Below are 57,671 nucleotides of genomic sequence, written 5' to 3'. Positions count from 1 at the left end.
AGTCCGCTACATAAAACATTCCCATTGCCGGCAATAATACCAACAAGCAGCCTGCAACGATGCCCGGCATGGTCAACGGCAGAATCACGCGGAAGAATCGTTGGAACGCGTTTGCCCCCAAGTCTTTTGCCGCTTCCAATAAGCGTCCGTCTAACTTTTCAATGGCGGAGTAGAGCGGCAGAATCATGAACGGCAGAAGCAAATACACCAAACCGATAATCACCGCCACTTCGGTGTTCAGAATCCGAATCGGTTCACTCAAAATACCCATTTCCAATAACATGGTGTTCAATACGCCTTTCACGCCGAGGAACACTTTCATGCCGTAAATACGAATAAGCGAGTTTGTCCAGAACGGCAACACCACAAGGAACAATAAGAGCGGTCGATATTTCGGGTGAATTTTACTGACCATAAAGGCAAACGGATAACCGATTAGTAAACAAATAATGGTGGCAATGATTGACATATACAATGAGTTCCACACCACCTGCGCATAAAGCGGATTAAACAGGTTGATGTAGTTTTCAAAGTTAAATGGCAAGGTATAAAAGTTGCTACCATCTCGGGTTAAAAAACTTACGACTAATACCAATAAGTTTGGGATCAGCACGAAGAAGATTAGCCAGCTGAAGATAATCGCAACAGTAATTTTCTGGAATTTATTATTGATTATCTTCATCGTTGAGTACAACCTCCCAACCTTCATGCCATGTAATGCCTACACGTTGACCAATACTGTGATCCATGTGAGGATCATCTTCGTTAAAGAATTCGCTGACCAGCACGCGTTTGCCGTTTTGTTCAAATTCCACGGTGGATTCTAAGGTCATGCCTTTATAAGTGCGGTCGATAATATGACCGATAATGGCTTTGGAATGTTCATGCTCGTCAAGTTCTTTAATTACAATATCTTCGGGACGAAGCAACACTTGAAGCTGCTGATCTTTTTTCACCGGAATGTCCGTATAAATATCACAAACGCGACCTTCCACGTTCGCCAACACCACATTTTCCGATTTACGTTCAATCACAGTGGCATCAAACACATTAATTTCGCCGATAAAACGTGCGACGAACAGGTTTGCAGGTTCTTCGTAAATTTCACGCGGCGAACCGTCTTGTGCGATTTTACCTTTACGTAACAACACAATACGGTCGGACATGGTAATCGCTTCTTCCTGATCGTGGGTTACAAAAATAAATGTGATACCTAACTGGCGCTGCAACACTTTCAGTTCGTATTGCATTTGTTTACGCAATTTGTAGTCCAACGCGGAGAGGGATTCGTCGAGTAATAACACTTTAGGTTTATTTACAACCGCCCGGGCAATGGCAATACGTTGTTGCTGGCCACCGGAAAGCTGGGTCGGCTTACGATCCGCCATTTCTTCTAATTGCACCATGCGTAGGGCTTCTAACACGCGCGGTTTAATTTCCGCCTCCGGCACTTTTTGCATACGCAAACCGAAAGCGACGTTTTCAAAGATGGTCATGTGCGGAAAAAGTGCGTAGCTTTGGAATACGGTGTTAACGTGGCGTTTCTCTGCCGGCACGTTGGTGATGTCTTCACCGTCTAAAATGATGTTGCCCGAATCTAATTCTTCCAAGCCTGCAAGCAAACGCAATACCGTTGTTTTGCCGCAGCCGGAGGGGCCGAGAATTGTCAAAAATTCACCGTTATTAATGGTTAAATTGAAGTCTTTAATAATGGTGTTGGAACCGTAGGATTTAGTAATGGAACGAAGCTCGATAATTGGCTTGTTTTGAACTGTATTTTCCACTAGCTTTGGTTTTCTCCCTAATGTACCGAATTTTTCGATATAAATTAGAAACGAATGCCTACAAAATGCAGGCGGCGACTGTAAAAATGAACGCTAATGATATAGCGATCAGGGCATAATGAAAAGCAATTAATAGTGATTTTTCATAAAAAGTCGGATATTTGTTATATATCAAGGAACTGTCATTATTTTACGGCTAGACTAACAGCAATTTTTCAATGAATTTTTTCGGAAAGCAAAATACTTAAAACAGGAGAAGAATAATGCAGGATTTATTATCTCAAGAACCCGTATTGGAGCGTTTTTTCAACTATGTGAGTTACGACACGCAATCCAAGCCCGGCGCCAAAGTTTCGCCCAGTACGGCAGGGCAGCTGGCATTAGCCAAACATTTGCAGCAGGAGCTTATCGCATTGGGTTTGCAAAATATTGAATTAAGCAAGCACGCCGTGCTTACCGCATTTTTGCCCTCCAATGTGGATCCTGATTCGCCGACCATCGGTTTGATTTCTCATTTAGACACCTCGCCCGAATGTAGCGGCAAGAACGTTCAGCCGGAATTGATTGAAAATTATCGCGGCGGTGACATCGCCCTTGGCATCGGCGAAGAGTTTATCAGCCCCGTGTATTATTCCTTTCTGCACCAATTAACGGGTAAAACCCTGATTGTGACCGACGGCAACACCTTATTAGGCGCGGATAACAAAGCAGGAATAGCGGAAATTATGACCGCACTTTATCGCCTAAAAACGGAAAATCTGCCCCATTGTAATATCCGTGTCGCTTTCACGCCCGATGAAGAAATCGGCTTAGGGATGCAGTTTTTCCCTTTTGAAGATTTCCCTTGCGATTGGGCCTACACTATTGATGGCGGCGCGGTGGGCGAGCTGGAATACGAAAACTTTAATGCCGCTTCCGCCAAAATCACATTTCACGGGCGCAATATTCACCCCGGCGCCGCTAAGAAAAAAATGGTGAATGCGCTGACCTTGGCGTGTGAGTTTCAAAATGCGTTTTCATCGGCGGAAACACCGGAAAATACCGAACAGCGCGAAGGTTTTTTCCATTTAAATCATTTTGCCGGCGACATTGAAAAAGTGGAATTGCATTACCTGATTCGTGATTTTGAATGGAATACCTTTGAACAGCGTAAACAATTCATCACGGCATTGGTGGAAAAATTCAATCGCGAAAAACGTTTACCGAAACCCATTGAGTTAATGATTTCCGACAGCTACAAAAATATGAACGAAACGGTGAAGAAAGTCCCTCAATCCATTGAATTGGCGGATTTGGCGATGCAACAATGCGGCGTTACCCCCAACCATAAATTGATTCGTGGCGGCACCGACGGCGCTTGGTTGGCGGAAAAAGGATTGGCTTGCCCGAACATTTTCACCGGCGGCTATAATTTTCACAGCAAACACGAATTGATTACCCTGGAGGGCATGAAAAACGCGGTGAACGTGATTGTCAAACTGGTCGAGCTGGCGGCTAAGGCGTCATGATAAAAACGCTTGTAAAAACGACCGCACTTTATGTAGCCACAAGAGGTTATGTTTAAAGTGCGGTCATTTTTTCCATTAATTTTTGGCTGCCGGTAACGCGCCTTGATTCCATTTCTGTGCATTTTCCGGGCGTTTGGCTTGCAATAAGAAATGCTGATTTGCTTTTACCTGCCCTTGCACCACCGTGCCTGACGGCGTAGAGAAGGAAATGCCGCCTTTTAACAGCTGTTGTACGCTGCCGGTGTTGAATTGGGCGCCGGACCAGCCGAGGTTGAAATCGTAACCGGAGGCGATCCAGAATTCGGAATTTTGGCGCACGAGGTGCTGATATTTCGGGGCGATAAGAATGTTGATAAATACCCGATCGCCCAACGAATTCAGCTCTAAGTTTTTAATGGTTCCCACTTCCACGCCACGATACATAATCGGCGATCCCGCGGTAATATTTAGCGCGTCGTTGGTTTCCAGCACAAGCGGTAACCCATTGGTATATTTAATGTTATTGTTGACGGATTGGCTTAAGGCAAATTGTGTTTTGCTTTTGCCGGAACCCACTTCCACATCAATGTACGGTTGCAATAAGCTGTCGATATTTTCAATACCGCCGGCGGAAATTTGCGGTGAAATCACTTTGAAGCGCGAGCCTTCTTTGGCGATTAGCGCCATGTAATTCGGGTTAATTAATGCTTTAGCGATGATTTTATTGCTCTTTTGATTAAGCTGAATGCTGTCGATTTCACCAATGGTTAAGCCTAAATAACGTAACGCCATGCCTTTGCTGAGGTTAGTGGCGTCCTCGGCAGTCAGGGTGATTTGTTGCTCTGCAGACTTGGCGCGCAGTTCGTTCGGATAAAGGGTATGGTTGCCTTTACCGCCGCTATTATCAAAGCTGATAGCGCCTTTTAACGAACGTGCTGCGGGCGTTGCCTGAATGCTGATGCCTTTCGGGGTAATGTCAATTTGCGCCGCACTTTCCACCCAGAAGACGCTTTTGTCCGTCAATAAATAGCGGTATTTCGGATAAATAAACACATCCACGGCAAAATGTTGGGTTTGCGGACGGATATCCAAAATTTTACCCACTTCATATTGGCGGTAAAGCACCAATGAGCCTTTGTTAATACTTGGTAAATTGGACGTGGTCAGCGTGATGGTAGGTTGCGGTCGGTTGTCGGTAATGCCGGCTTCCGCGTTGGTTAAATCGCTGTAAAGGGTATAGCTTTCTTTTGCTTTGCCCTGATTTTTACCCGCCACCACGCGAATGCCGCCTTGCAGCCATTTTTCCGGTGTGGCGGCTTCAAAACGTAAGCCGTCAACACCCAAACTCACTTCAAAATTGGAGGCGGCGATAAATAGGGTATCGCCGTGAATTAAATGGCGATACTCGCCGGCGATTGCGACTTTGAATTTGACGCCGTCGGTATCAATTTGCTGAGACACAATTTCGCCGATTTGAATGTTGTTATAAATCAACGGTTGTCCTTCGTTGATACCGTAAGTTTCCGGTGCGGTTAAATTCAGCACTAAGGTGTTCGGCTGTTTCAGTAATAACTCGCTTTCTTTAATCACATCGAAATCCGTTCGGTTTTCACCGTCGCCCGGCAACACCTCAAAATATTTGCCGCGTAGCAGTTTTTGTACATCGGTTAAATCTGCCAGACCCGGTTTTTTCACGCGCAATACAATGTTGCTGTTGGCTTTGAACAAATTGGCAAGATTCGGATCAATTAATAACGTACCACTTAACATTTCATCGTTATTTTCTACCGCACTTAATTCGGATAACACGCCGATTTCGGTATTTTGGTAATAAACGTGGGTTTTCCCTGCTACCAAACCGACAGTGTTCGGAAGGTTGACATTAATGTTGATACCGCGTTTTGCCGCTTGCAGGTTGGAATAAAGTGTGTAGCTTTCGTTCATTTCCGCTGCCGGGCTGTTGTTTGGCGAATCAAAAGCAGCAGCACCTTGCACCACAGAATTAAGGCTGTCTACGTTAACGTTTAAACCGGAAACGTCAATGCTGGCGCTGATGCCGCTGATATTCCAGAAATGGCTGTCTTTTTTGACAAATTTGGCGTAAGGCTTATTGATGACCACATCAATTTCCACTTTTTTGCCGTCTTCGGTGAAATGGAAATCATAGATTCGACCCACGGGTATCTTTTTGTAATAGATAGATGCACCGATTGAAATAGAGCCCAAATCATCGGCAATTAAATGAATCAGTAAATCACCCGGAGTAAGCTGTGCTATAGGGCCTTTCGTTTCTGCCATGAATTCATGTTCGGTGTCCCCCCCGCCCGGTTGTAAGGTGATGTAATTACCTGAAACCAATGCATCTAAGCCTGAAATCCCGGCAAGGGATGCACTTGGTTTCACCAGCCAGAATTTGGTGTTTTCCCGTAAGACGGTTTTGGCCTCAGGGTAAATATTGGCTACCACTTCCACTTTTTGCAGATCATCGGTGAAATTCACCTTCTTTACTACCCCGATTTGCAAACCTTGGTAGCGAATTTGTGTTTTGCCGGCAACGATACCGTCACCGTTGGTAAAAGTGATTTTTACGCTGATACCCTGTTCCTGCACAATTTGGAAGAACAAAATGGCACTGATACACAGGGCGATGAAAGGTAACAACCAAAATGGCGAAATACGCCGGTTTTGACGCACCTGCGCGTTGACTTCCGTTTCATTATTTTGATGTTGCGTGTTTTGCTTGTTGTCTGTCATAGATTTCCCAAATTAAGCGGCTGTCAAATTGCTCCGCTGCAATCATTGTCAAAAATACCGCCGCGCCGAAATAGAGCGCCGCTGTACCTACAGAAAAGTCGATAATCTGCCCTCGGGTAACCAAAGACATCATCAGTGCCAATACGAATAAATCAAGCATTGACCAGCGTCCGACGAAATGCACGATATGCAACAAACGCATTTGCCAGCGAATAGAATGTTTCAGTTTAAAGTGTATGCAGGTGAGCAGGTACAACATAATCAACACTTTGCTAATGGGCACGAAAATACTGGCGGTAAATACCACAAAAGCAATGAAGTAACTGCCCATATCAATAAAACTGATCACGCCCGACATTAAGGTGTCCGTACTTGGCGCACCGTTTAAATAAATCACCGACATCGGCAATAAATTTGCCGGAAACAGCATGATAATACCCGCAATTAATAGCGCCCAGGTGCGTTGTAATTTAATGGCGTTTGGCAAATCAATTTGCGAATAGCAACGCGGACAGATTTCGCGCCCTTTGCGATCGGTGAGCGGATTAATAAAGCTATATTGGCAGGAATGACAATAACGTAAATCTTCCGTATGCGTGAGATTATTGACCGCTTTGCTTTGCGGGTAAAAATCGTTCCACACTTCGTCGGGGTTAATTTTAATAAACAAGAGCGTGGTTAAAAGTGCGGTAAAAATAAAAGCGATTAAGTAAATATTCAGTTCTAATGTGGCGTACTCCTGCACTTTGAAAATGCTCACGCCCAATGCCACCAAATACACGTCAAACATCACCCAGGGTTTAATATAACTGAGGGAAATCAACAAATTGCGTGGTTTTATGTGCATGATCCGTGACAGCCGCAGCAGAATAACCAGCAGCGCAAAGGCAATGGGCATAAACACGGCGCAAAGAAACACTAAAAATGCAGTGTAAGAAAAACCTTGTGTCGCCATTTTCCACACGCCCAGCCAGACCGAGGCGTCAATTTTTTCGCCTAATAAATCTATGCTTAAAAGCGGGTAAGTTAAAGCGAAAGGCATCAGGATTAAAATAGAGATGGCGATAATCGAACAGCGTTTTAAACTCCAGCGGCTGGTGGCATATAACACATTCTGGCAGCGCGGACAAAGGGCACGTTGCCCTCGTTGTAATGCAGAAATTTTAACCACGGCATTGCATTCACCGCAACGAACGAGGCGATGAAAAGTAGCGTCGGCCAAATTTAACTTGGAATGTGCTGTCATGAATCAAGTTACCTAAATATTAAAGAAGCGCGTATTTTATACTGTATTTTTCGTTTTTAGTACGAATTTATCTTGCTTAGACAGAAAAAGTGCGGTCATTTTTCGCGGAATTTATTATTTCTTTTCAGTAGATAGATTATTAATTGTCATTTTTTCTGAAAGTAAGCTAAACTATGGTAAGTTTTTCTACTTATTAAAATCTATGCAGGATTTCGCAATGACAGAAATACAAAAGTTAACAAATAATAAAGAGATTATTGCTTATTTAGCGGAAAAATTTCCGCTATGTTTTTCTATTGAGGGGGAAGCCAAACCGTTAAAAATCGGTTTGTTTCAGGATTTAAGCGAAGCGCTGAAAGATGACGAGCGCGTAAGCAAAACCCAACTCCGTCACGCCTTGCGTCAATATACTTCAAACTGGCGTTACCTACACGGCTGCAAAGCCGGTGCAATGCGCGTGGATTTACAGGGTAATCCGGTGGGGGAACTGGAGCAAGAACATGCTGATCATGCCGCGCAACAATTAGCGGAAGCTAAAGCCTTAATTGCCCAAAAACGTGCGGCGGAAAAAGCGGCAAAAGGCGAAAATGAGAAAAAACGCTCTGTCCGTCGCAATCAGAAGCAAGGTGAAAAGCATGCCCGTAAACCTAATTTTAATTTCAATAACGTGGATATGGCGATGTTGCAGGTCGGTCAGCAGGTAAAAGTCAAAGCAGCTGACCATGCGAAAAACGCCACCATTTTGGAAATTTCCGGCGATGCCGCCAGGGTGGAATTGGAAAACGGTTTGGTGATTACTGTCACGGCAGATCGTTTATTTGCCTAAATTCTTTTAATTAACAAAGCTATCTTTCACAGATAGCTTTGTTTATTGCCGTATTTTAATTAGGAAAGTTTGAATGAAATTTATGAAAACAAAAAGCTATCTGACCGCACTTGTATTAACTTCCTTTTTGCTTAATGTCAATATTGCGGACGCGGTACAACCGAAATTAAAACAAAGTGATCTGGTCTCTTTACAGCCGTCGGAATCCAACATGTTTGCCACGAAACGTGCGACAACCCGCCTAACTCAGTCTCATTACCGTAGATTTCAGCTGGATGATGAATTTTCGAAAAAGATTTTTGATCGTTACCTTAAAGCGTTGGATTTTAACCGTACGACGTTTTTGCAATCCGATATTGATGAAATGTTCACTAAATATGGCAATAAAATTGATGACGAGTTGAATGCAGGTAATTTAGATATTGCTTTTAATATGTATGAGTTAATGATGAAACGCCGTTATGAACGTTATCGTTATGCCTTGTCTTTGCTGGATAAAGAACCGCATTTGAACGATGATGATCAAATTGAAATTGATCGTGAAAAAGCAGCCTGGCCGAAAACCGAAAAAGAAGCGAATAAGTTATGGGAAGCGCGCGTTAAAAACGACATCATCAGCTTGAAATTAAAAGATAAAAAATGGTCGGAAATTAAAGATAAATTAGTTAAGCGTTATAATTTGGCGATTCGTCGCTTAACCCAAACTAAAGCGGATGATGTGGTACAAACCTATTTAAACGCTTTTGCCCGTGAAATTGATCCACATACCAGTTATTTAGCCCCACGTACGGCAAAAAGTTTCAATGAAAGCATGAATTTATCTTTAGAAGGGGTCGGTGCCACATTGCAAACCGAGGATGGTGAAACCAGTATTAAATCTTTAGTTCCGGGAGCGCCTGCCGAACGCAGTAAAAAATTAAAAGCAGGTGATAAAATTATCGGTGTTGGTCAGGAGAAAGGCGAAATCGAGGATGTTGTCGGTTGGCGTCTGGAAGACATCGTTGACAAAATCAAAGGGAAAAAAGGCTCTAAAGTCCGTTTGGAAGTGGAACCGGCAAAAGGCGGAAAATCCCGTATTGTGACATTGGTTCGCGATAAAATTCGTATTGAAGATCAAGCGGCGAAATTAACCGTTGAAAAAGTTGACGGCATCAATGTTGCCGTGATTAAAATTCCAAGCTTCTACCTCGGTTTAACGGAAGACGTGAAAAAATTATTGGTAGAAATGAAGAACAAAAAAACCGCTGCGTTAATCGTGGATTTACGGGAAAACGGTGGCGGTGCGTTGACCGAAGCGGTCGGTTTAAGCGGCTTATTCATTAGCGATGGGTCTGTAGTGCAAGTGCGAGACGCCTATCAACGTATTCGTGTACACGAAGATCCGGACAATATGCAACAATATACCGGTCCGTTATTGGTGATGATTAACCGTTTCAGTGCTTCCGCGTCGGAAATTTTTGCCGCCGCGATTCAGGATTACAACCGCGGCATTATTATCGGACAAAATACCTATGGAAAAGGCACGGTCCAACAAAGTCGTTCACTCAATTTTGTGTATGACTTGGATCAAACTCCGCTCGGCTTAATTCAATATACCATTCAAAAATTCTATCGTATTAATGGCGGAAGCACCCAATTAAAAGGCGTTGCACCGGATATTAAATTCCCGGATGTGATCGATGCGCAAGAATATGGTGAAGAAAAAGAGGATAACGCCTTGCCTTGGGATAAAATTCCGTCGGTCAATTATTCCGAAGTGATGACGGCGCGTGATTTTGTTTCCGAGTTGACTAAAAAACACAAAGAAAGAATCGCGAAAAATCCGGAATTTATTGCTTTAAACGAGGATTTAAAGATTCGTGACGAGCGTCGTGATCGTAAGTTCTTATCTTTGAATTATCAAAAACGCAAAGCGGAAAACGATAAGGACGACGAAAAACGTTTGAAAGATATTAATGAGCGCTTTAAACGTGAAGGTAAGAAACCGTTAAAAGACATTAATGACTTACCGAAAGATTACGAAGCCCCGGATTTCTTTCTGAAAGAAGCAGAATTCATTGCTGCAGATGTCGTAAAATTTGATGCGGAAAAAACCGGACTGAAAGACGCGGATACCTCTGCAAAGCCGTAAACGTTTCATTTTCTGACCGCACTTTCTAAAAGTGTGGTCGTTTTTAGCTAAGTTTAGAGATTAAGGCACAGCGATTAATGAATACGAAATCTTTTAAGTTGACCGCATGGACGTTAGCTATGGCGTTCTATGTGGGGAATGCGGTTGCGGAAGAAACGAAGCCTTCGGAGGCTGCCACGGAGCAAACTCAGGCACAAACTGATTTAGGTTTGGTGCAGCAACTGGCTTTAGAAAATAAAGCGGAAGAAGAGCGTCTTGCCGTCGAGAAAAAAAACGAAGAGGTACGTTTGGCAGCAGAGAAACAAGTACTGGCGGAGCAAGGTTTAGCTGAACGCATCGGTGAAACGGAACTGCAATTTAAACCGTTAATCGCAAAAATTTATGCGGAAAATAATTTTATGCCGCTGTGGCAGGATGAAGAAGCCAAACAACAGTTCTTGCGTGATTATGCGTTAATGGTGGCAAGCGGCATTTCCAAGCGTTCTGCCAACGTCTTAAATGCAGTAAGCCAGTCTGCCGATAAAGAAGCATTTGTGCAAGATGTTATCTTGACCGATGCGTTTTTAGATTATCTGTTTTATGCCAATAATGTGAAGAAATTTGCGCAAAAATGGTTATATTCGGAAAATAGCTACAAAGCAGGTAAACCGGACGAAAACCAGGTCGATTCCTGGCTAAGTGCGGTCAAAAATAATGATGTTTTTGCTTTCGTGAATAACTTATCCGGTGAAAATCCATTATTTAAGCAGACGTTAGCCAAGGTAGAAAATTTAATCCTAAACGGCAAATTAGATAAAAACGGTATTAATGAATTGTATCGTTTAGCGATCAACGCACAGCGTTTGCGTATTTTGCCTGAACTCGATAACGGGATTTTCGTGAATATTCCGAGTTATCAATTGAATTACTACCGTGACGGCAAACTGGTTTTGAATTCCCGCGTGATTGTGGGTACCGATAAACGCAAAACGCCGGTTATGTTCAGCCGTCTGAGCAATGTGGTGGTTAATCCGCCTTGGAATGCGCCAACCCGTTTAATTAACGAGGACATCATTCCGAAAGTGCGCCGGGATCCAAGTTACATTTATCGTAATGGTTATACGATCATCGACGGCAAAGGCAATACCATTGACCCTTATACCATTGACTGGGAAAACATGACGGCGAAGAAGTTCCCATATCGTTTGCGTCAGGTACCAAGCGACAATAGCGCATTGGGCAACTATAAATTTAATATGCCGAGTTCCGACGCTATTTATTTGCACGATACACCAAAACGTAGCTTATTCGGTAATAAAAGACGTGATTTAAGCTCCGGTTGTGTGCGTGTTGAAAAATCCGAAGAATTGGCAACAGTTTTGTTAAAAGAAGCGGGTTGGACGGCGGAAAGAAAACAAAGTGTACTGAAAAGCAGAAAAACGACGTCTGTAACTGTTAAATCCAATAACCCGGTTTTCTTATATTACGTCACTGCATGGGTTGATAAAGAGCAAGTACACACCTTGCCGGATGTTTATGGCTATGACAAAGCACCCAATCTGAGCTATATTGACTGGGACATTTTGAAAAAATATATTCAGCCTTAGTCTCGAACTAACATTCACAAGGTAAGTCAAAACAACAGATTTTAAACATATTCAGGAAAATATAATGAGCAATATTAACCATAGTCGTCGCAAATGGTTATCTTTAGGGGGAATTGTATTGGGTGCAACTTTGTTGCCTGATACGGTTTTAGCTGTGGTTTCAACGCCAAGGCCCCGTATGTTGAGCTTTCGCAATATTAATACCCAAGAGAAATTAAGCGCGGAATTCGTGCTTGGTCGCGGGTTTTCCAATACGACATTACGACTGTTAGATCATTTACTGCGTGATAAGCGCAATAATCAAGTACATAAAATGGACCCGCAGCTTTTTACTAAGTTTTATCGGGTTCAGCAAAATCTCGGTTTACGCAACACCGAAATCCAAATTATCTGCGGTTATCGTTCCGCTGCCAGCAATGCGGCAATGCACCGTCGCAGCCGTGGTGTCGCCAGCAATAGTTATCATATCCGTGGTCAAGCCATTGACTTCCGCATTGACGGCGTTCCGTTAGCGAAGTTACGCAACGCGGTGGAAGCGTTAAATGACGGTGGCGTCGGTTTCTATCCGCGCAGTAACTTCATTCACATGGATACCGGCCCTGTCCGTACCTGGAGAGGAAGTTAGTCCGTTGCTTAAAAACGTTGTTATTTTTAACCGCACTTTGGTGCGGTTTTTTTACTGAGTAAATAAGGCTGGTCATTATGAATATTGAAATTATTCCCGTCACCGCATTTCAACAAAATTGTTCGTTAATTTGGGATGATAAGAAAAATGCGGCAATTATTGATCCCGGCGGCGAAGCGGATAAATTAATCAAACGAATTGAAGAATTAGGCTTGAATTTACAGGCGATTTTACTCACTCATGGGCATTTGGATCATGTGGGCGCGGCGGAAAAAGTCAAACAACAGTTTAATGTGCCCATCCTCGGTTAAAATTCCAAAGATGATTATTGGTTTAAGGGCTTGCCGCAACAATCGGAAAAATTCGGGATGTTGTTTGAAGTCGCCGCCTTTGAACCGGATCGTTGGTTGGATAAAGAAGGCGAAATTTTAACTATCGGCGATTTTACCTTTGAAGTTCTGCATTTACCGGGACACACGCCGGGGCATATCGGTTTTATCGAACATCAAAAACGTGTGGCGTTTACCGGTGATGTGTTATTTAAAAGTGGCATCGGGCGCACGGATTTTCCGGGCGGCAGTTATGACGAGATTATTGCTTCTATTCGGGAAAAATTATATCGGTTGGGTGATGATATGATTATTGTTCCGGGACACGGACCTTACACAACCATCGGTATAGAAAAACAAATCAATCCTTATGTGAAGCAGGAATAAAATCACTAGCAAAAATGTTGGGCATTTTATTCAAACCTCATTGCGTGAATTGCCTGCGCCTTGTGGTATCAGTTAGTAAAATTGAAATTGAAAATCGCTGATTTTTTTGACCGCACTTTATGGCGTGAATACGTTAAATTTTTGTAAAAATTCTGACTTGGATCACAATATAAATTGAATTTCTCGGGCATAATATGCCTTTCAAATGTAACGGTATTTTTTATGTCGTTGCCATGACGTTGTTTGTTAGTGTGTTCATTTTTAAGGTGGTATTTATGCAGCATAATTCTTTACAGGAATGGCTTGCCTCCAGTGCGTTGGGTGGCGCGAATCAAGCGTATATCGAAGAGCTTTATGAAAGTTATCTTGAGGATCCGGGCAGTGTGGATAGCAGCTGGCAGGCGATTTTTAAAACGCTGCCAAAATCCACCGCACTTGAGCAACCCCATTCGATCGTGCGTGATTATTTCCGCCGTTTAGCCCGAGAGAATCATTCGCAGAGTACTGCCGTTATCGACCCCGAAGCGAGTGCGAAATTAGTCAAAGTACTCCAGTTTATCAATGCTTATCGCTCCCGTGGTTATATTGAAGCCACCCTTGACCCCCTCAATTACTACCGTTGGAAAACCTCCTCCGTTCCAGAGCTAGATTATCATCAACATGGCTTAACCGATGCCGATTTGGACGAAAGTTTCAATATTGACTATGCCGTTTACGGCAAAGAAACCATTAAACTCAGCGACTTAGCCCGTGATTTGAAAGCCACTTATTGCGGCAATATCGGCTTGGAGTTTATGCATATTCACGATATGGAACAGCGTAACTGGTTACAAAATAAACAGGAAAAATGGATTCAACAGCCGCTTTTTACGAAAGACGAAAAAGTGAATTTGCTTAAAGAATTGACGGCGGCGGACGGCTTAGAACGTTATTTAGGGGCAAAATTCCCGGGAGCAAAACGTTTTTCGTTAGAGGGTAGCGATGCCTTTATTCCGATGATGAAAGAGATCATTCGTCATGCCGGACGTAACGACATCGATGACATTGTTATTGGTATGGCGCACCGTGGGCGTTTAAATATGTTGGTGAACGTGCTGGGTAAAAAACCGGCGGAGTTATTCGATGAATTTGCCGGTAAACACGCGGAAACCAATCGCACCGGTGATGTGAAGTATCACCAAGGGTTTTCTTCCGATTTTGCGGTGGATGACAAACGGGTGCATTTAACCCTAGCGTTTAACCCGTCCCATTTGGAAATCGTCAGCCCGGTGGTTATCGGTTCCGTGCGCGCCAGACAAACTCGCAAACAGGATTTGGAACATAACCAAGTGCTTGCCGTTACCGTGCATGGGGATTCCGCCGTGGCAGGGCAGGGCATCGTGCAGGAAACTTTGAATATGTCCAATGCGCGCGGTTACAAAGTGGGCGGCACAATTCGTATCGTCATTAATAACCAAATCGGTTTCACCACCTCCAACCCAAACGACACCCGTTCCACCGAATTTTGTACCGACATTGCGAAAATGATCCAGGCGCCGATTATTCATGTGAACGGTGACGATCCGGAAGCGGTGGTTTTCGCCGCGCGTATGGCGGTGGAATATCGCAACGCCTTCAAACGGGATATTTTCATTGATTTAATTTCCTATCGTCGTCACGGACACAATGAGGCGGACGAACCTTTGGCCACCCAGCCGATGATGTACGGTATCATCAAAAAACACCCGACACCGCCGAAAGTCTATGCTGCCCGTTTAATTCAGGAAGGCACCATCAGCGAAGAAGATGCCACCGAAATTACCAATTTATATCGCGATGCGCTGGATAACGGCGAATGCGTCGTGCCGGAATGGCGGGCTATGGATATGGCGAAAGTGGATTGGTTGCAATACCTCAATTATGACTGGACGGCGCCATACGAAAGCCATTTCCCGTTGGATCGTTTCCAAACCTTGGCGAAACGGGTTTCCCATTATCCTGATTACGTGCAGCCGCATCCGCGTGTGGAAAAAATCTATGCAGATCGGAAAGAAATGGCACAAGGCGATAAATTATTGGATTGGGGCATGGCGGAAACCATGGCGTACGCCACCTTGTTGGATGAAGGCACTAATGTACGTTTGTCCGGTGAGGATGCGGGACGCAGTACGTTCTTCCATCGTCATGCGGTCGTGCACAACCAAAAAGACGGCACCGGTTATGTGCCGTTGACCCAATTACACGCCAACCAAGGGCGCTTTGAAGTGTGGGATTCCGTGCTGACCGAGGAAGGTGTGCTTGCCTTTGAATACGGCTATGCCACAACGGATCCGAAAACGTTGACCATCTGGGAAGCACAGTTCGGTGATTTCGCCAACGGTGCGCAAATCGTGATTGACCAATTCATTAGCTCCGGTGAACAAAAATGGGGCAGAATGTGCGGCTTGGTGATGTTGCTGCCGCACGGTTATGAAGGGCAAGGCCCGGAACACTCTTCCGCCCGCCTGGAACGCTATTTGCAACTCTGCGCGGAACAAAATATGCAGGTGTGTATCCCGTCAACGCCAGCGCAGGTTTATCACATGTTGCGCCGTCAAGCGATCCGCAAAATGCGTCGTCCGCTCATCGGTATTTCGCCTAAATCCCTATTGCGTCACCCGCTTGCGGTGTCCACGATGTACGAACTGGTGAACGGTACTTTCCAAACCGTCATCGGCGAAATTGATGAACTCGATCCGAAACAGGTCAAGCGCGTGGTGATGTGTTCGGGCAAAGTGTATTACGATTTGTTGGAACAACGCCGTAAAAACGAGCAAACAGACGTCGCGATTATCCGTATCGAACAACTTTATCCGTTCCCGCACGATGATGTGAAAGCGGTGCTTGCGCCTTATGCTCATGTGACGGATTTTGTGTGGTGTCAGGAAGAACCGCTGAACCAAGGCGCGTGGTATTCCAGCAAACACAATTTTGAAGCGGTTATTCCGGAAGGGGCGAAATTAACCTATGCCGGTCGCCCGGCCTCTGCCTCTCCAGCGGTGGGCTATATATCATTGCACACCAAACAACAAAAACAATTGGTGGAAGACGCGTTAACACGTTAATGAGGCGATAAAGTGCGGTGATTTTTCACAGCGTTTTTTGTGCGAAAAAAACGCGGCGAAAACCGACCGCACTTTTCATCAAAATATAAGACTTAGCTAAACGAACATAAAAAGGAATAAACATTATGACGATTGAAATTCTTGTCCCCGATTTACCCGAATCCGTAGCCGATGCCACCGTGGCAACTTGGCACAAAAAAGCGGGCGACGCAGTGAAACGTGATGAAGTGATTGTGGAAATCGAGACCGACAAAGTGGTGCTTGAAGTGCCGGCACAGGCGGACGGCGTGCTTGCCCAGATTTTGCAGGAAGAAGGGGCAACAGTAGTCAGCAAACAGTTGCTTGGCACTCTGGAAGATTCGGTGACGGCGGCAGCCATTGCAACGGAAAAAACGGCGGAGCCGACACCGAAAGATCGTCGCACGGAAGTGCCTGATGAACCGCATGTCACCGATGCGCAAGGACCTGCGGTACGCCGTTTATTAGCCGAGCACGGTTTACAGCCTTCCGATGTTGCCGATGTAAAAGGCACCGGCGTGGGCGGCAGAATTACCCGTGAAGATGTGGAAGCGATCCTTGCCCAACGCACGGCTGCAGCGGCACAACCGCAAGTGGCGGAAGATACCCTCAGCACCGTGGCATATGCCGCACGTAGTGAAAAACGCGTGCCGATGACCCGTTTACGCAAACGTATTGCGGAACGTCTGTTGGAAGCCAAAAACACCACCGCGATGTTGACTACGTTCAATGAAGTGGATATGCAGCCGATCATGAACCTGCGTAAACAATACGGTGAAAAATTTGAAAAACAACACGGCGTGCGTTTAGGCTTCATGTCTTTTTATATCAAAGCCGTGGTGGAAGCCTTAAAACGTTATCCGGAAGTGAATGCCTCCATTGACGGCGACGATGTGATTTATCACAACTATTTTGACGTGAGCATTGCGGTTTCGACTCCACGCGGTTTAGTGACGCCGGTATTGCGCGATTGTGATAATCTTTCCATGGCGGACATTGAAAAATCTATCAAAGCCCTGGCGGAAAAAGGGCGTGACGGCAAATTGACAGTAGAAGATTTAACCGGCGGTAACTTCACCATTACCAACGGCGGCGTGTTCGGTTCGCTAATGTCCACTCCGATTATCAACCCGCCGCAAAGTGCCATTTTAGGTATGCACGCCATTAAAGAACGCCCGGTGGCGCTAAACGGTCAAGTGGTGATTCGCCCGATGATGTATTTGGCATTGAGTTACGACCACCGCTTAATTGACGGGCGGGAATCCGTCGGTTTCTTAGTGACGATAAAAGAGCTGCTGGAAGACCCGACAAGATTATTACTTGAAATTTAATAAGAAAACCGCTTGTTTCTTGCTTGCAAGACAAGCGGTTTCGGTTTATAAAAACGCCTTAAGAAAAAAACGTTGTTTATTCTTCGCAGGTAAGTTTGCTTACTTGCTCACGCCAACAGTCAAAAAATAATATTTTTTACAACCGCACTTTTTATCAGAATATTTATACGCAACAGAGGATTTTGTATGAATCTACACGAATACCAAAGTAAGCAGGTTTTTGCCGAATATGATTTACCGATATGCCGAGGCATCGCTTGTAAAACCGCAGACGAAGCGGCAGAGGCGATCAAACAGCTGAAGGGCGATGTTTGGGTTACCAAGTGCCAAGTGCATGCGGGTGGGCGCGGAAAAGCCGGTGGCGTGAAATTGGTGCGTAATGAAGCGGAAGTGCGTGCCTTTGTGGATAAATGGCTGGGGCAGCGTTTGGTGACCTTTCAAACCGATGCCAATGGGCAACCGATTAACATTATTTATGTGGAAGAAACGGTCAATATCGACCGAGAGTTATATTTGGGCGCGGTGATCGATCGCGCTTCACAAAAAGTGGTCTTTATGGCATCTGCCGCCGGCGGTATGGATATTGAAGAGGTGGCGGCGAAAACCCCGGAATTATTGCATAAAGTAGCGTTGGATCCGCTGGTGGGCGGAATGCCTTATCAAGGGCGCGAATTGGCGTTTAAACTGGGGTTGAAGGGCGATCAAATCAACCAATTTACCCATATTTTCACCCAACTGGCGAAAATGTTTGTAGAGCGGGATTTATCTCTGTTGGAAATTAATCCGCTTGTAGTAACCAAAGAAGGCAAGCTGTCTTGTCTGGATGCCAAGATCGTGGTGGACAGTAATGCACTATATCGCCAGCTGGATTTAGCCACTATGCACGATATTACCCAAAGCGATGCGCGTGAAGCCTTGGCGGAATTGCACCAGCTGAATTACGTAGCACTGGACGGCAACATCGGCTGTATGGTCAATGGCGCCGGGCTTGCCATGGGCACGATGGATATTGTGAAACTGCACGGCGGGCAGCCTGCAAATTTCCTTGATGTGGGCGGTGGCACAACCAAAGAACGGGTGGCGGAAGCCTTCAAAATCATTCTTTCCGATAAAAACGTCAAAGCCGTATTGGTGAATATTTTCGGCGGCATTGTGCGTTGCAATCTGATCGCCGAAGGCATTGTGGCGGCGGTGAACCAAGTGGGCGTACATGTGCCGGTAGTGGTGCGTTTGGAAGGCAACAACGCGCCTTTAGGACGGGAAATTTTAGCCAACAGCGGTTTGAATATTATTGCGGCGAAAACCCTCACGGACGCGGCGGTGGAATCCATTAAAGCGGCAAATGGTAATTTATAAGGAGCGAATGATGTCAATTTTAATCGATAATAACACCAAAGTAATTTGCCAAGGTTTCACCGGAGGACAAGGCACATTCCACTCCCAACAAGCATTGGCTTACGGCACCAAATTAGTCGGTGGCGTGTCCCCCGGCAAGGGCGGCACAACCCATCTGGGGCTGCCGGTGTTCAATACTGTGCGGGATGCCGTGGAAGCGACCGGCGCCACCGCAACAGTGATTTATGTCCCTGCACCGGGCTGCAAAGACGCCATTTTAGAAGCTATCGACGCGGGCATTCAGTTAATCGTGTGTATTACCGAAGGGATCCCAACGCTAGATATGTTAGTGGTCAAACAGCGTTTAAATCAAACCGGCGTAAGTATGATCGGCCCGAACTGCCCGGGCGTGATTACACCGGAAGAATGCAAAATCGGCATTATGCCGGGCGATATTCACAAGAAAGGCAAAATCGGCATCGTTTCCCGCTCCGGCACGCTCACTTATGAAGCGGTCAAACAAACCACCGACGAAGGTTTCGGGCAATCCACTTGTGTCGGCATCGGCGGCGATCCGATTCCCGGCTCCAACTTTGTGGATATTCTTAAATTATTCCAAGAAGATCCGCAAACAGAAGCTATTGTCATGATCGGCGAAATCGGCGGTTCGGCGGAAGAAGAAGCGGCGGCGTTCATTAAACAACACGTCACCAAGCCGGTAGTCAGCTACATCGCCGGCGTTACTGCCCCGAAAGACAAACGCATGGGGCACGCCGGCGCCATCATCAGCGGCGGCAAAGGCACCGCCGATGAAAAGTTTGTCGCCCTCGAAGCGGCCGGCGTGAAAACCGTCAGAAGCCTGGTAGGCATCGGTGCAGTATTGCGGGACGTGCTGAAGAAATAATTGGAGTTAGTGAGGTAAAAAGTGCGGTCGGTTTGAAAAACGTTTTTTAAATCGACCGCACTTTAATCTACTCCCCAAAACTTGGACAGATCAACCTAAGTTTAGGGGAGATAGATCATTTTGATTCCCTTAAAAGTGCGGCTGTAATTTTCGTTAAATCAAAACAAACCTTATGCTACTAACGCAGTTTGTTTTAAGCGGTTTTTCAGTTTGGTATATTCCGCCACTACATAGTGCTCTGCCCAAGCTTGATCCTCAATTTTATCAATACGCACCGCGCTGTATTTGTATTCCGGCGTTCTTGAACCCGGGTTCAAATGTTCGGCGGTGAGTTCGTTACATTTACCGATCCACCATTGGTAGGTCATATAACAAGCGCCTTTGTTGGTACGGGTGCTCACATCGGCGTGGGAAATAACTTTACCCCGTGAAGAAGCAATCCAAACCAAGTCGTTGTTTTTAATACCCAGTGCTTTGGCGTCTTGGTCGTTCATTTGAACGAATCCCGGTTCGTCGGCAAGGGCGGCGAGGGCGCGACAGTTACCTGTCATAGAACGGCAGGAATAGTGTCCCACTTCACGCACGGTGGAAAGTACCAACGGGAATTCTTCGGAAAGATCTTCCATCGGCGGTTCCCAGTCGCAGGCAAAGAATTCGGCTTTGCCGCCTTTGCGGTCGAAGATTTGTCCTTCATACAAATACTGCGTACCTTGGTCTTCCGGTCCTTCGTCGGTACAAGGCCATTGAATGTAGCCCAAACCTTCCATTTTTTCGTAGGTCGCGCCTTTGTAAATCGGGCAAAGTTCACGTAATTCGTCCCAAATTTCTTTGGTGTTGTTGTAATGCATTGGATAGCCTAAGGCTTGCGCTATTAAACTGATGATTTCCCAGTCGTCCTTGACATTGCCTACCGGTTCAACGGCCTTATAGAAGCGTTGGAAACCACGGTCGGCGGCACTGTACACACCTTCATGTTCGGCACAGGAGGTTGCCGGTAAAATCACATCCGCTTCCGCGGCGGTTTGGGTCATGAAAATATCCTGTACGATAATGAATTCCAAATCCTTGAAGGTTTGTTTCATAGCGTTAATATCAGGTTCGGTTTGTAAGGTGTCCTCACCCATGATGTAAAACGCTTTGAGTTTGCCTTCTTTCACTGCGTGCGGTACTTCACTTAACGGCACGCCCGGTTTGGTCGGAATGGACGGTACTCCCCAGGCTTTGGCGAATTTCGCATTGGTTTCCGGATCAGCAAAACTTTGATAGCCCGGCAAGGTGTTGAATAACGCGCCCATATCGCACGCGCCCTGTACGTTATTTTGACCACGTACCGGGTTTACACCCACATTCGGTTTACCAAGATTACCCGTCAACATTGCCAAACTTGCCAACGCACGAACGGTTTCCACCCCTTGGCGGAATTGACATACACCCATACCCCACAAGATCGTCGCGGTTTCCGCTTTCGCATAAGTGCGGGCGATTTCACGCAACATTTCAGGGTCAATGCCGGTGATGTGTTGCGTGGATTCCGGTGTATAGGCTTTTACGGTTTCATAGAACGCATCGAAGTTTTCGGTGTGTTCATCAATAAATTTTTGATCTTGTAACCCCTCTTCCAAAATCACATTCATCATGGCATTTAAGAATGCCACGTTACTACCGTTGGCAAGTGGTGCATAAATATCAGCAATACGCGCAGTCTCGATTTTACGAGGGTCACAAACAATGATTTTCGCACCTTTTTCTTTGGCGTGATTAATTCGACGCGCCACGATTGGGTGTGAAGTGGAGGCATTATAGCCGAAGATAAATACACATTTGGTGTCTTCAATCTCAACGATTGAGTTGGACATTGCGCCGTTACCGACCGATTTGAGCAGACCTGTTACAGAAGGGCCATGTCATACGCGCGCACAACAGTCAACATTGTTATTTCCTAATACCGCACGGGCGAATTTTTGCATAACGAAGTTCACTTCGTTACCCGGACCGCGGGAGGACCCTGTTACCATAATGGATTCGTTACCGTATTTTTCACAGATTTCTTTGAGACGGTTAGCGGAGTAAGAAATCGCTTCTTCCCAGCTTACCGGGGTGAATGGTTCGCCACGTTTGTAGCGGATCATCGGTTGAGTCAGGCGAGGAGTCAGAATTTTAGTGTCATGTACGAAATCCCAGCCATAATATCCTTTTAGACACAACTCCCCTTCGTTGGTCTTGCCGTTTGCGCCCTCAGCTCCCACAATTTTGTTGTTTTCAACCAAAAGATTGATTTTACAACCTGAGGCACAATACGGACATACAGTAATCACTTTTTTAATTGCCATAGTAATGTCCTTATTTGAGCTACAACACGATATGGATAAATTATTGTTATTGTCCAAAGCCATCATACTCCTAAACACTAGGATAGACCTACAAAAAGCATGGATTTATTGATATAGAACAGGTTTTTTGTAAATTTTGGGATTTGATAGTGAAATTATGTCATCGCTAAAGATGGGAACAATAATTTTAACCGATTAGATAAACTGATATTTTCCCTTTCCTTGTCCTTCTACCTTTTTAATAATGCTGATTTTTAGCATTTTTCCAAGCAGATCGGAGGAAGGCGAGGCAGTAAGCGTTAAAATAGCAATAAGGTCAGCGCGGGAAAAAATAGAATAACCGACTGCCAGATATAATTTTTCAATGTGACTGATAGTTTTATATGAAAGCCCTTTTTGATTTGCTAAAACGTCTTTCAGATTTTCAATATCCTGTTTTTTAGGTTGAATATCCTGTTTTTCAGGTTGAATGTCCTGATTTTAAGTTTGAATATTCTATTTTTCGGCAAAAAAGTGCGGTCATATTTTCAAGTGTTTTTCGCGATTATGTAGCTGTTGCCGGATTTACGCCCAAAACCCACCGCACTTTTCTTACAACACCGGAATCTCCGCAAGCGTCCGTCCGTCTTTTAAAAAATCATACATAAACTGCACGGATTCTTTGACGGCATCGGTCATGGGAAAACCGAAGGAAACCAGATCCGGTTGAATGCCCACAAAGATGATTTTTTTAATGTCTTGTTCTAATTGTTCGATTAAAAAATTAAGCGGCATATTATGCGTGCTCATGAAGAACATTTCGGCGATGGCTTCTTTTTCGATAATGCGGATTTTGCCCGGCGCCAGTTCCATATCGGCGGCATCGAAAATCAGCAAAAGTTCGGGTTTGAGTTCCCGCACGATATGCGCCACATTTTCCGGCGCGGATCCGCCATCAAGTGCGGTCCAATTTTCCAACGGATTTTCATTTAACAGCTGATACAGGTACGGACCGGCGCCGTCGTCGCCCATCATGCTGTTGCCGACGGTGAGAATGATATTGTTATTCGTCACGACGTTTCACCATGATATACATCACCGGCTCGCGCTGAATGGAAGCCAAGGTGTCCATTAAAATTTCGGACCATTGCTGATGTTGCGGGGTGAAATGGGCTTTATTTTCGTCCAGCGCTTTCGCCAATAAATTCACATGACTGGAATCAATCACGATTTCGCCGAATTTCATTAACCCTGTAAATTTACGCTTTGCTTCCCCTTCCGGGAAGGCGGCGACAAATTGTTGATAATCCTCGTAGTCGCAAATCAGCAATTTTTTGAAGCAATCAATCACACCCACATGGTGACCGATTGCCAAAGAGTAATACATTACTTGCTGCGCCTGCTCCGGCACTTGTTCTTCGTTTTCGACAAAGCGTTCGTTGAGAAGATAGAAGATTACGGTGGTCATGATACGTCCTTACTGCTTTACATCTAAGCAACAGAGTTGCTTTTGTAGGGGCGGGTCCTGTGCCCGCCCATTATCCAAACGTAAATTCGGGCGGGCACAGGACCCGCCCCTACGGGAGAATGTAAGCCAATAACTTACCCCGAAAACGGCATACTAATGGCATGCAGACGGTTGACGATTTCGCTCAGGCGCGGATCCGCTTCCCGTTCCAGGTATTCCCCTAAACGCACACCGAACGGCACGCTGTCATCTTCCGACATCATCGCCATAAATTGATTGGCGATATTGCCACCCTGGCGATAACCGGCAAGACGACGAGCCTCCCGTTCTAAGCTGATACGCAAATCCAGTGGAATGCCCGGAAAACGCAATTTGGCGTCGGCATTCGGATCGGCTTTTTCCTGTTTGCCTTTCAGTTTTTGATCGAGTAACCCTAACGCCATGGCGAAGCCGTAAATGGTTGCCGCTGGGGTTGGCGGGCAGCCCGGGATATACACGTCAATCGGCACGATTTGATCGCTACCGCCCCAGACGCAATAAAGATCATGGAAAATCCCGCCGCCACAACCGCAAGCGCCGTAAGAAATACAGATTTTCGGATCGGGCGCCGCTTGGTAGGCACGCATTGCAGGGGTGCGCATAGCACGGGTCACCGCGCCGGTGAACAACAAAATATCCGCATGGCGGGGCGATGCCACCACTTTAATCCCGAAACGCTCCGCGTCGAAGGTCGGCGTGATGGTGCTGAAAATTTCGATTTCGCAGCCGTTGCAACCACCGCAGTCCACACGATAGACATACGCCGAACGTTGAATATTCTTCAACAGGGTTTGTTTCATTTTGGCGATATTTTCATCTATGCTGAATGGCGTTGAAATGCCATTGACCGGCATTGGAATTTGTGTGTTCATCGTCTTTCGCCTCCTGCTAAAACTCTTGAATTTTCCACCGCACTTTCTTACCGTTGCTCGATCATTTGTTTGAAATTCAGGCGCACCGGTTCTTTGAAGTCGATGAGTTTCAGCCGCATATTGGATTCCATGTTTGCGGTTTTTTCTAAGCTACCTTGGCGTTTGCATACCGGGCAAGTATGCAACACCGCCAGTTTTTGTTTAACCAAATTCGGGTCATCCAAAGTTTGTTTGAATAAATCAATGGTGTAATTCAGCTCTTTATAGGAAATGAATGGTTGACCGCATTCCTGACAGGCAACGGTCGCAAAGGTGGTTTCCTGATAAAGATCCTGTTTGTTGGTTACCGATAATTCAAAATCCTGCGTTAAGCGAATGGCTTTGGTCGGGCACACTTCTTCACAACGACCGCAGAAAATACAGCGCCCCAGGAATAAAGACCAAGTGCGGTCGCCGGTCACCGGGTCGGTGCGCATGGTTAAAGCGTTCGCCGGGCAAGCCATTGTGCAGGCGGCGCATACGATACATTGATCGGAATTAAGTTCCGGTTTACCTCTGAAATCATCATCCACTTCATAAGGTTGGAACGGGTATTTGGTGGTAACGTCGCCGGCTTTAAATACGGTTTTAAGTAACTTAAACATGCTTCCGCCTCCCTTATTTCAATGGTGAGTTTTTACGTTCGATGCCGTAGCGTTCGATTTCTTTGTAATCCACGGTTTTCGCTTTGCGCTTACGCACATCAACCACGGTGACGCGGTCGGTACAGGAATAGCAAGGGTCGAGGCTACCAATAATCAACGGCGCGTCGGAAACCGTATTACCACGCAACATATAACGCAATGTCGGCCAGTTGGCATAGGTTGCCGCACGACAACGCCAACGGAACAATTTTTGGTTGTCGCCCAGCATTGACCAGTGAATATCTTCACCGCGCGGCGCTTCGGTAATGCCCAAAGCGAAACGGCCCGGCGTGTAATTGAAGCCTTCTTTCAGGATTTCGCCACTCGGCAAGTTATCCACCATGTAATCGATGATATTCATGGATTTAAACACTTCGTTGATCCGCACTTTCACACGGGATAACACGTCGCCGTTCTGTTCGGTGAACAATTCAAAAGGCACATCGCTGTAGCCGGAGAACGGATGCACTTTGCGCACATCGCGGGCAAAACCGGAACCGCGAATCATCGGTCCCACCGGGCTGAAATCACGGGCAATGTCTTTTGCCAAAATGCCCACGCCTACGGTGCGTTGTTCCATGTTCGGCGTGGAAAGCAGAATTTCCGACAAGGTTTTAATTTCCGCACGCATTTCCGCAATCAGCTTGATACATTGCTCACGTTGGTGTTTCAGCATATCGCGACGCACCCCGCCGATGAGGTTGATACCGTAAGTTTTACGAGCGCCGGTCAACACTTCCGCCAAGGTCATGGATTTTTCCCGTACACGGAAGAACTGCATAAAGCCCGTATCAAAACCGGTAAAGTGGCTGGAAAGCCCTAAATTCAACAAATGGCTGTGCAAGCGTTCCACTTCAAGCAAAATCGCGCGGATCCACTGCGCCCGTTTTGGAATTTGAATGCCTAGCGCGCTTTCTACGGAATTGGCGTAGGCGACGCTGTGGGTAAACCCACAAATACCGCACACACGGTCGGCGAGGAAATTCACTTGGTCGTAATCCATGCGGGTTTCCGCCAGTTTTTCCATGCCGCGATGCACATAGAACAAACGGTAATCGGCGTCAATAATGTCTTCGCCGTCCACGAATAAACGGAAATGTCCCGGTTCATCGGACGTAATATGTAACGGACCGATCGGCACGATACGCGCCTCGCCTTTTTCATTGATAAATTCGTAAGTTTCCGTCGCTGTTGTCGGATCGGGGCGCAAGCGATAGTCCATAGAGTCTTTACGTAATGGGTAAAGATCGTCCGGCCAGTCGTCCGGCAACACCAAACGGCGTTGATCGGGCAACCCGACAGCTTTCAAACCGTACATATCGAACAATTCACGTTCGCCCCACACCGCCGCTTTCACTTTCGGCGTGACGGAAGGAAATTCTAAGGTAACGGGATCCACCAAGGCTTTAATGGTGATGAAGGTTTTCACTTCCCCTTCCATGGAAAGCACATAGTACACCGCATAATTGCCGTGAATCGTCCGTTCGTCATTACCAAACACCAACGGCAACCAACCTTCATGTTGATAGTAAAGGTACTCCACCACATCAGGCAGCATATTGGTTTTGATGGTGAGCGTCACCTGATTCGGCGTTGACCACTCCTCGTCCAAAATCGTATTCGGAAATTTAGCATTGACTGCTTCAATATAATTTTTGCCAAGCATTTTGCCCGGATCGACGGATGTATTTTTCGTTAATTCCATTTTTCCCCCTCTTGTCGATCATTTCGCTAAACTTTGCCAAGGTAAAACTAACATATCGCCAAAGGATACTTGTTCGGATCCGAGTACGATTCCGACCGCACTTTTTAATAACTGCAAGATGGGTTCGGCAATATGAATGCCCATTACAAACATTAATAACAAGAGAACCGCCATTGCTACTAATGAGATTTTATTAACGTCTCCCGTTTCAATATTATCCGGTTGTTTTCCTAAAACGGTTTTCAGAATCATTAACGCTAATCCTGCCAACACAATGGTGAGCAAGATTAAGCAGAAAATAACCAACCAGGTTTTTCCCGCATAAATACCTGCAACCGCAATACTAAATTCACTGACGAATACGTTAAACGGCGGTAATCCGCCCAATGCCAATGCACCGCCGGCAAAAAGCACCGCACTTACCGGTGCGACCCGCCATAAGCCGCGGACTTGGTTCATATCACGGGTTTTGTATTTCAATAAAATGTTACCGGAAGCACAGAATAACAAGGTTTTTGCCAAGCTGTGGTTAATGGTGTGCAGCAGTCCCGCAAACACGCCGATAGGTCCACCCAAACCGAAAGCAAAGCTGATTAGCCCCATGTTTTCGATACTGGAGTACGCCAGTAACCGTTTGATGTCGAATTGCACGATGATAAATAACGCGGCAACCAAAACGGAAAGTAATCCGAATACCAACAACAAGGTTTGCGGATAGGAGGAACCGACGGCTTTTGAAACCAAAATGTAGTAACGCAACACCACCAACATGGCACAATTCAATAACACGGCGGATAAAATCGCACTTACCGGGCTTGGGGCTTCACTGTGCGCGTCGGATAACCAAGTATGCATCGGAAACAGACCGCACTTTGTGCCGAAACCGATGAGAATGAACGCAAAAGCGATATACATGAGCATCGGATTTAACCCGGCAGCTTGTTGATTCAACGCAGACCAGAAAATCGCTTGGCTTGGATCCGCCAACAGATTATTTCCGTTCGCAAAGGTTAAGATCGTGCCGTATAAGCCGAACGCCACCCCTACGGAACAAGTGATGATGTATTTCCATGCCGCTTCAAGAGAGGTTTTTTGTTTATAGGTTCCCACCAAAAATGCGGAACTCAAGGTTGTCGCTTCAATGGCGACCCACATAAGAATCACATTATTGGTAATCACGGAAATAATCATAGTGAAAAAGAATAAGTGCAAAAATCCGTGATAATTGCAGAAATCCTTAAGGCTCAGATGTCCCTCTTGTAATTCGGTGCCGATATAACCGATGGAATAAATACCGGCTAAGGTACCGACAACCGCAATTAATCCTAAGAAAATGGCGGAAAGACTGTCGATATAGACCCAATTATTTAATGCACTGATGTCACCTTGAGTAAGTACACCGTTAATAATTTGTAAGGCGAATCCCACCATCAAGATTAAGCCTGTTACATGAAGTGCTGTGCAAATTGTCCGATTTTTTGTCGAGCGACAGGCAAAGCATGCCAAAGCCACGGCTAAAGGTGCGGTCAATAACGCGATTATCCATTGTTCATACATAGCGTTACCCCTTCAAACTCATAAGTTGTTTTGCATCTAATGAATGGAACGTGCGGTAAATTTTATTGACCAGCACCACCATTATGATGACCGCAAATATCGCATCGGTGGCAATTCCGATTTCCACTAATTCTGGTGCTTTATTCGCTAATAAGGCTAAGGTGAGATGAGAACCGTTTTCCATCAAACAATAACCGAACACTTGTTTTACGATATTACGTTGGCTGACGATACAAACCAAACCGAGCAAGAAGTGACTTAAGGACACGGAAAGCGCCGGTTTGAGATGTTCTACCAACGGTAAATCGATCGGGATGACAACAAAGTAGCACAATGAAACAATCACTGCTGTGATCGGGATCAACCAAGCGATATTCATTCCGCCGGGCGTTTGACTTTCGTCAATATTCCGCATGGCGTAAATCAAAATCGCCGGCACCAAAATCACTTTGGTGATAAACGCGCTGATTGACCACATATAAAGTTCGTGCGCCTGCATTTCATAGGCAAGATACACAAACAACAACACTAATACGAAAGATTGCAAGCTATAAAACAATGCCGATTTTTTGGCGGTTCGTACCATAATTACGCAGAGGGAGGTAATAATGAGTAAACTTGCAAGGGCATTTATCATTAACATAGATTCCTCCTTAACCTGCCAAACCCAGCCAATAGGCGGCGATAAAACCAGAACAAACAGACATTACCATCAGCATCACCAACACGACGCTCATAGAAAGCGTAATCGGTTGTGCTTTGGCAACGGCTTCTGACGGTTGTCCGATAACGCATTGTCCGAATTTATACAACAACCAAACGAAGGTTGCGGTGGATTCGATCAAAGCGATAACCATCAATGTCGTGATCCAGCTATATTCATTACCTAACTCAAACCCGGCGGCAAATAACGGGAATTTACTGAAAAATCCGTTAAACGGCGGCACCCCGGCAATTGCTAAGGCGGCAACGCCAAATCCCGCACCGACTACCGGCATGGTACGCATGATCCCTTGTAATAACGGCATTGAACGGGTTCCGGTGGCATAACTTAAGGAACCGGCAACCAAGAAGAACAAGCTTTTTGCAAAGGCATGGTTGAAGATATAGGCAATGGCGGCGACGAAGGCTAATTTAGAACCTAGCGCGGCAAGAGAAATACCGATAAAAATGTAAGACAACTGGGTGATGGTGGAATACGCCAGCAAGCGTTTTAAATCCGTTTGCGGCAAGTACATCAGGAAGCCGTAAATTAAGGTAATCATCGCCATGATGATGCCCACTTCGCCCACAATAGACGGAATTTCACCGGCAGACATGACTGCACGGGCGAAAATATACACACCCACTTTCACCATAGACGCTGCGTGCAAATAGGCACTCACCGGTGTCGGTGCTTCCATGGCGTTCGGCAACCAAATTTGCATCGGCAGTTGCGCAGATTTACCCCAAGCGGCGAACATCACACCGAATAACACGATGGTTTTCGCACTCGGATCCAACTGTTCCAACGCCGTAATGGAGAAGGTACCGGATTTGCTAAATAAATAGGCCGCCGCAATGTATAAGCCGATAGCACCCACATGGGTGATAATCAAGGCTTTCATTGCCGCCGCCATGGCTTTCGGGCTTTGATAATAGCTAATTAACGCCCAAGAACAGCCACCGGTGATTTCAAAGAACAATAATTGTCCCGCCAAGGTGGAGGATAACACCAAGCCCGCCATGGCGCCGATAAAGATGAGCAGGAAGGCGTAAAAACGCGGTAAGCCGTTGTGCGGATGTTCGCGGTTTTTATCGGTTAAATAGCCGCAGGAATATAAGCAAATCAAGAAACCGAGGCTAACTACGGCAAAGCCTATTAAGGTACTGACCGCATCCAGCGTCACACCGAAGATCACGGTTTGATCAAATGCCACCAACTCGTAAGTCACGCTTTGATGACCGCTTAAATACCACTGCCCCGCCAAGGCGCTGATACAGGCAGTGGTTAAGGCGGAGAAAATTGTGGCTAATTTGGCAAAATGCGTTTTATTTAAGCCTACAATAAAGATGCCCACAAACGGCAAAATGATTGTAATCAGAGCTAAACGTTCCATATTTTTTCCTCCTTACAATCCTGTGAAGTAAAACACAAACGCCAACACAGAAATGCCGAAGCCGACAACGGTTAAACGTCCTGTTAACATGAAGCGGGTACGGGAAAGCGTGTTTTCAAACACACAAGCTAACACGAACACCACCAACAATTTCACGAAGAAGAAAACGGCGCCGAAAACGACCGCACTTATACTGAAATCCTGAGCCGCGCCGAATGGCAATAACACGCTCACAAAGATGGCGGCAACCACCATGGATTTTAAGCTCAAGCCGATTTTCAATAAGGCAAGGGATGGACCGGAATATTCGGTCAACGGACCTTCTTGTAATTCTTGTTCCGCTTCCGCCAAGTCGAACGGGATTTTACCCATTTCAATAAACACGGCGAAGAACGCGGCAACCAAGGCAACCACGGTGGCTATCGGGTATTGCCAGCTTTGATCCGCCAGTTGTGTGCCGATCACGGCAAAATTGGTGGAACCGGCGATTAACGCGATGACCAAAAACGCCAACATTAAAATCGGCTCAACCAACACGCCTAAAGTCACTTCACGGCTTGCGCCCAAACTTGAGAAGGTGCTGTTGGAATCCAACCCGGCGATGGAGAAGAAGAAACGGAACAACGCGAATAAATAAATCACGGTGATTAAATCGCTGCCCGCCCCGAAAGGTGAAACGCGGGTAAACAACGGCAAACTCATCGCCACCACCATTACGGTGCTGATCAGCACATAAGGCATGATACGGGACACCGCACCGGCATTATCCGGCCAAATATTTTGCCTTTTCATTAATTTCGCAATGTCGCGATAATCCTGTAACACGCCCGGACCGCGACGGGATTGAATCCGTGCGCGGATCATACGTGAAATACCGGAGAATAACGGGGCAAGGGCAAGCAAAATCAAGGCTTGCACGATGGCTAATACAAACATTCCGGCGGATGTTGCAATTTCTGAAGGTAAAGTAATCATCACCAACCTCCTACATCAACGCAATGGAAAGCAGTAACGCCGCCAAGGCAATGACGAAATACACGCAATACACGCGGAAGTCGCCTTGTTGCAGCCATTGAATTTTGGTCCCCAGCCAAGGGATGAAATGCGCAATCGGCATGGTGACTTTTTCTTCCCAGAACGGTTCGGTTTTGGTTGCGCCTTTGATTAACGCCTGAACGCCTTTGTTGCCTAACGGCGCAGGATCCAACACTTCACGCAAGGTATAAAGCGGTTTGAAGATAGTGCGCAACGGACGGGTAAAGCTGCCGGCAGATGCCGCCATATCCGCTTCATAGGCATAACCGCAAGCCCACGGATTGCCTTTGGCACGATCCGATAATCGTTGATTTTTGGTAAAAGCGTAATAGGTAAACGGCAGGAAGAAGAACGCCAACAGCATGATGGTCACCATCGGGGTAGAAAGCGCCGTATTCGGTTCGGCTTGCGCAACCACAATGCCGTTGTGTGCCAAGGTCATGGTTTCGGTATTGGCAAGTGCGGTGGAAATTTTCGCAATGATTGGAGTAACCACGGAAGCGCCCACGCCCAACAACACGCAACATAACGCCAAAATCGCCATGGCAATCACCATCGGTTTCGGCACTTCCCGTGCATTCGCCGCTTTTTCGCTACGCGGCGCGCCGCCGAAGCTGATACCGTACACTTTCACGAAACAGAGCGCGGCAAGCGCACCGGTTAAGGCAAGCATGATAATGGCAATCGGACCGGCAAGTTTTAACACGAAATCATCGCTTTGGCTTAAGCTGAACAAGGATTGATAAGTAAACCATTCACTGACGAAACCGTTAAACGGTGGCAATGCGGAAATCGCCATGGTACCGATTAAGAAACAAAAGGCGGTATATGGCATTAATTTACCTAAACCGCCCATTAAATCCATGTCTTTGGTATGTAACCGATACATCATGGAGCCGGCACCTAAGAACAATAAGCCTTTAAATACCGCATGGTTCAATAAGTGATACAAACCGCCGAGTAAGCCCACAGTGGCAAGCACCGGATGGTGTGTGGCGATACCGATCATGCCAACACCCACGCCCATCATGATGATGCCGATATTTTCGACGGTGTGGTATGCCAATAATTTTTTAATATCATGTTCGGCAAGGGCGTAAAGTACGCCAAGCACCGAAGACACCGCACCGAAGCCTAACACAATCACGCCGTACCACATATTGGTGGCACCTAACAGATCGATCCCCACTTTCACGATCCCGAAAATACCGATTTTCACCATCACGCCGGACATTAAGGCGGACGCATGAGAAGGTGCCGCCGGGTGGGCTTTCGGTAACCAGCTGTGTAACGGAATCATCCCCGCTTTCGCACCGAAACCGAGGAGCGCCAAAATAAACACGGTAAACGCAAGAGGTTCGGAAAGAGTGGTTTGACGGAAATCACCGAATTCAAAACTGCCTGCATAGCAGTAGAAAATGAAGAAGGCGATCATAATTAATACGGAACCGGCATGAGCAATGAAGAAATACAATAAACCGGCATTCACCGCGTTGTCGTCTTGTTCCGTCAACACAAGGAAATAAGACGCCAACGACATCATTTCAAAAAAGACCAGGAAGTAGAACGCATTATCGCAGGTCACCAAGGCAACCATTGAGGCGATAAACAAATTCATAAAGAAACCCATCGAACCTGCGCCTTTGCCTTTATACTCTTTGACATAAGAGAAAGAGTAGAGTGCGCTCACCACAACCAACAAAGAAATCACACACACCATAAACGCCGCCAATCCGTCAATGCGGATTGAAAAATTGGCAAATTCAAACGGGGTTTGGAAAACATCAACGACAGGGTCGCTGCTGATAAGAACGGGGATGCAGGCAACAATGCCTAAAGCTCCACCAAGTACACCGGTCACGCCGGATATATTGATTGAAAGTTGTTCATTCCGACTCAAAATTAGCGAAATAAACGCACCGACGACATAAATCAACAGGGTCGTGATGAGTAAACTGATTGAATAACTCATAATTTCACTCCATTGATTAACGAGTAAAAAAATTATCTTGGAATAGCAGGTGAAGACATCATTGCCATTTCACGTTTTTTGCGGTTAGCTTCTTGAATACTCTCATCACTGATGATAAACAGGGTTTTGGTCGGACAGGTTTGAACGCACGCCGGTCCTTGTTCACGGAAATAGCACAGGTCGCATTTCACCGCAATGGCTTTCACGCCCGGTTGCCATGCTAGCATATTATGCAATTCCGAATTATCCGGCGCGGTGCGAATGTCACGTTTTACCGCATCAGTGAAAGTGAAACTTTCGTAGTATGCAGGCGCATCGATCGGTACGCTGCCGTGTTGGGTAATCGCGCCGAACGGACAGGCGATACCGCACAGTTTACAACCGATACACAAACTTTCGTTGAGTTGAATGGTGTCGCCTTCATGTGTAATCGCGTGTACCGGGCAAACGGTGGCACACGGCGAGTCATCACAGTGACGACAAAGGATTGGAACGGTTATATCATCATTACGCATGACTTGTAACCGAGGATAAGATTGTAATCCGAAGGCTTTGTGCACTTCGCTACAAGCGGCCATACAGGTGTTGCATCCAATGCAATCTTTCGGATCACCGATAACAAAACGATTCATATTTTCCCCCTATAAAAAAGAGTTAGTCAAATAACCACCCTTTTCATAAGGATACTCTTGCCTAAAAATAAATCACATATAAAAGTTTTTATTCTTTGACAGAGATCATACTTTTTTTCATTTTTATAAAATACAGTAAATACAACAATATAACCGCAGTAAAATAAACTTTATCAAAATGACAACGGTGTTAATGATATTACCGTTTTGTAAAATTTTACTGCGAACATAAATAAGATTTATTATTAAATTCAAACAGATAGTTGAGACGCGGAGTAAAAAAGGAAGGCAACACATGGAAGGCATTGAATTACGCATCAAAGGCAAAGTGCAGGGCGTAGGATTTCGCCCCTTCGTCTGGCTATTGGCGAACCGACATAACCTGCGCGGCGATGTGAACAACGACGGACAAGGCGTATTAATCCGCCTTCTTGCGCCGACGGAACAGCAGCTTAAACACTTCCTGCACGACTTACAAACCCAACTGCCGCTCCTTGCCCTCATCACCGACATTCAACAGCATGAAAAACGCTGGGAAAATCCACCGCACTTTACAGGCTTTGAAATCCGCGAAAGCGAAAACAACGCCATGGACACCCAAATCGTGCCCGATGCTGCCACCTGCCCCGCCTGCTTGAACGACTTATTCGACCGGAACAATCGGCGCTATCACTACCCATTCACTAACTGTACCCACTGCGGTCCGCGCTTTACCATTATTAAAGCCATTCCTTACGATCGCAAAAATACTTCCATGGTGAGTTTCCCGCTGTGCGCCGATTGTGCCGCCGAATATAAAAACCCCGCCGACCGCCGTTTTCACGCCCAACCCAACGCCTGCCCCGTCTGCGGCCCGCACGTTTGGCTGGTGGACAAGCGCGGCAATCTTGCCGATGAAAAAACACCGATAAAAACCACCGCACTTTTATTACAACGAGGCAGGATCGTCGCCGTCAAAGGCATCGGCGGTTTCCACCTGGCTTGCGATGCCACCAACGCCAACGCCGTGCAATTACTGCGCGAACGCAAACGCCGCCCGACCAAACCGCTGGCGGTGATGGTGCCGGATTTGTCTTTTTTAACGGATTTAACGGAAGCGGAAACCACATTGCTGACAAGCACCGCCGCGCCTATTGTCTTGCTGGCAAAACACAAAGTGCCGTTGCTGGCGGAACAGATCGCGCCGAAACTCAACGAAATCGGCGTGATGTTGCCAAGCAACCCGCTGCAACATTTACTGTTACGGGAAGCCAACCGCCCGCTGGTGATGACCTCCGCTAACCCAAGCGCACAACCGCCGATTTTGGGTAACGAAAGTGCGGTCCAAAATTTAAGTGATTTGGCGGATTATTTTCTTTGTCATAACCGCGACATTTTGCAGCGCGCCGACGATTCCTTAGTTCGCGCCGCTTTCGACGGTACGGAAACCCTGCGTCGCGCACGCGGTTATGTACCTGACGAAACCCTGTTGGATCACCACAGTCCGCGCAATGTGCTGGCGCTCGGTTCCGATTTAAAAAACACCTTCTGTCTGTTGCGCCAAAATAAAGCCATCGTCAGCCAACACATTGGCGACACCGCCAACGAAAAAGTGCGGTCACAATTGGAAGCGAATATCGCCCTGTTTTGCCAAATCTACCAATTCAAGCCGGAACTTATCGCCATCGACGCACACCGCGGTTATTTCACCCACGAAGTAGGCAAACAACTGGCGGCGCAATACCAAATTCCTTATGTGGAAGTGTTACACCACCACGCCCACATCGTCAGCGTCATGGCGGAACACCATTGTCATGAACAAGTCATCGGGCTGGCGCTGGACGGCATCGGCATGGGCGAAAACGGGCAACTTTGGGGTGGCGAATGTCTGCTGGCAGATGAAAAAGCCTCGCGCTATTTAGGCGGCTTACCTGCCGTCGCTCTGCCCGGCGGCGATCTTGCCGCCAAACAGCCTTGGCGCAACTGGCTGGCGCATTTACAACAATTTGTGCCAAATTGGCGGGAGCTCGTCGCCGAAACCTGCGCCGATCACGACTGGCAACTTCTCGCCACCGCCATTGAACGCAAAATCAACAGCCCGTTGATTTCTTCCGCCGGACGCTTCTTCGACGCCGTGGCGTTCGGCTTAGGCATCACCCCGCCACAACTCAGCTGGGAAGGCGAAGCCGCCTGCCAATTAGAAGTGCTCGCCGAACAGTCGACACTCGCCCGTTTGCCATTAAACGAAATCGACCTTCCAATCTTAATGCCGTTGAACAATGAAAATAAATTAGATCTCGCCGTCTTCTGGCAAACCTGGCTCGCCCTCAACGCCTCCGCGGCCGACAAAGCCTTTATCTTCCATTACGCGTTGGCTGAAGGCTTCGCCATTCTCGCCTGCCAACAAGCCGAACGCCACGGTTGCAAAACCATCGTGTTATCGGGTGGCGTATGGCATAACCGATTATTACGCCGATTGGTAAGAGAAAATTTAGCAGAATTTAACGTGTTAAGCGCCCACCAATTCCCCATGGGCGATGGCGGCTTGAGTTTGGGGCAGGTAGTGATTGCCGGTCAATTCAGCGAATCAAAAACAGAATAGTTCAAAATATTACAGTTGTATGCAATACGGTGGTTCACACATGAAGCGTTCAAAACATCGTTTATATTTCAATCTTGTAAAATGAGTGTCAAAATCTCTCGGAGAAACAATATGCCATGGAAAGAAATGAATGCTATGGAGCAAAAAATATTATTTATTAACACATGCCTCTCAAAACTTGGGCAGATAAATTTTCCCATCAGCTTATGCGCTGTATGCTATAAAGTGAACCTCATCGCGAATTAACATCTCACGCCAACGGGCAAGCCGATAGACAACCTTGGTTAGTCTGTATAATCGGTAAATCCGTTTCCTTTAATTGCCCTAATTATCTTTCAGCTCCATGGCAGTAAAATTGAGCTTGAGTAAGCTTGTTGCAATATGGCAAGCCATGTTTTGATTAGCGTTTCTTTTCACTTTTCCGGTTTAGTATGTAGATGGTTCGATGTTTGAACCCGTTGAATAATGTTTACCCATGAAAATCTGCACTTTAATTAGTTGGTCGTAGTGTCCAACTTTTGGGGTGCAGATCAAAGTGCGGTTATTTTTCACCGCACTTTAATTGATTAGCTAAATTTCTTGAATATTGCTTTGGTCTGCTCACCTTTCTCTTCCCGCTCAACATCTTTTTCCAGTTCAGGAAGCACTTCTTCACGATACCATTTCGGATGGTGTTTTTTCGCCCAGCGAACAGTTACCCAACCTTCCACGATACCGGTGATGGAACCTTTTACCCAGAACGCCATGTACATGTGTACCAAAATACCGGTAAACAGCATAAAAGCACAGGCAGAATGCAGCAAGATGGCAATGCGTAGCACCGGAATGGAAAAGTGGTGTGAGAAGTATTGACGCCACATGATGATACCGGAACCCATTAAGGTAAACATGGCAAGGATCAGTGTCCAAAACAACATTTTTTGACCCAGGTTATATTTTCCGTTATCGGCAACGGCATGTTCATTACCTTTCAACACTTCAACAATGCCTTTCATCCAGCGAATATCGTTTTTCTCCGGAATATTGTGATGCAAATATAGTGAACATAAGAACACGAATGCAATAAACATCAAAATACCGGTGAACGGGTGAATGGCACGTGCCAGTTGCGGCGTACCGAGAATTTCCGTTAACCAGGCAAAATCGGGGAAGAAGAACGCCACCCCGGTAAATGTGGTTAAAAAGAAACTGATCACCAAGAACCAGTGACTTAGACGCGCAGGGACTCGATGGCGAATGATACGGGTATTATTGGTGATTTCAATTTTACTCTTATTCATCTTGAGTGCCCCCGCGCTCATCTTCACATTCTTCATGATGATCTTCCACATCTTCCTCAATATTCGGACCTACGACGAGGTAGTGACCGATTTCAGCAAGCGCCAAGCCTCCCATGGCAACCGCTGCGATCGGTTTCAGAATGTCTTTCCATAAGGTGACTGTCGGGTCGATGTGTGGATCCTTCGGCAGACCGTTATACAACTCCGGTTTGTCGGCGTGGTGTAATACATACATGACATGCGTCCCACCAACCCCTTCAGGGTCATAAAGTCCGGCGTTTTTGTAGCCACGGGATTTTAAATCGGCAATGCGTTGCTCTGCATACACTTTCATTTCTTCTTTGGAACCGAAACGAATCGCACCGGTCGGGCAGGTTTTCACGCAAGCCGGTTCTTGACCGACGGAAACACGATCTACACAAAGAGTGCATTTATAGACACGGTTATCTTCCGGATTCATGCGTGGAATGTTAAACGGACAGCCGGCAATGCAGTAGCCGCAACCGATACATTTATCGGATTGGAAGTCCACAATTCCGTTAGCGTACTGAATAATCGCCCCCGGCGACGGACAGGCTTTTAAGCAACCCGGCTCGGTGCAGTGCATACAACCGTCTTTACGAATTAACCATTCTAAACGATCATTTTCTTCCACTTCATTAAAGCGCATGACCGTCCATGCTTTTGCGTTAAGATCTACCGGGTTATCATAGATACCGACACATTGTGCATTGACATCGGAACGAATATCGTTCCACTCCGAACAGCCTACCTGGCAGGCTTTACAACCGATACAGGTGGTGACGTCAATCAGTTTGGCCACTTCTACCTTGTGATCACGTGCACGTGGTGCCGGAGTTAACCCTGAAGTTGCGGAGATCTTAATAACATCCTGCGTTTGTACATCCATTGCTCTCATATTATGCGGCCTCCGCTATTTTTTCGACATTCACCAGGAAAGTCTTATATTCAGGGGTTTGTGTCACTGATTCACCCCAAGATGGCGTCAACGTGTTGGTTGAGAAACCTCTGTTACCTTTGCCATTTAATACTTTCATATTCCAGTGAATCGGAATGCCTACATGGTGTACCGTTTTTCCGTTAACTTCCAATGCTCTCAGGCGTTTGGTGACCACAGCAACAGCTTTAATATAGCCCCGTTTGGAGGTGATACGTACCATATCGCCTTTTTGGATACCTTTTTCTTCTGCCAATTTTTCACCGATTTCCACAAATTGTTGCGGTTGTGCGATGATGTTAATGGCAGATTGCGCGGTCCAACTGTGGAAATGTTCGGTTAGACGATAAGTTGTTGCCACAAACGGATATTCTTTATTTGAGCCGATAAACTCGCGATCTTCTTTGTAAATACGCACCGTCGGATCTGATACCACATTCGGATGAAGCGGATTCGTATCAATCGGACTTTCAATCGGTTCATAGTGTTCCGGGAACGGTCCGCTATTAATTTTATCAACGGCAAATAAGCGTCCAACACCTTCGGCTGACATCATAAATGGTCTGGTATCGGAACCTGGTGGTTGAGTGCCGTAGTCGGCAATATCAAACCAGTTCCAGTTTTTACCGTTCCATTTGATCAGTTGACGGTGTTTATCCCAAGGATTACCGTTAATATCCAAAGAGGCGCGGCTATAAAGCACGCGGCGGTTTGCTGGCCATGCAAAGCCCCAACCAAGAGTACAACCTAAACCGGACGGATCGGAATTATCGCGATTTTCCGTTTGGTTACCTTTCTCCGTCCATTGACCGACATATAACCAGTTCCCGGAGGTTGTCGTACCGTCATCTCGCAAGTGGGCAAAAGCGTTCAGCAATTGCCCTTTTTTGTACATCAGATTGCCGTTGGCATCGTATAAATCTTCCAACGCATAACCGTTCAGTTCTTTGGCTAATTCTGTCGGTGACGGAGAATGCGGAATGTCATAGTTCCAAGTCATTGCTTCAAATGACTCAATACCGCGACCACCTTCGCTCTTGTAAAGCTTATGCATTTCTTCACGAATCATGGAGAAAATATCCGCATCCGGTAAGGCTTCACCCGGTTGGTCACAGGATTTTTGGTGCCATTGCGCCCAACGACCGGAGTTCGCGATGGAACCGTCTTCTTCTGCGAAACAGGTGGTCGGCAAACGGAAGACTTCCGTTTGAATTTTGGAAGAATCTACCTCGTTGGATTCGCCGAAGTTTCTCCAGAATTCGGAACTTTCGGTTTGTAGCGGATCCAACACGATCAAGTATTTCAACTTACTCATACCGGCAACGGTTTTGTTTTTGTTCGGCAAGGAGTTCAATACGTTGAAACCTTGTAAAATCCAACCGTGCATTTCGCCATCGTGCATCATTTTCACATGGGTAATCGGATCATATACGCGATCCACTTTTGGAAGATAATCAAAGCCCCAGCTGTTTTCTTTGGTCGCTTTATCGCCATAGAAGGTTTTCATCATACTAATGAAGAATTTCGGCGTATTACGATAGTAGTTAATTTGATTCGGCACGATGTCTTTCGGCGTAATCGCATTAATAAACTGATCGAATGAGCTTTCTTTTTCTGTCGGTAAACGCATATAGCCCGGCAGCATGGTCGGTAATAAGCCCATATCGGTAGTACCCTGTACGTTAGAGTGACCGCGCAAGGCGTTAATTCCGCCCCCCGGCATACCGATATTGCCCAATAACAATTGGATCATCGCCATGGAGCGAATATTTTGCGTACCGATAGTGTGTTCGGTAAAGCCTAACGCGTACAAATGCGTCATGGTTTTATTTGGTGCAGAGGTTTTACCGATTTCTTCACAAATTTGTAAGAACAGTTTTTGTTTTACACCGGTAATATTTTCAACCACTTCGGGCGTATAACGGGCTACGTGTTCTTTCAAGACATTAATCACGCAACGCGGATCCTGCAACGTCATATCACGTTTCGGATGGCCGTTTTCATCAAATTGATAATTCCAAGTCGATTTTTCGTAACTGTGTTTTTCCTCGTTAAAGCCTGAGAATAAACCGTCTTCAAATTTGTAACCTTCGTTTACCAAATAAGAGGCGTTAGTGTAATGTTTTACATATTCATGCTGAATCTGATTGGTTTCCAGCAAGTAACGAATTACACCCATTAAGAATGCAATATCGGAGCCGGAACGAATTGGTGCATGTAAATCGGCAACAGAAGCCGTACGGTTGAAGCGCGGATCCACAACGATGATTTTCGCACCGTTTTTCTTCGCTTCAATTGCCCAACGGAAGCCAACAGGGTGGGCTTCGGCAGGGTTACCGCCCTGAACAAGAATAAGGTTGGCGTTTTTGATATCAACCCAGTTATTTGTCATGGCACCGCGACCAAATGATGGAGCAAGACTTGCTACCGTTGGTCCGTGTCAAGTATTCGCTTGGTTACATACCGGTAGCATCCCCAACATTCGAATCCACTTATGAGTTAGCAGCGCGGCTTCATTACTGATTGCCGATGCAGTCATGATACCCGTAGTGGTCCAACGGTTAACGATATTGCCCGCTTCATTTTTCTCGACAAAGTTGGCATCGCGGTCATCTTTCATCAGGCGGGCGATGCGCTTAACCGCATCATGCCAGGAAAGGCGTTCCCATTTGTCGGAACCTGGTGCGCGATATTGCGGATATAAGGCGCGGCTTTCACTATTGACAAAGTCTAATGCGCCGGCACCTTTAGGGCACAATGCGCCACGACTGATCGGGTGATCCGGGTCACCTTCAATATGGAATAATTTAGAACGGGTATTGGTACTCGTATGACTACTTAATGTATTGGATGGTGTCCCTGTACTGTACATCAACATACCGCAGCTTACGGCACAGTAAGTACAGGTTTGGCGTGATTCTTTGGCACGCAATAATTTATATTCGCGTGGTGCCGCCAAGGCCGTTGATGGCGCAAAGCCTAACATCGCAACGGATGTTCCCGCCATTCCTCCGGCACAGACCTTAAAGAATTTTCTTCTACTGATCTGCATAAATACTCCCCACATCGACAAAGAATGTTTTGTCGACCTCTTTTTTGATAGTTATAAATTCGTATCTGAGTAGATAATTTACGATCGGTTTTGTTAAAATCACATGATATTTAAGCAAAATCGAAGCTAAATAAATGATGTGATATGTTAAATATCTGTTATACATTTGTTAGCGGTGGGTAGAATACCTATTTTTTCTACGGAAATCTATAAGTAATAATAGTTATAATGGGATAAAATTTTGAACTGGATCACAAAAAAAGTAATTTTTTTTATCAAAAAATTAATAAATGAGAAACAAAATCAAAACACAATCATCACCTCCGAGAAACAAGAAACCCTCGCAAAAGAGGTGCCTGTGGCGCTGGTTTATAATGATATTTCCCATACGGTAATGATGTGTTCGCCCCGTGATTTAGAGGATTTCGCTATGGGATTTTCGCTATCGGAAGGCATTATTGAAAAACCGAGTGATATTTATAGTATTGATATTGAAGAAGTTTGTAATGGTATTGAAGCCAGAGTCGAATTAGCCACCCGCTGTTTTGTGGCGCTGAAAGATCATCGCCGCACCTTAACCGGGCGAACCGGTTGCGGCATTTGCGGCGCAGAGCAGTTGCAACAGGTTTATAAAAACGTCGCCAAATTAGACCGCACTTTAACCTTCGATGTGGCGCAGCTGGACGATTGTTTAGAGCAATTGCAGAAATCGCAGGAACTGGGCAAACAAACGGGTTCCACACACGCCGCCGGTTTCTTTTCTTTGGAAGGGAGCTTGCTTGCTATTCGGGAAGATGTGGGGCGTCATGTGGCGTTGGATAAATTATTGGGCTGGCACGCCAAAGCAGGGAAGCCGCAAGGTTTTATCGTCGTCACCAGCCGTGCCAGTTATGAAATGGTGCAAAAAACCGTGTCTGTCGGAGTAGAAATATTGGTGGCGATTTCGGCTTCCACGGATTTGGCGGTGCAAATGGCGGAGCAATATAACTTAACCCTGATCGGTTTTGCCAGAGCAGGGCGCGCCACAGTTTACAGCGGCAGAGAACGGTTACGGATTTGTGATTAATGCTGCCTTGGACTAAAATAACGTCATGTATTTACGGCACTTTTTCCTATGAATAAAAATAAACGTCCTACCTTACAAGACATTGCCGATTATCTTGGCATCACGAAAATGACCATCAGCCGCTATTTGCGCAATCCCGATTCCGTGGCGAACGGCACGCAGGCGCGCATTGCGGAAGCCATTGAACGTTTCGGCTATATTCCTAATCGCGCGCCGGATATTTTGTCGAATGCTAAGAGTCGGGCAATCGGTGTGTTGGTACCGTCGCTGACCAACCAAGTATTCGCCAATGTGATTCGTGGTATTGAACAGGTGACCGATAAAGCGGGCTATCAAACTATGTTAGCGCACTATGGCTACAGCGAAGAAAAAGAAGAGCAGCGCATTGAAAGCCTGCTTTCCTATAACGTAGACGGCATTATTTTGTCGGAAAGTCATCATTCCGAAAGAACCAAAAAAATGCTGAAAATAGCGAATATTCCAGTGATTGAAATTATGGATACGACCGAAGTGGGCATTCAGCAAGTCGTCGGCTTTGATAATATTGCGGCGGCACAGGCCATGGTGGAAACCATGATTAATCGCGGACATCGCAATGTGGCATATTTTGCTGCCCGTCAGGACAAACGCACCCGATTACGTCAACAGGGCTATGAAAATGCCATGACAAAGCATCAATTAACGCCACAGGTGATCGCCACCAAAGCGCATTCTTCTTTTACCTTGGGCGGAGAATTGTTACATCAGGCGCTCGCCAAATTTCCACCGTTGGACGGCATTTTTTGCACCAATGATGACATCGCCATCGGCGCGATTTTCGAATGCCGGCGTTTAGGTATTAAGGTTCCTGCACAAATCGCCGTGGCAGGCTTTCACGGACACGACGTGGGGCAATCCATCACGCCGCAACTTGCCACGGTCATCACGCCGCGTCTGGAAATCGGGCGAATTGCCGCGCAGGAATTACTGGCGCGCATTAACGACATCCCGGCGCAAAGTGCGATTATTAACTTGGGTTATCAGATTCATTTGGGCGAAAGCATTTAAAAGTGCGGTAATTTTTTCAAGCGTTTTTCAATCGCAAAAACACTTAGAAAAACAACCGCACTTTTTGCCTTAGGAAAGATAAGGTTTCAGTGCCTGAACGCAACGCGCTACAACCTCTTCAAAAGAGGCGTCAATATCGATGGCGATCACATCCGGTTCATCCGCCCCCGGCACTTCCAGCGTATCAAACTGACTTTTCAACATGGATTCTTTCATATAATGCCCTTTGCGTTGGCGCATACGTTCCAGAATCACATCATAAGATCCTTGTAAAAAGAGGAACTTCACATTGCGGTTGCCGTGACGGATTTGGTCACGGTATTTCTTCTTGAGGGCGGAACAAACGATAATGCCCATCTCGCTTTTTTGCTCCAGGCTAAATGCTGCATCGCGAATACGCTCCAACCAAGGCGCCCGATCTTCATCATTGAGCGGATGTCCTTCGCCCATTTTTATGATATTGGCGCGCGGGTGCAGATCATCGCCATCAATCAGTTTTATCTCCAAACGACGTGCTACTTCCGTCCCCACTGATGTTTTTCCTGTACTGGAAACTCCCATTAAAATAATGCTTTTGCCTGTTGCCATTGTGATTTCCTTTTTCGTGAAATTCTGAATCAGCTTAGCTTAACGTAAAAATGTTATCGGTAACAATATTTATATGATAAAAAATGCCATTCATTGCTGAATATGTCGCATAAATATAATTTTTTGTGATTGTGATCACATTTTTAAATGCTGTTTATTTACCAAAAGTCGGCAAAAAGGTATGTTACCGATAACATTATCAACATAAGGAATTATTATGTTAATTTTTATTATGATCGCAGCAGTGCTTTTACTTCTGCTATTAATTATCAAATTTAAAATGCATGCCTTTGTGGCGTTAATTTTAGTCAGTTTATTGACCGCACTTGCCGCAGGAATTGCCGTGGATAAAATCCTGCCGACCATGTTAACCGGCTTCGGTAACACCTTGGCGTCCGTGGCGTTATTAGTCGGTTTGGGTACCATGATCGGGCGTTTATTGGAAGTCACCGGCGGGGCAAAAGTGCTTGCGGATACGTTGATTAATAAATTCGGCGAAAAGAAAGCGCCTTTTGCGCTGGGGATTGCCGCGTTGCTGTTCGGCTTCCCGATTTTCTTTGATGCCGGTCTGGTGGTCATGTTGCCTATCGTCTTTAGTGTCGCAAAACGTTTCGGTGGTTCCGTCTTGCGTTATGCCTTCCCAGTTGCCGGTGCTTTTGCGGTCATGCACGCGTTTTTACCGCCGCATCCGGGTCCGGTGGCTTCCGGTGATTTACTCGGCGTGAATATGGGCTTGATGGTGATTGTTGGCTTAATTTGCGCGATCCCGACCTGGTACATCGGTACTTATTTGTTCAGTATGTACATCAGTAAAAAATTTTTTGTGGAACTGCCGAAAACCTTTTTGAACACCGCCGCCATCAGCGAAACCTCCGTGCAAAATCCACCGGCGTTTGGGCGCGTTCTGTTTATTTTGGTTTTACCGATTTTCCTTATTTTGTTTGATACCGGGTTAAATACCCTCAGCGTGGCAAAAGTGATTGACGGTTCTTCCTTGTGGGTCGAAAGCCTGCGCCTCATCGGCAAAACCCCGATCGCGTTATTAATCACATTATTAATTGCCATTGCCTTATTGCGCGGAGAACGCAGTTATGAACAAATCGAAAGCCTTTGTAACAGTGCGCTGGGACCGATTTGCTCCATTATTTTAGTGACCGGTGCGGGCGGTATGTTCGGTGGCGTATTGCGCGCCAGCGGCATCGGCGATGAGTTATCCGCCATGTTGTCAAATACCGGTATGCCGATCATCATCACCGCCTTTATTATTTCTATGGCATTGCGTGTGGCACAAGGTTCGGCAACGGTAGCCCTGACTACTGCAGCCGCATTAATCGCCCCGACCGTTGCCGCCGCAACCGATCTCAGCCAATTGGATTTATGTTTTATCGTGATTGCCATTGCCTCCGGCGCCACCGTATTCTCCCATGTGAACGACAGCGGTTTCTGGTTAATAAGCCGTTTCTTGGAAATGGACACCAAAACCACGTTAAAAACCTGGACCATGTTGGAAACCTCCATCGGTTTTGTCGGTTTTATTATCGCTTTAATCGGTAGCATTATTTTCTAACATCATCCATTATCCATTTATTTAAAGCGCATCATGATGGTGCGCTTTTCCATATAAAAAACCATCGTGAAAAACCACCGCACTTTTCCCCGTCCTTTTCTTTCATTGTATTTTGAATAGAAATTGCTATAATTTAGCCTGTACAAAAAAACAGTATTTATGTGTGATAAGGTATGGATTTTGCAGAATTATTAGACGGGCTGAACGATAAACAACGGGAGGCGGTGAGTGCGCCCTTGGGGAATTATTTGGTGCTGGCGGGGGCGGGGAGCGGTAAGACCCGTGTACTGACACATCGCATTGCGTGGTTGATCGGTGTTGAAGGTATTTCCGAAGGCAGTATTATGGCGGTGACCTTTACCAACAAAGCCGCCGCAGAAATGCGTCATCGTATTGAATCCGTGTTATCTGATGGCAATCAACGCCTGTTTGGTATGTGGGTCGGCACCTTTCATAGCACTGCCCATCGATTGCTACGCGCCCATCACCTTGATGCGGATCTGCCGCAAGATTTCCAGATTTTGGATTCGGAAGATCAGTTGCGTTTAATCAAACGCTTAATGAAACTGCACAATTTCGACGAAAAAAGTTTTCCACCGAAACAAGCCTGTTGGTACATCAATAATAAGAAAGATGAAGGGCTGCGTCCGAATCACATTGACGATCACAACGATCGTCAGGAACGTGAATGGATCAAAATTTATCAAATTTATCAGGATGCCTGCGATCGTGCAGGGTTGGTGGATTTTGCCGAAATTTTATTACGTTCTTACGAACTGTTTTTACACAAACCGCTGATTTTGCAACGTTATCAACAACGTTTTCAGCATATTTTGGTGGATGAGTTCCAAGATACCAACAAAATTCAATATGAATGGATTCGCTTGCTGGCGGGCAAAACCGGCAAAGTGATGATTGTGGGCGATGACGACCAGTCTATTTACGGCTGGCGCGGTGCAAAAATTGAAAATATTCAGTTATTTTTAAAAGATTTTGCCAACGCACAAACTATTCGTCTGGAACAAAATTACCGTTCCACCATGAACATTTTGCAAGCTGCCAATGAATTGATCGCCAACAACAGCAATCGTTTGGGGAAAAATTTGTGGTCGGAAGGCAATCAGGGCGAACCGGTGGGCATTTACGCCGCCTTCAATGAATTGGATGAAGCATTGTTTGTGGCTTCACAAATCAAGACTTGGATTGAAGACGGCGGTAAATTAAACGATTGTGCCATTTTATACCGTAGTAACAGCCAGTCACGAGTGATTGAAGAAGCGCTGATTCGTTCGCAAATTCCGTATCGCATTTATGGTGGGATGCGCTTCTTTGAACGGCAGGAAATTAAAGATGCCTTGGCTTATTTACGGTTAATCGCCAATCGACAGGACGATGCTGCCTTTGAGCGGGTCATTAATACGCCACCGCGCGGCATTGGCGATCGCACGTTGGATACCTTGCGCAATCTTACCCGTGAACATCAAATCACCTTATGGCAAGCCACCAATCTGGCGCTTCAGGAAAACAAACTCGCCGGGCGCGCCGCTACGGCATTGTTACGCTTTATGGAGTTAATTAATTCTTTGCAGCGGGACACGGAAGAAATGCCGTTGTTTGCGCAAACGGATTTTGTGATTAAGCATTCCGGGTTGTATCAAATGTACAAACAGGAAAAGGGCGAAAAAGGGGAGGTACGTATTGAAAACCTGGAAGAATTGGTGTCTGCCGCCCGTGAATTTATCAAACCTGAAGACGTGGAAGATATGACGGATCTGACGGCATTTTTAACTCACGCTTCATTGGAGGCGGGCGAGGAGCAGGCTGCGCCACATCAGGCTTGCGTCGAAATGATGACGCTGCATTCGGTAAAAGGCTTGGAGTTTCCGCGTGTTTTCATGATTGGCGTGGAAGAAGGATTATTCCCGAGTTTCCGTTCTTTTGAAGAAGCGGGGCGTCTGGAAGAAGAGCGCCGTTTGGCATACGTCGGGATTACCCGCGCCAAGCAGAAACTCACCATTTCTTATGCGGAAAGCCGCCGTTTATATGGCAAGGAAGAACGTCATTTGCCTTCCCGTTTTATCACCGAATTACCCCAGCAATGTTTGCAGGAAATCCGTTTACGCGGTACCGTTACCCGTGCGTTAAATCAAGCGAAAATCGGAAGTGTTGCGCCGGTTGTGGGGGGAAGCGAATGGAAAATGGGGCAGAAAGTGAAACACGAAAAATTCGGTTTCGGTACGGTGATCAATGTGGAAGGTGCAGACAACAATTTACGCCTGCAAATTGCTTTCCAGAATCAGGGCATTAAATGGTTGATTGCCCATTTGGCGAAGTTGGAGAAAGTATAATTTTTGCTTTGTTGTCGATGAGAAAAAAGTGCGGTCATAAAAAACAATGTTTTTTAACGTTAGCTTTGACAACGGCCTCAAAGGGGTGAATAAATTATCTCAGTGATTTATGAATAATTTTACGGGCACTTTTTAGGGTATCTGTATTTGCTCGGTTGTCCGCCAAAAGGTTGCAAATCTGGGTTTACCTTTATTGGTTAAACCGCGATATTTATACGTAATGACGGCGCCGATCGGGGGCGGGTTAATGCGATCATCCAACTTGAAACCCGAACCGATTTTGAATTGCCCTCGATGGTTTTCGCAAGTGAGCGATCCCATCACACTTTCAAACTGCCCTTTGCCTTTGTGGTGGGCGACAACGGTGCATTCTTCGTCAAGTGCGGTCTTTAATTTGAGTATTTGCGAACTGCGTTTTCTTTCGTAGGGCGCATTAGGATTGCGAATGACAATGCCTTCTCCTTTGAGCTGTTCCACCTGCTGCAAAAATTGCTGAATATGTTGTGGGCTCTCAATAGGAATCTGTTCAATAATTTCAATATAGTCGCTTGGGTTTTGCGCCAAATAGGTTTTTAATTGTGCCAAGCGGGCAAATAAGTCTCCTTCAGCGTCAGGCACATCAAAGACATACAGCTTTAATTTATTCCAGCCTTTGTCCTGATAAGCGCGAACAATAGAAGAAATGTCGGCAAATTGATCACGTTGACTAAATAATTCGCCATCAATGGCAAAAGGCGGGAATTTTTCCAGAAAGTAAGTAGGCGGACTCAGTTGCACGCCACCGCGGGTAAACATTTGTTTGCCGTCCCAGTAACCGCGTACACCATCTAATTTTTCGCTCATGACCCATCCTGTCACATTTTGATTCTTGTAGCTTTCTAACAGCATTAAATCCGGTTTTTCTGCGTAACAAAAAAGGCTGAAAAAGTAGAGGGTGAGAAGCAGTTTAAAATGACGCATACGAGTTCCTTTAAATAAAAAAGGAGCATAGGTAAAGGCGCGCTATAGATAAACAATGCCTGTGAATTTTTGCGACGGCGATCCCAAATCAAAAATGAAAACACGAAAAAATGCGCTTTGTCTTGGCGCATTCTTCGATTGTTTTCGCGGTAAAGTGCGGTCAAAAATCTTGGCGTTTATTTTTCTTTCAAATACCCCATCCATTCTTTCAGTAATTGCATATTTTTTGCTATGGCGCCGGCTTGTGGGATAAAGTGCATCATATTTAACGAATAAGCCTCAGGGGTAATGCCTTCACCGACACTTGCCGGCAACACTTGAAATCCCTGTCCTTCAAATAACAGTTTGGCGCGTTGCATATGCCATTCATTCGTCACTAAGATGATTTTATTGATGCCTTCTTTTTCCAGCAATTGACGGGTATATAACGCATTTTCTTTGGTGGTTAGGGATTTTTCTTCCAGCCACTTGGTCGGCACATGAAAGAAATCCAGCAGTTCCTGTGCGGATACCTTGGCTTCCGAAGCACCCGTCGGGCTGACACCGCTGATTAATAACGGTAACTGCGTTTCTTTTTGCAAATAAGCAGCGTAACGCAAACGTTCTAATTGCGTGGCGGAAGAGGCGAGAGGCGCATATAATTCTTTGCTGTCACGCACACCGCCGCCCAGTAACACAATAGCTTGCGCCTGCTTGTAATCCTCTAAGGTTAAATGATCTTCCGTCACCAAGCTGTCTTTAAGGATTTGCGCCGTGTAAGGAATGCTGACCACATAAAGAATCAAAATGCCAAGCAAAGCGCATAAACGCCCTACGGCTTTGCATCTGATTAATGAAAAAAATAAGGAAAGCAACCATAAAATCAATACATTAAATGGTGGCAACAGCATAGCGGTGATGAGTTTTTTGAGTTCGAACATATTAAACGTTTTTTAGTAGTGATAGCGGCATTGAATAATCGTTAAATGGCTATCCGATACTTGGTATACAAGACGATGCTCTTTATCTATTCTTCTAGACCAAAACCCGGATAACTGATGTTTTAAAGGTTCAGGATTGCCTAAGCCTTCGAAAGGTGATCTGGTAATATTTTGGATAAGTTTATTAATGCGCAACAACGTCTTTTTATCAACTTGCTGCCAATAAAGATAATCTTCCCAGGCGGTTTCCGTCCAAGCTAAAATCATTCCTGGAGTTCCCGTTCGATGATTTTACCTGAATTGAGCTGGTCAATAGAGGCTAATAAACGCTCTCTATTTTTGGGGCTGCGTAATAAATAAGCCGTTTCTTCGTAAGCTGCGAAATCTTCTAAACTCATTACAACAGCGTGTTTGCCATTTTGTCTGGTAATCATGACTGGGCTATGATCTGCTACCACCTGATCAAGTGTGGTTGCCAATTCTGCACGAAACGCAGAATAACTTATTACATTCATGTTATTCTCCTTAATAAAAACATTGTACAAATTATTGCACAATAAAAAGATGTGCTCAATAAAAAAGCACACATTTTATGATGTATGCTTTCTGAATATGATTTCTACTTATTTATAAAACGTCACAAAATCCAACCCTTTGGTCCATAAATTGGCGTAGCCCGTATTTTTGCCGTAGGTGTTATCGCAGACGACATTAGGGATTTCCAACAGGCTGGAGAATATATGTCCGTGCAGGCGGGTGGTGGTGATGTTGTCGTAGCCGAGAAAATCCTGCGCCACGCGTTTTACAATGCGCAGGGTGTAATTTTTCCAGACGAACTGGACGAGATCTTTTAACCAGCATAGTCGATATTTGTTGGCAAATTTGGCTAAACGCCAGCTTAGCGCGAGAACCAGGCTGTCGCGTTTGGATAAGATGTCATCCCAGTCTTTAATATGGCTACCGGCAGGTAATTGTGCGGTGATGTTTTTTTCAATGTCGCTGGCTTCAATGTCTTTGCGGAGAAAATACAGAGCTTTTCCGGTGTGTGTGTTTTTGGTAGGCAAGGTACCATACAGTTCGTGAGCCATGTCCGGCGATAAATACACATTTGGGGAAAACGCTTCAAAGGCTTTTGCCGTGCGTTCGTCCCGCGCCAACAAATGGCAATCGGGATGCTGGCGGAAAAGTGCGGTGGATTTTTCCAGTGTTTTTGGGTTTTTATAGAACAGGGTTTGTGGCAAAACAATGATGCGGTTGTTCGGGAATGTTTGCACAATGGCTTCGCGCAGATTTTGATGTTGCGGGTAAAGATCGCCGAAATTACCGCCGCCATGCAGTAAAATCGTGGTATTCGGTGTGATTTTTTGTTTGATTTCGTCAATATTCGTATCGTATTCGCTACGTTTTAACCTCACATGAATGTTGTGATCGGTAAAAAATTGTTCCGTTCCGTGATAAATCAATAAATCGCCCACATTTAAATGTAACGGATAATCCAGATAAAACACGTCATTTTTATCTTTGATTAAATCCGCAATGGGCGCCAGCTTATGTTTTAAATCAATAAGTTGTTGATTCATTTTCTCACTCTTTTCAGTAAATAGCTAAATAAGACGTTTTTTTCTGCTTTGTTTAATCCGATGAGCAGGATGAGTGCAAACAGAACGATTTCAATAAGGATGGCTTCGCCGATAAATTCCACGAGGGAATACGTGCGTTGCGTGTTCGATAAATAAATTAAACCCAATAAAAAGGCAAAAATAATGCCGATATTCAGTAAGTATGAGACAAATTCTTTTCGATTAAATTTAATTTTGTTGTTAATAAAATACAGACGGTAAATTTGCATGAGTGAGGCGGTGCAGAATTTGCCGATGAACGCAAACACCGGATTGTAGCCCAGTGTGAATAAATAATAGGCGAGCGGTACGGTGCACAGGTCAATGGTTGCCAAAACGATGTTGTATCGTTTGATGGTGTGCGAACCGATGGCAAGCGCCGTCATCCAGAAGGAACCCGCCATGGCGCTGATTAAGGAACAAACAATGGTGGCTTGCACCAGTTTATCGGAATATTGCGGCACATGATCGCCCAGCCAAAGGGTGAGCAATGTATGGCTGAAATACAACACCGGCGCCGATAAAATGGCGATTAAATAGAAGGAATATTTTGACGTGCCTAAAATTAACTTTTTGTTGCGATCGTAGTCTTTCGCGGCGTAAGACTGTACCAGTTGCGGATTGAACGCCACCTGGAAATTATTGACGAAACTGTACACCGCCGTATCGACTTGTGTGGCAATGCCCACGGCGGCATTGGCGGTGACGCCGAAGAAGAGATTGGTCACCATATTTAAGCCTTGGGTGGAACCCACATAAGCTACCTGCCCCACCAACATCCAGCCGGAAAAACGCATCATTTCTTTGATTTTGCCGAGATCTTTTTGAAACTGAAAGCGGGTTTCTGCGTGAAAGGCGTTGCGGGTGAAACGAAAATACAGGGTGAAAACCAATAAACTTACGCACAGCAGCAGTAAACTGTAAGAAATCAATTTATCGTGGTTTTCTATTTGCGTGAGAATAAAAATTGCGCCCAGTTTTAAGCCGGTTTCCGCCAACCCGAGCCAGGCATAAAAGGACATTCGCTCATGCGCCACGATCATAGCGTTAAAGGGTACTTTAATGATTTCCACCAACGCAATGAGCAATGCTACCTGGTACACAATGTTGGCGGCGTTCATACGCGGGGCGGGAATGTTCAATTTATGATTTAAAAACCATAATCCTGCCGTTTCCGCCAGAATCACCACGACCAGCATAATAAACAGGTGATTCAAGATGCTGATGTTAAAAACCTGATTTACTCTGCTTGAGTCGTTTGAGGCTTTTTCCACGTTAATAAAACGCTGGGTGGTTGCCGTCATAGTGCCGTTGAAAAACGAAAACAAAATCACCACGCCCATCACAATGGTGTAAATCCCGAAATCTTCTACGCCGAGCACCCGTAGCACCACGCGTGAAATATACAGCATGGCGCCCATATTGAAGAGCATTCGGATATAAAGAAACAGGGTGTTTTTTGCGATGGTTTTGTTGGACATGATGAGAATTAATCTTGACCTTTTTCCGTAAAATAGGTGGGGGATTATAGTTTTCTTTAGTATAATCAGCAATCTATTATGTAATTATTTAGACTTCGCATAATCAAATATACAACAGATTTTAATTGAGATGATTATGAATAAATATTTGGTTTCACTAGACAAAGACGTTCAGCGTCGTGAGCTGTTTTTTGCACAGCCCGGTACGGCGGAATTTTCGGTTTTCCCGGCAATAAATACCATGCAAAAGGATTGGGATGTGCTGTCGGCGGTGTTTAATCCGGTCAAATTTGAACAGCACTACGGGCGTAAAGTAACCAAAGGTGAAATCGGTTGTACTCTGAGTCATCTTGAGGTTTACCGCCAAATTGTCGCTGATGAAAAGGTGGCGGAAAAGGATTATGCCTTGGTGTGTGAAGACGATGCCCTGTTCAATAAAAATTTACCTGAAAATCTGACCGCACTTTTGGCGCAACATTGTACGGCGGACATCATCCTTATCGGGCAATCCAAAATTGCCGGATTTGATGACATGGAACTGGAAATCAATTATCCGACCACGTTTGCCTTTTTACGCGCCAATGTGGGTGCCGCCACTTATGCCTATCCGTATAAAAGCTATTTTGCCGGCACCGTGGCGTATTTAATCAAAAAATCCGCTGCACGGACGTTTCTTGCCATTTTGGAACAGGAAAAACCGTTTTGGCTCGCTGACGATTTTCTGTTATTTGAAACCCAATTTAAGCTGAACAATAACGTGGTGCGCCCGTTGATGGTAATTGAAAACCCACAACTGGTGAGTAATTTGGAAGCCGTGCGCGGGTCGAAGTCCAATAATTTAGCGAAAAAACTGCTGAAATACCCGTTGAAAAAACTGTTAGCCGTGAAGAAGAACTTAGGAAAATAACGAAAAAAATGACCGCACTTTTTAATCTGTTTTACCTTTATGATCCTTGGTTCTTCCATTTTTTGCGAATGTCGCTCATTGCCGGGCTGATTGCGCTGGCAGTGTTGGCGTATCGGTTAGTAAAAAAACGGCAAACCAACGGCATTATCGTGCCGTTAGACAGCCTTGCCGTATTATGCGGCTTGATTCTGTTCAGTGTGATCCCCTTGTTGGTTAACGGCACGCGGGATCTTTCCGTCATCATGATGTACGTGAAGGGCTTTGTGTTATTTGTTTTGGGCATCGGCATCTATAACGTTTTTTATGCAGATGCCCACGGTCAGCAAAGAATGGTGCGGGATCTGCAAATCGGCGTGGTGACGCAGTTCGTTCTGGGCTTATTGGCGCTTTTCGGCGTGTCTTTTATAATTGATTTCCTGCTTGCCACGAACGCGCTGCTGCCGGCGCGGTTTTATGGTTCCGAACAGGAATATCGCTTATATAACGTGACATCGGCGGCTTTTTTCCAGCTAAGTTTGTTCTATTTAATGCTGTTTCATTTTCTGCTTGCCTACAACGCGAAACATAACCGCATTCCAAGTTTGATTATCTTCTTTATGTTGTGCATCGGTTTGATTTCCGGCAGAACCTTTTTGCTGCTTTCGGCGGTGAGCATTTTGTTGTACTTCAAAGTGCGGTATATTCCGGTAGTGATTTCGTTTGCCGTTTTGCTGCTATTGTTGGCGTATTTCCTGCCGGGTAATAAATATGTGGCGCACGCCTTGGAGCCGGTGATTAATGTGTTACATGGTGCGGGCTTTGTCAGTTCTTCGACAGATACGTTAGTGGAAAAACATTTATTTATGCCGACATTAAAACAATTTATTTCCGGCGACGGGCTTTATATGACGGGGCAAACGGAAGTGGGACGTTATTACGGTCACACAGATTCCGGGTTCTTGCGTCAGATTTTGTACGGCGGCGTGACTTATGCGCTGGTGTGTTTTTTAGTGACTTTCTATTTTGTGCGTAAAGTGGCGATAAATTGGTTTGACGGCAGTTGGAAATTCATGCTTTCCGCCTTTGTGATTCTCGCCGCCTGCAACGTGAAAGCCGACACTTTCGCTTTCCCGGGCATTATGTTTGTAATGTTGATGTTCTTCTCTTTATTTGGTTCACATGGCAAACAACTTGTGTTATTTAAACAAAAGGAGGCGAAATAATGTTCAGTATCATCGTTCCTTCTTATAATCGCAAAGAGGAAATGCCCGCGCTGTTGGAAAGTTTAAGCCAACAAACTGCGCATGATTTTGAAGTGGTGGTTGTGGACGATTGCTCGAAAGAACCTGTTACAGTGGTGCAAAATTATCCTTTCCCCGTGCGGGTGATTCGCAACGAAATCAATCAGGGCGCGGCGGAAAGTCGCAATATCGGTGCGCGCCATGCACAACATGACTGGTTATTGTTTTTAGACGATGACGATCGTTTCGCTAATGATAAATGTGAAAAATTGGCAGCGATGATTGCCGATCATGCCGACATTAACTTTATCTATCACCCGGCGAAATGCGAAATGGTGAATGAAGGCTTTACTTATGTCACGCATCCCATTGATCCGCAACATATCAGCATTGAAAGCATTTTGTTGGCGAATAAAATCGGCGGTATGCCGATGATCGGCGTGAAGAAAGATTTGTTCTTAAAAATAGGCGGATTATCCACCGCACTTCGTTCTTTGGAAGATTATGATTTTCTGTTGAAATTGTTGCAGGAGCCCGAATTCACGCCTTGCAAGGTAAATGAACCGCTGACCTATTGCACCTTCCACACCAAACGGGCAAGCGTTTCCACAGATACCACCAATACGCAAAAAGCCATTGATTATATTCGTGAGCATTATGTAAAAACGCCGGAACAGGCGCGCAATTTCAAGATTAACGCCAGTTATATTCTGGCTTATCCGCATATCATGAATTTATCCCGCAAAGCGGCGAAATATTATTTTGATATTTTTAAACAGACCAGAAGTCTGAAACAATTAATTATTGCCTTGGTAGTGCTGATTTCGCCTAAATTGGCGATTAATTTGAAGCGGTTTATGTAAATAGCGCATTGATTGTATGCGTCTCCGGATGTGTACCATTGAAATTGAAGAAGAAAAGAGTAGAGTAGTTGGTAGTGAAATTTTCAGTGTTAATGTCCTTATATATTAAGGAAAATCCACAATATTTAAGAGAATGTTTGGAAAGTTTGGTGGCACAAACCTGCCCTGCCGATGAAGTCGTACTGGTGTTTGATGGCGCGGTGACGCCTGAATTGGAAGCGGTGGTTGCCGAGTTTGAATCGAAGCTGCCGTTTAATTTGGTGAAATTACCGAACAATTTAGGTTTAGGCAAAGCTCTCAACGAAGGTTTAAAATATTGCTCGCGCGACTGGGTTCTGCGCATGGATACCGATGATATTTGCGTGCCGGAACGTTTTGCCAAACAGGTGGCGTTTATTGAACAACATCCTGATACTATAGTGTTCGGTGGGCAAATTGCCGAATTCGGTGAAAATATCCATGACATAGTGGCATATCGAAATGTGCCGACTTCTGCGCAAGACATCGTTACATTTACCCAAAAACGCTGCCCGTTTAATCACATGACGGTGGCGTATCAAAAAAGTGCGGTCATAAATTGCGGCGGATATGAGGATTTACAGGAAGATTATTATTTGTGGATCAAACTGGTGGCGCAAGGGCAGCGCGTAGCAAATTTACCCGATATTTTGGTCTATGCGCGCGTCGGCAACGGCATGGTAGGGCGACGCCGTGGTTTAAACCAAGCCAAAGCGGAATGGCGCTTATTTAAGCTAAAACACCATCTTGGCATTCAGGGATTTTTATCCGGGCTATTCACTTTTGTCCTGCGTTCCGGTGCCAGATTATTGCCGACATCATTACTGAAAAACATCTATCAAACCTTTTTAAGAAAATAACATGATGAAATTAAACTGTATTTTAAAAATATCCGGAATTTCCACCGCACTTTTTCTAGCGGGTTGTTCCTCAAATTCAAGTGCGCCGACGCAATCCTCTGAGCAGGCGAATTCTGTTACGGCTGTGAATCCCACTGCG

The 57,671-nt window shown here is 45.6% G+C and carries 45 protein-coding genes and 1 pseudogene (2 of these 46 only partly in view); 20 read left to right on the top strand and 26 right to left on the bottom strand.

The features are described 5' to 3' along the window. Both potB and potA read right to left on the bottom strand, forming a co-directional pair. Window positions 1-682, bottom strand: partial view of a spermidine/putrescine ABC transporter permease PotB gene (potB, locus tag LIN98_RS09380; protein ID WP_005547379.1) — the 5' portion only. It extends 179 nt beyond the left edge of the window; only the first 682 of its 861 coding nucleotides appear in the window; it begins with the start codon at window positions 680-682; its stop codon lies off the left edge, out of view. Further along, window positions 666-1,784, bottom strand: a complete 1,119-nt coding sequence (gene potA, locus LIN98_RS09375; RefSeq protein WP_005567231.1) for a spermidine/putrescine ABC transporter ATP-binding protein PotA — start codon at window positions 1,782-1,784, stop codon at window positions 666-668. The genes potB and potA overlap by 17 nt, the downstream gene beginning before the upstream one ends. A gap of 263 nt (window positions 1,785-2,047) precedes the next feature. On the opposite strand from potA, the gene pepT reads away from it, so the two are divergent. Then, entirely contained in the window at window positions 2,048-3,292 is a 1,245-nt protein-coding gene (gene pepT / locus LIN98_RS09370) for a peptidase T (protein ID WP_005547374.1), read from the top strand. A gap of 75 nt (window positions 3,293-3,367) precedes the next feature. Here pepT and LIN98_RS09365 read toward each other — a convergent pair whose 3' ends face one another. Then, complete coding sequence (locus LIN98_RS09365) at window positions 3,368-6,025, bottom strand: PqiB family protein (RefSeq protein ID WP_014167915.1); 2,658 nt, start codon at window positions 6,023-6,025, stop codon at window positions 3,368-3,370. Continuing rightward, window positions 5,988-7,271, bottom strand: coding sequence for a paraquat-inducible protein A (locus LIN98_RS09360; RefSeq protein WP_014167914.1), 1,284 nt, complete (start codon window positions 7,269-7,271; stop codon window positions 5,988-5,990). Before LIN98_RS09360 ends, LIN98_RS09365 begins: the two co-directional genes overlap by 38 nt. Before the next feature lie 217 nt (window positions 7,272-7,488). On the opposite strand from LIN98_RS09360, the gene proQ reads away from it, so the two are divergent. The 9 genes and pseudogenes from proQ (at window position 7,489) to sucD (ending at window position 19,826) form a co-directional block, all read left to right on the top strand. After that, window positions 7,489-8,097 carry an RNA chaperone ProQ gene (proQ, locus tag LIN98_RS09355; RefSeq protein ID WP_005547369.1) on the top strand — a complete coding sequence of 203 codons (609 nt, stop codon included), beginning with the start codon at window positions 7,489-7,491 and terminating at the stop codon, window positions 8,095-8,097. A gap of 73 nt (window positions 8,098-8,170) precedes the next feature. Next, window positions 8,171-10,228 (top strand): carboxy terminal-processing peptidase, encoded by a 2,058-nt coding sequence (gene prc, locus LIN98_RS09350; RefSeq protein WP_005567236.1) that lies wholly within the window; start codon window positions 8,171-8,173, stop codon window positions 10,226-10,228. A 77-nt stretch (window positions 10,229-10,305) separates the two neighbouring features. Further along, window positions 10,306-11,814, top strand: coding sequence for a L,D-transpeptidase family protein (locus LIN98_RS09345; protein WP_033000485.1), 1,509 nt, complete (start codon window positions 10,306-10,308; stop codon window positions 11,812-11,814). Window positions 11,815-11,878: 64 nt separating this feature from the next. Beyond that, window positions 11,879-12,439, top strand: a complete 561-nt coding sequence (locus LIN98_RS09340) for a peptidoglycan L,D-endopeptidase MepK (RefSeq protein WP_005567240.1) — start codon at window positions 11,879-11,881, stop codon at window positions 12,437-12,439. 77 nt (window positions 12,440-12,516) lie between these two features. After that, window positions 12,517-13,155, top strand: a pseudogene (locus LIN98_RS09335) (MBL fold metallo-hydrolase). Window positions 13,156-13,430: 275 nt separating this feature from the next. After that, window positions 13,431-16,238 (top strand): 2-oxoglutarate dehydrogenase E1 component, encoded by a 2,808-nt coding sequence (gene sucA / locus LIN98_RS09330; protein ID WP_187372716.1) that lies wholly within the window; start codon window positions 13,431-13,433, stop codon window positions 16,236-16,238. Between the two features lie 125 nt (window positions 16,239-16,363). Next, entirely contained in the window at window positions 16,364-17,587 is a 1,224-nt protein-coding gene (odhB, locus tag LIN98_RS09325) for a 2-oxoglutarate dehydrogenase complex dihydrolipoyllysine-residue succinyltransferase (RefSeq protein ID WP_005542495.1), read from the top strand. A 186-nt stretch (window positions 17,588-17,773) separates the two neighbouring features. Further along, on the top strand, window positions 17,774-18,943 hold the full coding sequence (gene sucC / locus LIN98_RS09320) for an ADP-forming succinate--CoA ligase subunit beta (RefSeq protein WP_005570587.1): 1,170 nt from the start codon (window positions 17,774-17,776) through the stop codon (window positions 18,941-18,943). A 10-nt stretch (window positions 18,944-18,953) separates the two neighbouring features. Then, window positions 18,954-19,826 carry a succinate--CoA ligase subunit alpha gene (sucD, locus tag LIN98_RS09315; RefSeq protein ID WP_005567260.1) on the top strand — a complete coding sequence of 291 codons (873 nt, stop codon included), beginning with the start codon at window positions 18,954-18,956 and terminating at the stop codon, window positions 19,824-19,826. Window positions 19,827-19,996: 170 nt separating this feature from the next. Here sucD and fdhF read toward each other — a convergent pair whose 3' ends face one another. The 12 genes from fdhF to LIN98_RS09255 form a co-directional block, all read right to left on the bottom strand. After that, window positions 19,997-22,150, bottom strand: a complete 2,154-nt coding sequence (gene fdhF, locus LIN98_RS09310; protein ID WP_080986629.1) for a formate dehydrogenase subunit alpha — start codon at window positions 22,148-22,150, stop codon at window positions 19,997-19,999. 597 nt (window positions 22,151-22,747) lie between these two features. After that, window positions 22,748-23,209 (bottom strand): hydrogenase maturation peptidase HycI, encoded by a 462-nt coding sequence (hycI, locus tag LIN98_RS09305; protein ID WP_014167912.1) that lies wholly within the window; start codon window positions 23,207-23,209, stop codon window positions 22,748-22,750. Further along, window positions 23,199-23,603, bottom strand: a complete 405-nt coding sequence (locus LIN98_RS09300) for a formate hydrogenlyase maturation HycH family protein (protein ID WP_005569880.1) — start codon at window positions 23,601-23,603, stop codon at window positions 23,199-23,201. The genes hycI and LIN98_RS09300 overlap by 11 nt, the downstream gene beginning before the upstream one ends. Window positions 23,604-23,737: 134 nt before the next feature. After that, window positions 23,738-24,514, bottom strand: coding sequence for an NADH-quinone oxidoreductase subunit B family protein (locus tag LIN98_RS09295; RefSeq protein WP_005547344.1), 777 nt, complete (start codon window positions 24,512-24,514; stop codon window positions 23,738-23,740). Between the two features lie 47 nt (window positions 24,515-24,561). Beyond that, window positions 24,562-25,158, bottom strand: a complete 597-nt coding sequence (locus LIN98_RS09290; RefSeq protein ID WP_005569883.1) for a formate hydrogenlyase complex iron-sulfur subunit — start codon at window positions 25,156-25,158, stop codon at window positions 24,562-24,564. 13 nt (window positions 25,159-25,171) lie between these two features. Beyond that, the gene (locus LIN98_RS09285) at window positions 25,172-26,902 is read right to left on the bottom strand and encodes a hydrogenase large subunit (protein ID WP_005567268.1); all 1,731 of its coding nucleotides are present in this window, start codon (window positions 26,900-26,902) and stop codon (window positions 25,172-25,174) included. An 18-nt stretch (window positions 26,903-26,920) separates the two neighbouring features. Then, on the bottom strand, window positions 26,921-28,459 hold the full coding sequence (locus LIN98_RS09280) for a hydrogenase 4 subunit F (RefSeq protein ID WP_005567269.1): 1,539 nt from the start codon (window positions 28,457-28,459) through the stop codon (window positions 26,921-26,923). A gap of 4 nt (window positions 28,460-28,463) precedes the next feature. Beyond that, window positions 28,464-29,102, bottom strand: a complete 639-nt coding sequence (hyfE, locus tag LIN98_RS09275; protein WP_005547333.1) for a hydrogenase 4 membrane subunit — start codon at window positions 29,100-29,102, stop codon at window positions 28,464-28,466. Between the two features lie 10 nt (window positions 29,103-29,112). Further along, window positions 29,113-30,558 carry a hydrogenase 4 subunit D gene (locus tag LIN98_RS09270; protein ID WP_005569885.1) on the bottom strand — a complete coding sequence of 482 codons (1,446 nt, stop codon included), beginning with the start codon at window positions 30,556-30,558 and terminating at the stop codon, window positions 29,113-29,115. A gap of 12 nt (window positions 30,559-30,570) precedes the next feature. Further along, the gene (locus LIN98_RS09265; protein ID WP_005567275.1) at window positions 30,571-31,533 is read right to left on the bottom strand and encodes a respiratory chain complex I subunit 1 family protein; all 963 of its coding nucleotides are present in this window, start codon (window positions 31,531-31,533) and stop codon (window positions 30,571-30,573) included. Window positions 31,534-31,543: 10 nt separating this feature from the next. Next, entirely contained in the window at window positions 31,544-33,565 is a 2,022-nt protein-coding gene (gene hyfB / locus LIN98_RS09260; protein ID WP_005569887.1) for a hydrogenase 4 subunit B, read from the bottom strand. 32 nt (window positions 33,566-33,597) lie between these two features. After that, entirely contained in the window at window positions 33,598-34,197 is a 600-nt protein-coding gene (locus tag LIN98_RS09255; protein WP_249856114.1) for a 4Fe-4S dicluster domain-containing protein, read from the bottom strand. Between the two features lie 295 nt (window positions 34,198-34,492). Here LIN98_RS09255 and hypF point away from each other — a divergent pair, with 295 nt between their 5' ends. Beyond that, a complete protein-coding gene (gene hypF / locus LIN98_RS09250; protein WP_005567279.1) occupies window positions 34,493-36,778 on the top strand; it encodes a carbamoyltransferase HypF in 2,286 nt (761 codons plus the stop codon). A 566-nt stretch (window positions 36,779-37,344) separates the two neighbouring features. Here the strand turns inward: hypF and LIN98_RS09245 are convergent. Genes LIN98_RS09245 through fdnG form a run of 3 tightly spaced genes read right to left on the bottom strand, consistent with a single transcriptional unit; the run spans window position 37,345 to window position 42,068 of the window. Further along, window positions 37,345-38,058, bottom strand: a complete 714-nt coding sequence (locus tag LIN98_RS09245; protein WP_005569889.1) for a formate dehydrogenase subunit gamma — start codon at window positions 38,056-38,058, stop codon at window positions 37,345-37,347. Next, window positions 38,051-38,977: a formate dehydrogenase subunit beta gene (fdxH, locus tag LIN98_RS09240; protein ID WP_005542207.1), complete on the bottom strand. Its 927-nt coding sequence runs from the start codon at window positions 38,975-38,977 to the stop codon at window positions 38,051-38,053. Before fdxH ends, LIN98_RS09245 begins: the two co-directional genes overlap by 8 nt. A 1-nt stretch (window position 38,978) precedes the next feature. Then, the gene (gene fdnG / locus LIN98_RS09235) at window positions 38,979-42,068 is read right to left on the bottom strand and encodes a formate dehydrogenase-N subunit alpha (protein ID WP_142951951.1); all 3,090 of its coding nucleotides are present in this window, start codon (window positions 42,066-42,068) and stop codon (window positions 38,979-38,981) included. Between the two features lie 241 nt (window positions 42,069-42,309). Between fdnG and fdhD the strand changes: the two genes are divergently transcribed. Together fdhD and gntR are read left to right on the top strand one after the other, a co-directional pair. Continuing rightward, window positions 42,310-43,134, top strand: a complete 825-nt coding sequence (gene fdhD / locus LIN98_RS09230) for a formate dehydrogenase accessory sulfurtransferase FdhD (protein ID WP_249856113.1) — start codon at window positions 42,310-42,312, stop codon at window positions 43,132-43,134. Between the two features lie 48 nt (window positions 43,135-43,182). Continuing rightward, on the top strand, window positions 43,183-44,181 hold the full coding sequence (gene gntR / locus LIN98_RS09225; RefSeq protein WP_005565320.1) for a gluconate operon transcriptional repressor GntR: 999 nt from the start codon (window positions 43,183-43,185) through the stop codon (window positions 44,179-44,181). Between the two features lie 69 nt (window positions 44,182-44,250). On the opposite strand, the gene LIN98_RS09220 is transcribed toward gntR, so the two are convergent. Beyond that, window positions 44,251-44,769 carry a gluconokinase gene (locus LIN98_RS09220; RefSeq protein WP_005556305.1) on the bottom strand — a complete coding sequence of 173 codons (519 nt, stop codon included), beginning with the start codon at window positions 44,767-44,769 and terminating at the stop codon, window positions 44,251-44,253. A 217-nt stretch (window positions 44,770-44,986) separates the two neighbouring features. Between LIN98_RS09220 and LIN98_RS09215 the strand changes: the two genes are divergently transcribed. Together LIN98_RS09215 and uvrD are read left to right on the top strand one after the other, a co-directional pair. Beyond that, on the top strand, window positions 44,987-46,336 hold the full coding sequence (locus LIN98_RS09215; RefSeq protein WP_148326121.1) for a GntP family permease: 1,350 nt from the start codon (window positions 44,987-44,989) through the stop codon (window positions 46,334-46,336). A gap of 173 nt (window positions 46,337-46,509) precedes the next feature. Further along, complete coding sequence (gene uvrD, locus LIN98_RS09210; RefSeq protein ID WP_249856112.1) at window positions 46,510-48,684, top strand: DNA helicase II; 2,175 nt, start codon at window positions 46,510-46,512, stop codon at window positions 48,682-48,684. 132 nt (window positions 48,685-48,816) lie between these two features. Here the strand turns inward: uvrD and LIN98_RS09205 are convergent, their stop codons facing one another. The 6 genes from LIN98_RS09205 to LIN98_RS09180 all read right to left on the bottom strand — a co-directional run bounded on the left by LIN98_RS09205 (window position 48,817) and on the right by LIN98_RS09180 (window position 53,664). Beyond that, window positions 48,817-49,644 carry a DNA ligase gene (locus tag LIN98_RS09205; RefSeq protein WP_005556311.1) on the bottom strand — a complete coding sequence of 276 codons (828 nt, stop codon included), beginning with the start codon at window positions 49,642-49,644 and terminating at the stop codon, window positions 48,817-48,819. 176 nt (window positions 49,645-49,820) lie between these two features. Further along, window positions 49,821-50,564, bottom strand: coding sequence for a YdcF family protein (locus tag LIN98_RS09200; RefSeq protein ID WP_005542222.1), 744 nt, complete (start codon window positions 50,562-50,564; stop codon window positions 49,821-49,823). Between the two features lie 12 nt (window positions 50,565-50,576). Continuing rightward, the gene (locus LIN98_RS09195; RefSeq protein WP_005556313.1) at window positions 50,577-50,831 is read right to left on the bottom strand and encodes a Txe/YoeB family addiction module toxin; all 255 of its coding nucleotides are present in this window, start codon (window positions 50,829-50,831) and stop codon (window positions 50,577-50,579) included. Beyond that, window positions 50,828-51,079 carry a type II toxin-antitoxin system Phd/YefM family antitoxin gene (locus LIN98_RS09190; protein ID WP_005547296.1) on the bottom strand — a complete coding sequence of 84 codons (252 nt, stop codon included), beginning with the start codon at window positions 51,077-51,079 and terminating at the stop codon, window positions 50,828-50,830. Before LIN98_RS09190 ends, LIN98_RS09195 begins: the two co-directional genes overlap by 4 nt. A 108-nt stretch (window positions 51,080-51,187) precedes the next feature. Continuing rightward, a complete protein-coding gene (locus tag LIN98_RS09185) occupies window positions 51,188-52,144 on the bottom strand; it encodes a polysaccharide pyruvyl transferase family protein (protein ID WP_005556319.1) in 957 nt (318 codons plus the stop codon). Next, window positions 52,141-53,664: an MATE family efflux transporter gene (locus LIN98_RS09180; RefSeq protein WP_005556322.1), complete on the bottom strand. Its 1,524-nt coding sequence runs from the start codon at window positions 53,662-53,664 to the stop codon at window positions 52,141-52,143. Before LIN98_RS09180 ends, LIN98_RS09185 begins: the two co-directional genes overlap by 4 nt. Before the next feature lie 130 nt (window positions 53,665-53,794). On the opposite strand from LIN98_RS09180, the gene LIN98_RS09175 reads away from it, so the two are divergent. The 5 genes from LIN98_RS09175 to LIN98_RS09155 form a co-directional block, all read left to right on the top strand. Further along, window positions 53,795-54,571 carry a glycosyltransferase family 25 protein gene (locus LIN98_RS09175; RefSeq protein ID WP_005556324.1) on the top strand — a complete coding sequence of 259 codons (777 nt, stop codon included), beginning with the start codon at window positions 53,795-53,797 and terminating at the stop codon, window positions 54,569-54,571. An 8-nt stretch (window positions 54,572-54,579) separates the two neighbouring features. Next, the gene (locus LIN98_RS09170) at window positions 54,580-55,773 is read left to right on the top strand and encodes a hypothetical protein (protein WP_005556328.1); all 1,194 of its coding nucleotides are present in this window, start codon (window positions 54,580-54,582) and stop codon (window positions 55,771-55,773) included. After that, the gene (locus LIN98_RS09165; RefSeq protein WP_005556330.1) at window positions 55,773-56,654 is read left to right on the top strand and encodes a glycosyltransferase family 2 protein; all 882 of its coding nucleotides are present in this window, start codon (window positions 55,773-55,775) and stop codon (window positions 56,652-56,654) included. Before LIN98_RS09170 ends, LIN98_RS09165 begins: the two co-directional genes overlap by 1 nt. A gap of 74 nt (window positions 56,655-56,728) precedes the next feature. Next, window positions 56,729-57,532 carry a glycosyltransferase family 2 protein gene (locus LIN98_RS09160; protein ID WP_005589401.1) on the top strand — a complete coding sequence of 268 codons (804 nt, stop codon included), beginning with the start codon at window positions 56,729-56,731 and terminating at the stop codon, window positions 57,530-57,532. A 1-nt stretch (window position 57,533) separates the two neighbouring features. Beyond that, window positions 57,534-57,671, top strand: partial view of a lytic murein transglycosylase gene (locus LIN98_RS09155; RefSeq protein WP_005567291.1) — the start only. It continues 993 nt past the right edge of the window; only the first 138 of its 1,131 coding nucleotides appear in the window; its start codon is at window positions 57,534-57,536; its stop codon lies beyond the right edge, outside the window.

This window comes from Aggregatibacter actinomycetemcomitans, assembly GCF_023518055.1.
GTDB classification, from domain to species: domain Bacteria; phylum Pseudomonadota; class Gammaproteobacteria; order Enterobacterales; family Pasteurellaceae; genus Aggregatibacter; species Aggregatibacter actinomycetemcomitans.
Note: the sequence above shows the minus strand (reverse complement) of the source record. Positions and strands in the feature narration are given on the sequence as shown.

Excerpts from the sequence above, each read along its gene's own strand:
- pepT (WP_005547374.1), top strand. The coding sequence starts at position 2,048 with ATGCAGGATTTATTATCTCAAGAACCCGTATTGGAGCGTTTTTTCAAC.
- LIN98_RS09365 (WP_014167915.1), bottom strand. The coding sequence starts at position 6,025 with ATGACAGACAACAAGCAAAACACGCAACATCAAAATAATGAAACGGAA.
- LIN98_RS09360 (WP_014167914.1), bottom strand. The coding sequence starts at position 7,271 with ATGACAGCACATTCCAAGTTAAATTTGGCCGACGCTACTTTTCATCGC.
- proQ (WP_005547369.1), top strand. The coding sequence starts at position 7,489 with ATGACAGAAATACAAAAGTTAACAAATAATAAAGAGATTATTGCTTAT.
- prc (WP_005567236.1), top strand. The coding sequence starts at position 8,171 with ATGAAATTTATGAAAACAAAAAGCTATCTGACCGCACTTGTATTAACT.
- LIN98_RS09345 (WP_033000485.1), top strand. The coding sequence starts at position 10,306 with ATGAATACGAAATCTTTTAAGTTGACCGCATGGACGTTAGCTATGGCG.
- LIN98_RS09340 (WP_005567240.1), top strand. The coding sequence starts at position 11,879 with ATGAGCAATATTAACCATAGTCGTCGCAAATGGTTATCTTTAGGGGGA.
- sucA (WP_187372716.1), top strand. The coding sequence starts at position 13,431 with ATGCAGCATAATTCTTTACAGGAATGGCTTGCCTCCAGTGCGTTGGGT.
- odhB (WP_005542495.1), top strand. The coding sequence starts at position 16,364 with ATGACGATTGAAATTCTTGTCCCCGATTTACCCGAATCCGTAGCCGAT.
- sucC (WP_005570587.1), top strand. The coding sequence starts at position 17,774 with ATGAATCTACACGAATACCAAAGTAAGCAGGTTTTTGCCGAATATGAT.
- sucD (WP_005567260.1), top strand. The coding sequence starts at position 18,954 with ATGTCAATTTTAATCGATAATAACACCAAAGTAATTTGCCAAGGTTTC.
- LIN98_RS09300 (WP_005569880.1), bottom strand. The coding sequence starts at position 23,603 with ATGACCACCGTAATCTTCTATCTTCTCAACGAACGCTTTGTCGAAAAC.
- LIN98_RS09295 (WP_005547344.1), bottom strand. The coding sequence starts at position 24,514 with ATGAACACACAAATTCCAATGCCGGTCAATGGCATTTCAACGCCATTC.
- LIN98_RS09290 (WP_005569883.1), bottom strand. The coding sequence starts at position 25,158 with ATGTTTAAGTTACTTAAAACCGTATTTAAAGCCGGCGACGTTACCACC.
- LIN98_RS09285 (WP_005567268.1), bottom strand. The coding sequence starts at position 26,902 with ATGGAATTAACGAAAAATACATCCGTCGATCCGGGCAAAATGCTTGGC.
- LIN98_RS09280 (WP_005567269.1), bottom strand. The coding sequence starts at position 28,459 with ATGTATGAACAATGGATAATCGCGTTATTGACCGCACCTTTAGCCGTG.
- hyfE (WP_005547333.1), bottom strand. The coding sequence starts at position 29,102 with ATGTTAATGATAAATGCCCTTGCAAGTTTACTCATTATTACCTCCCTC.
- LIN98_RS09270 (WP_005569885.1), bottom strand. The coding sequence starts at position 30,558 with ATGGAACGTTTAGCTCTGATTACAATCATTTTGCCGTTTGTGGGCATC.
- LIN98_RS09265 (WP_005567275.1), bottom strand. The coding sequence starts at position 31,533 with ATGATTACTTTACCTTCAGAAATTGCAACATCCGCCGGAATGTTTGTA.
- hyfB (WP_005569887.1), bottom strand. The coding sequence starts at position 33,565 with ATGAGTTATTCAATCAGTTTACTCATCACGACCCTGTTGATTTATGTC.
- LIN98_RS09255 (WP_249856114.1), bottom strand. The coding sequence starts at position 34,197 with ATGAATCGTTTTGTTATCGGTGATCCGAAAGATTGCATTGGATGCAAC.
- hypF (WP_005567279.1), top strand. The coding sequence starts at position 34,493 with ATGGAAGGCATTGAATTACGCATCAAAGGCAAAGTGCAGGGCGTAGGA.
- LIN98_RS09245 (WP_005569889.1), bottom strand. The coding sequence starts at position 38,058 with ATGAATAAGAGTAAAATTGAAATCACCAATAATACCCGTATCATTCGC.
- fdxH (WP_005542207.1), bottom strand. The coding sequence starts at position 38,977 with ATGAGAGCAATGGATGTACAAACGCAGGATGTTATTAAGATCTCCGCA.
- gntR (WP_005565320.1), top strand. The coding sequence starts at position 43,183 with ATGAATAAAAATAAACGTCCTACCTTACAAGACATTGCCGATTATCTT.
- LIN98_RS09220 (WP_005556305.1), bottom strand. The coding sequence starts at position 44,769 with ATGGCAACAGGCAAAAGCATTATTTTAATGGGAGTTTCCAGTACAGGA.
- LIN98_RS09215 (WP_148326121.1), top strand. The coding sequence starts at position 44,987 with ATGTTAATTTTTATTATGATCGCAGCAGTGCTTTTACTTCTGCTATTA.
- uvrD (WP_249856112.1), top strand. The coding sequence starts at position 46,510 with ATGGATTTTGCAGAATTATTAGACGGGCTGAACGATAAACAACGGGAG.
- LIN98_RS09205 (WP_005556311.1), bottom strand. The coding sequence starts at position 49,644 with ATGCGTCATTTTAAACTGCTTCTCACCCTCTACTTTTTCAGCCTTTTT.
- LIN98_RS09200 (WP_005542222.1), bottom strand. The coding sequence starts at position 50,564 with ATGTTCGAACTCAAAAAACTCATCACCGCTATGCTGTTGCCACCATTT.
- LIN98_RS09195 (WP_005556313.1), bottom strand. The coding sequence starts at position 50,831 with ATGATTTTAGCTTGGACGGAAACCGCCTGGGAAGATTATCTTTATTGG.
- LIN98_RS09190 (WP_005547296.1), bottom strand. The coding sequence starts at position 51,079 with ATGAATGTAATAAGTTATTCTGCGTTTCGTGCAGAATTGGCAACCACA.
- LIN98_RS09185 (WP_005556319.1), bottom strand. The coding sequence starts at position 52,144 with ATGAATCAACAACTTATTGATTTAAAACATAAGCTGGCGCCCATTGCG.
- LIN98_RS09180 (WP_005556322.1), bottom strand. The coding sequence starts at position 53,664 with ATGTCCAACAAAACCATCGCAAAAAACACCCTGTTTCTTTATATCCGA.
- LIN98_RS09175 (WP_005556324.1), top strand. The coding sequence starts at position 53,795 with ATGATTATGAATAAATATTTGGTTTCACTAGACAAAGACGTTCAGCGT.
- LIN98_RS09170 (WP_005556328.1), top strand. The coding sequence starts at position 54,580 with ATGACCGCACTTTTTAATCTGTTTTACCTTTATGATCCTTGGTTCTTC.
- LIN98_RS09165 (WP_005556330.1), top strand. The coding sequence starts at position 55,773 with ATGTTCAGTATCATCGTTCCTTCTTATAATCGCAAAGAGGAAATGCCC.